The organism is Bartonella sp. HY761 (assembly GCF_026743145.1).
Taxonomy (GTDB): Bacteria; Pseudomonadota; Alphaproteobacteria; order Rhizobiales; family Rhizobiaceae; genus HY038.
Genome location: NZ_CP104887.1, coordinates 2,709,345 through 2,767,015, shown reverse-complemented (window position 1 = coordinate 2,767,015; position 57,671 = coordinate 2,709,345). Strand labels below are relative to the sequence as shown.

The 57,671-nt window shown below is 40.0% G+C and carries 50 protein-coding genes (1 of these 50 only partly in view); 26 read left to right on the top strand and 24 right to left on the bottom strand.

Features of this window, described 5'->3' with window-relative positions:
* From N6A79_RS11955 to N6A79_RS11940, 4 genes are all read right to left on the bottom strand, one after another.
* Window positions 1-1,482, bottom strand: the 5' portion of a protein-coding gene (locus tag N6A79_RS11955; RefSeq protein ID WP_268546115.1) for a hypothetical protein. Its footprint begins 57 nt before the window's first position; the window shows 1,482 of its 1,539 coding nt (coding positions 1-1,482); the start codon lies at window positions 1,480-1,482; the stop codon falls past the left edge of the window.
* A 430-nt stretch (window positions 1,483-1,912) separates the two neighbouring features.
* Window positions 1,913-2,812 carry a J domain-containing protein gene (locus tag N6A79_RS11950; RefSeq protein ID WP_268546114.1) on the bottom strand — a complete coding sequence of 300 codons (900 nt, stop codon included), beginning with the start codon at window positions 2,810-2,812 and terminating at the stop codon, window positions 1,913-1,915.
* A gap of 492 nt (window positions 2,813-3,304) precedes the next feature.
* The gene (locus N6A79_RS11945) at window positions 3,305-8,017 is read right to left on the bottom strand and encodes a translocation/assembly module TamB domain-containing protein (protein ID WP_268546113.1); all 4,713 of its coding nucleotides are present in this window, start codon (window positions 8,015-8,017) and stop codon (window positions 3,305-3,307) included.
* Window positions 8,018-8,219: 202 nt separating this feature from the next.
* Complete coding sequence (locus N6A79_RS11940) at window positions 8,220-10,187, bottom strand: autotransporter assembly complex protein TamA (RefSeq protein ID WP_442784234.1); 1,968 nt, start codon at window positions 10,185-10,187, stop codon at window positions 8,220-8,222.
* 536 nt (window positions 10,188-10,723) lie between these two features.
* Between N6A79_RS11940 and N6A79_RS11935 the strand changes: the two genes are divergently transcribed.
* Together N6A79_RS11935 and N6A79_RS11930 are read left to right on the top strand one after the other, a co-directional pair.
* Window positions 10,724-11,053, top strand: coding sequence for a hypothetical protein (locus N6A79_RS11935; RefSeq protein WP_262098119.1), 330 nt, complete (start codon window positions 10,724-10,726; stop codon window positions 11,051-11,053).
* A 93-nt stretch (window positions 11,054-11,146) separates the two neighbouring features.
* Complete coding sequence (locus N6A79_RS11930; protein ID WP_268546112.1) at window positions 11,147-12,697, top strand: YifB family Mg chelatase-like AAA ATPase; 1,551 nt, start codon at window positions 11,147-11,149, stop codon at window positions 12,695-12,697.
* 289 nt (window positions 12,698-12,986) lie between these two features.
* Here the strand turns inward: N6A79_RS11930 and N6A79_RS11925 are convergent, their stop codons facing one another.
* The 3 genes from N6A79_RS11925 to N6A79_RS11915 form a co-directional block, all read right to left on the bottom strand.
* Window positions 12,987-13,931 (bottom strand): prephenate/arogenate dehydrogenase family protein, encoded by a 945-nt coding sequence (locus tag N6A79_RS11925; protein WP_268546111.1) that lies wholly within the window; start codon window positions 13,929-13,931, stop codon window positions 12,987-12,989.
* Window positions 13,932-13,935: 4 nt separating this feature from the next.
* Window positions 13,936-15,051 carry a histidinol-phosphate transaminase gene (gene hisC / locus N6A79_RS11920; protein WP_268546110.1) on the bottom strand — a complete coding sequence of 372 codons (1,116 nt, stop codon included), beginning with the start codon at window positions 15,049-15,051 and terminating at the stop codon, window positions 13,936-13,938.
* Window positions 15,052-15,398: 347 nt separating this feature from the next.
* Window positions 15,399-15,740: a hypothetical protein gene (locus tag N6A79_RS11915; protein ID WP_268546109.1), complete on the bottom strand. Its 342-nt coding sequence runs from the start codon at window positions 15,738-15,740 to the stop codon at window positions 15,399-15,401.
* Between the two features lie 844 nt (window positions 15,741-16,584).
* Between N6A79_RS11915 and N6A79_RS11910 the strand changes: the two genes are divergently transcribed.
* The gene (locus N6A79_RS11910; protein WP_268546108.1) at window positions 16,585-18,225 is read left to right on the top strand and encodes a hypothetical protein; all 1,641 of its coding nucleotides are present in this window, start codon (window positions 16,585-16,587) and stop codon (window positions 18,223-18,225) included.
* 209 nt (window positions 18,226-18,434) lie between these two features.
* On the opposite strand, the gene N6A79_RS11905 is transcribed toward N6A79_RS11910, so the two are convergent.
* A complete protein-coding gene (locus N6A79_RS11905; protein ID WP_268546107.1) occupies window positions 18,435-18,752 on the bottom strand; it encodes a hypothetical protein in 318 nt (105 codons plus the stop codon).
* Between the two features lie 512 nt (window positions 18,753-19,264).
* Here N6A79_RS11905 and N6A79_RS11900 point away from each other — a divergent pair.
* Window positions 19,265-19,822: a hypothetical protein gene (locus tag N6A79_RS11900; RefSeq protein WP_268546106.1), complete on the top strand. Its 558-nt coding sequence runs from the start codon at window positions 19,265-19,267 to the stop codon at window positions 19,820-19,822.
* Window positions 19,823-19,914: 92 nt separating this feature from the next.
* A complete protein-coding gene (locus tag N6A79_RS11895; RefSeq protein ID WP_268546105.1) occupies window positions 19,915-20,343 on the top strand; it encodes a hypothetical protein in 429 nt (142 codons plus the stop codon).
* 44 nt (window positions 20,344-20,387) lie between these two features.
* On the opposite strand, the gene N6A79_RS11890 is transcribed toward N6A79_RS11895, so the two are convergent.
* Complete coding sequence (locus N6A79_RS11890; protein ID WP_268546104.1) at window positions 20,388-20,711, bottom strand: winged helix-turn-helix transcriptional regulator; 324 nt, start codon at window positions 20,709-20,711, stop codon at window positions 20,388-20,390.
* A 122-nt stretch (window positions 20,712-20,833) separates the two neighbouring features.
* On the opposite strand from N6A79_RS11890, the gene N6A79_RS11885 reads away from it, so the two are divergent.
* Together N6A79_RS11885 and N6A79_RS11880 are read left to right on the top strand one after the other, a co-directional pair.
* On the top strand, window positions 20,834-21,463 hold the full coding sequence (locus N6A79_RS11885) for an NAD(P)-dependent oxidoreductase (RefSeq protein ID WP_268546103.1): 630 nt from the start codon (window positions 20,834-20,836) through the stop codon (window positions 21,461-21,463).
* Between the two features lie 284 nt (window positions 21,464-21,747).
* Window positions 21,748-22,308: a hypothetical protein gene (locus N6A79_RS11880; protein WP_268546102.1), complete on the top strand. Its 561-nt coding sequence runs from the start codon at window positions 21,748-21,750 to the stop codon at window positions 22,306-22,308.
* 413 nt (window positions 22,309-22,721) lie between these two features.
* Here N6A79_RS11880 and N6A79_RS11875 read toward each other — a convergent pair whose 3' ends face one another.
* From N6A79_RS11875 to N6A79_RS11855, 5 genes are all read right to left on the bottom strand, one after another.
* A complete protein-coding gene (locus tag N6A79_RS11875; protein ID WP_268546101.1) occupies window positions 22,722-23,351 on the bottom strand; it encodes an IMPACT family protein in 630 nt (209 codons plus the stop codon).
* A 69-nt stretch (window positions 23,352-23,420) separates the two neighbouring features.
* The gene (locus N6A79_RS11870) at window positions 23,421-24,269 is read right to left on the bottom strand and encodes a dipeptide ABC transporter ATP-binding protein (protein ID WP_326848739.1); all 849 of its coding nucleotides are present in this window, start codon (window positions 24,267-24,269) and stop codon (window positions 23,421-23,423) included.
* Window positions 24,266-25,108, bottom strand: a complete 843-nt coding sequence (locus N6A79_RS11865) for an ABC transporter ATP-binding protein (RefSeq protein ID WP_268546100.1) — start codon at window positions 25,106-25,108, stop codon at window positions 24,266-24,268. The genes N6A79_RS11870 and N6A79_RS11865 overlap by 4 nt, the downstream gene beginning before the upstream one ends.
* A gap of 3 nt (window positions 25,109-25,111) precedes the next feature.
* Window positions 25,112-26,002, bottom strand: a complete 891-nt coding sequence (locus N6A79_RS11860) for an ABC transporter permease subunit (protein ID WP_268546099.1) — start codon at window positions 26,000-26,002, stop codon at window positions 25,112-25,114.
* A gap of 9 nt (window positions 26,003-26,011) precedes the next feature.
* Window positions 26,012-27,019: an ABC transporter permease subunit gene (locus N6A79_RS11855; RefSeq protein WP_182417838.1), complete on the bottom strand. Its 1,008-nt coding sequence runs from the start codon at window positions 27,017-27,019 to the stop codon at window positions 26,012-26,014.
* 442 nt (window positions 27,020-27,461) lie between these two features.
* Between N6A79_RS11855 and N6A79_RS11850 the strand changes: the two genes are divergently transcribed.
* Complete coding sequence (locus tag N6A79_RS11850; RefSeq protein ID WP_268546098.1) at window positions 27,462-29,420, top strand: acyltransferase family protein; 1,959 nt, start codon at window positions 27,462-27,464, stop codon at window positions 29,418-29,420.
* A gap of 123 nt (window positions 29,421-29,543) precedes the next feature.
* Here N6A79_RS11850 and N6A79_RS11845 read toward each other — a convergent pair whose 3' ends face one another.
* Window positions 29,544-29,876, bottom strand: a complete 333-nt coding sequence (locus N6A79_RS11845) for a PepSY domain-containing protein (protein ID WP_182417836.1) — start codon at window positions 29,874-29,876, stop codon at window positions 29,544-29,546.
* A gap of 108 nt (window positions 29,877-29,984) precedes the next feature.
* On the opposite strand from N6A79_RS11845, the gene N6A79_RS11840 reads away from it, so the two are divergent.
* The 5 genes from N6A79_RS11840 (at window position 29,985) to N6A79_RS11820 (ending at window position 35,274) form a co-directional block, all read left to right on the top strand.
* Window positions 29,985-30,290 (top strand): PepSY domain-containing protein, encoded by a 306-nt coding sequence (locus tag N6A79_RS11840; RefSeq protein WP_182417835.1) that lies wholly within the window; start codon window positions 29,985-29,987, stop codon window positions 30,288-30,290.
* On the top strand, window positions 30,287-30,946 hold the full coding sequence (locus tag N6A79_RS11835; RefSeq protein WP_182417834.1) for a response regulator transcription factor: 660 nt from the start codon (window positions 30,287-30,289) through the stop codon (window positions 30,944-30,946). The genes N6A79_RS11840 and N6A79_RS11835 overlap by 4 nt, the downstream gene beginning before the upstream one ends.
* Before the next feature lie 2 nt (window positions 30,947-30,948).
* Entirely contained in the window at window positions 30,949-32,238 is a 1,290-nt protein-coding gene (locus N6A79_RS11830; RefSeq protein ID WP_268546097.1) for an ATP-binding protein, read from the top strand.
* A gap of 401 nt (window positions 32,239-32,639) precedes the next feature.
* Window positions 32,640-34,049 (top strand): 3-isopropylmalate dehydratase large subunit, encoded by a 1,410-nt coding sequence (gene leuC, locus N6A79_RS11825; RefSeq protein WP_182417833.1) that lies wholly within the window; start codon window positions 32,640-32,642, stop codon window positions 34,047-34,049.
* Between the two features lie 772 nt (window positions 34,050-34,821).
* On the top strand, window positions 34,822-35,274 hold the full coding sequence (locus N6A79_RS11820) for an SH3 domain-containing protein (protein WP_268546096.1): 453 nt from the start codon (window positions 34,822-34,824) through the stop codon (window positions 35,272-35,274).
* 104 nt (window positions 35,275-35,378) lie between these two features.
* Here N6A79_RS11820 and N6A79_RS11815 read toward each other — a convergent pair whose 3' ends face one another.
* Window positions 35,379-35,711 carry a TIGR01244 family sulfur transferase gene (locus tag N6A79_RS11815; protein ID WP_268546095.1) on the bottom strand — a complete coding sequence of 111 codons (333 nt, stop codon included), beginning with the start codon at window positions 35,709-35,711 and terminating at the stop codon, window positions 35,379-35,381.
* A gap of 189 nt (window positions 35,712-35,900) precedes the next feature.
* Window positions 35,901-36,527, bottom strand: a complete 627-nt coding sequence (locus N6A79_RS11810) for a hypothetical protein (protein ID WP_268546094.1) — start codon at window positions 36,525-36,527, stop codon at window positions 35,901-35,903.
* A 533-nt stretch (window positions 36,528-37,060) separates the two neighbouring features.
* On the opposite strand from N6A79_RS11810, the gene hpaR reads away from it, so the two are divergent.
* Together hpaR and N6A79_RS11800 are read left to right on the top strand one after the other, a co-directional pair.
* A complete protein-coding gene (hpaR, locus tag N6A79_RS11805; RefSeq protein ID WP_268546093.1) occupies window positions 37,061-37,501 on the top strand; it encodes a homoprotocatechuate degradation operon regulator HpaR in 441 nt (146 codons plus the stop codon).
* Between the two features lie 174 nt (window positions 37,502-37,675).
* The gene (locus N6A79_RS11800) at window positions 37,676-38,236 is read left to right on the top strand and encodes a biotin transporter BioY (protein ID WP_268546092.1); all 561 of its coding nucleotides are present in this window, start codon (window positions 37,676-37,678) and stop codon (window positions 38,234-38,236) included.
* Between the two features lie 140 nt (window positions 38,237-38,376).
* Here N6A79_RS11800 and N6A79_RS11795 read toward each other — a convergent pair whose 3' ends face one another.
* Window positions 38,377-39,123, bottom strand: coding sequence for a YebC/PmpR family DNA-binding transcriptional regulator (locus N6A79_RS11795; RefSeq protein WP_182417828.1), 747 nt, complete (start codon window positions 39,121-39,123; stop codon window positions 38,377-38,379).
* Between the two features lie 825 nt (window positions 39,124-39,948).
* Between N6A79_RS11795 and dps the strand changes: the two genes are divergently transcribed.
* Complete coding sequence (dps, locus tag N6A79_RS11790) at window positions 39,949-40,440, top strand: DNA starvation/stationary phase protection protein Dps (protein ID WP_268546091.1); 492 nt, start codon at window positions 39,949-39,951, stop codon at window positions 40,438-40,440.
* A gap of 108 nt (window positions 40,441-40,548) precedes the next feature.
* Here dps and N6A79_RS11785 read toward each other — a convergent pair whose 3' ends face one another.
* A complete protein-coding gene (locus N6A79_RS11785; protein WP_268546090.1) occupies window positions 40,549-41,199 on the bottom strand; it encodes an MBL fold metallo-hydrolase in 651 nt (216 codons plus the stop codon).
* Window positions 41,200-41,308: 109 nt separating this feature from the next.
* Between N6A79_RS11785 and N6A79_RS11780 the strand changes: the two genes are divergently transcribed.
* Complete coding sequence (locus tag N6A79_RS11780) at window positions 41,309-41,809, top strand: MarR family winged helix-turn-helix transcriptional regulator (protein WP_268546089.1); 501 nt, start codon at window positions 41,309-41,311, stop codon at window positions 41,807-41,809.
* Window positions 41,810-41,845: 36 nt separating this feature from the next.
* On the opposite strand, the gene N6A79_RS11775 is transcribed toward N6A79_RS11780, so the two are convergent.
* Window positions 41,846-42,603, bottom strand: a protein-coding gene (locus tag N6A79_RS11775; RefSeq protein ID WP_268545646.1) for an IS5 family transposase whose coding sequence is annotated in 2 segments (ribosomal slippage) — window positions 41,846-42,270 and window positions 42,270-42,603 — 759 coding nt in all. Because the reading frame shifts where the segments join, the coding sequence is not laid out codon by codon here.
* Between the two features lie 299 nt (window positions 42,604-42,902).
* Between N6A79_RS11775 and N6A79_RS11770 the strand changes: the two genes are divergently transcribed.
* The 7 genes from N6A79_RS11770 to N6A79_RS11740 all read left to right on the top strand — a co-directional run bounded on the left by N6A79_RS11770 (window position 42,903) and on the right by N6A79_RS11740 (window position 52,717).
* On the top strand, window positions 42,903-43,610 hold the full coding sequence (locus tag N6A79_RS11770; RefSeq protein WP_182417824.1) for a response regulator: 708 nt from the start codon (window positions 42,903-42,905) through the stop codon (window positions 43,608-43,610).
* A 12-nt stretch (window positions 43,611-43,622) separates the two neighbouring features.
* Complete coding sequence (locus tag N6A79_RS11765) at window positions 43,623-44,963, top strand: ATP-binding protein (protein ID WP_268546088.1); 1,341 nt, start codon at window positions 43,623-43,625, stop codon at window positions 44,961-44,963.
* Between the two features lie 294 nt (window positions 44,964-45,257).
* Entirely contained in the window at window positions 45,258-46,367 is a 1,110-nt protein-coding gene (locus N6A79_RS11760; RefSeq protein ID WP_268546087.1) for an HlyD family secretion protein, read from the top strand.
* A gap of 226 nt (window positions 46,368-46,593) precedes the next feature.
* A complete protein-coding gene (rbbA, locus tag N6A79_RS11755; RefSeq protein WP_268547587.1) occupies window positions 46,594-49,359 on the top strand; it encodes a ribosome-associated ATPase/putative transporter RbbA in 2,766 nt (921 codons plus the stop codon).
* 5 nt (window positions 49,360-49,364) lie between these two features.
* Complete coding sequence (locus N6A79_RS11750) at window positions 49,365-50,477, top strand: ABC transporter permease (protein WP_262078779.1); 1,113 nt, start codon at window positions 49,365-49,367, stop codon at window positions 50,475-50,477.
* A 166-nt stretch (window positions 50,478-50,643) separates the two neighbouring features.
* Entirely contained in the window at window positions 50,644-51,678 is a 1,035-nt protein-coding gene (gene adhP, locus N6A79_RS11745) for an alcohol dehydrogenase AdhP (RefSeq protein WP_268546086.1), read from the top strand.
* A gap of 100 nt (window positions 51,679-51,778) precedes the next feature.
* Window positions 51,779-52,717, top strand: a complete 939-nt coding sequence (locus tag N6A79_RS11740) for a phosphotransferase enzyme family protein (RefSeq protein ID WP_268546085.1) — start codon at window positions 51,779-51,781, stop codon at window positions 52,715-52,717.
* Between the two features lie 30 nt (window positions 52,718-52,747).
* Here the strand turns inward: N6A79_RS11740 and N6A79_RS11735 are convergent, their stop codons facing one another.
* The 4 genes from N6A79_RS11735 to N6A79_RS11725 all read right to left on the bottom strand — a co-directional run bounded on the left by N6A79_RS11735 (window position 52,748) and on the right by N6A79_RS11725 (window position 56,025).
* A complete protein-coding gene (locus N6A79_RS11735) occupies window positions 52,748-53,233 on the bottom strand; it encodes a hypothetical protein (RefSeq protein ID WP_268546084.1) in 486 nt (161 codons plus the stop codon).
* A 144-nt stretch (window positions 53,234-53,377) separates the two neighbouring features.
* Window positions 53,378-53,842: a DUF2569 family protein gene (locus tag N6A79_RS15915; RefSeq protein ID WP_442784283.1), complete on the bottom strand. Its 465-nt coding sequence runs from the start codon at window positions 53,840-53,842 to the stop codon at window positions 53,378-53,380.
* Window positions 53,843-53,878: 36 nt separating this feature from the next.
* Window positions 53,879-55,060: an FAD-dependent oxidoreductase gene (locus N6A79_RS11730; RefSeq protein ID WP_268546083.1), complete on the bottom strand. Its 1,182-nt coding sequence runs from the start codon at window positions 55,058-55,060 to the stop codon at window positions 53,879-53,881.
* Between the two features lie 53 nt (window positions 55,061-55,113).
* Window positions 55,114-56,025, bottom strand: coding sequence for a polyprenyl synthetase family protein (locus N6A79_RS11725; protein ID WP_182417814.1), 912 nt, complete (start codon window positions 56,023-56,025; stop codon window positions 55,114-55,116).
* A gap of 251 nt (window positions 56,026-56,276) precedes the next feature.
* On the opposite strand from N6A79_RS11725, the gene mtgA reads away from it, so the two are divergent.
* The gene (gene mtgA / locus N6A79_RS11720) at window positions 56,277-57,062 is read left to right on the top strand and encodes a monofunctional biosynthetic peptidoglycan transglycosylase (RefSeq protein WP_268546082.1); all 786 of its coding nucleotides are present in this window, start codon (window positions 56,277-56,279) and stop codon (window positions 57,060-57,062) included.
* 185 nt (window positions 57,063-57,247) lie between these two features.
* Window positions 57,248-57,427: a 50S ribosomal protein L32 gene (rpmF, locus tag N6A79_RS11715; protein WP_182417812.1), complete on the top strand. Its 180-nt coding sequence runs from the start codon at window positions 57,248-57,250 to the stop codon at window positions 57,425-57,427.
* Window positions 57,428-57,671: the final 244 nt, after the last annotated feature.

The window sequence follows — 57,671 nt, the reverse complement described above, 5'->3', positions numbered from 1 at the left end:
AAGGTTGTGGCAAAGCCTATCGGGTGCCATTAAAGCAAGATCTAACCATTTTTCGCCGCGTCTTGGGAACTGATGAAGTTTTTCTAATACAGTTTTCAATAAATCACATATAAAGGGCGACCATTCTGGGCTTTCAATCAAGTTTTCTTGGTTGAGCCATGGAAGTAAAATTTGGTTTTCGGCTAATAAAAGTGCCGCATCAAAAAATTGATCATTATCGGTATCAAAAAGAATGGACCAATAGTTCATTTGCGGTATGGTGCGCTGGCGTTCAAAATAATAAGGCCAAGCATCTATATACATAAAAGGTGCGGCTTCAGCAGCGCTTACAAACTCTAAGTCATCACCAAATTGCAATTTACGTAAAATTTGTGCTTTCCAACCTTGCCGCCGCGCCATATGGTTAATCGCTAAGATTGTTTTTTGGCGAAACTCCAAAGACCAACCAAGGCGCTCCAGATTTTGCCATTTTTCTTGATGCTCCTCCTCTAGCAAGGATTTTATGCAGAGCAAATTTTTAAACAGTGTGACATCCTTGATAGCCGCATCAGCCGCACTGTCCAATAATAGAGAAAGTGCCTTCGTACCTTGAATGAAAAAGGCTATAAGATAATCACCATCTTCATCAGGCCGCATAAGCACTGCCAAAATTCCAGCCGCTGCCAACAGCAATTTATCATCAGGTTCAAACGCTTCCAGCGCATGAACGAGCCCACATTTGGTCGCACATTTTAACGCGCATATTGGCTGCGAACATGCAGTTTTATAGCCCTCACATAATAACCAATGGCGGATTTCATTATTATTGGTTCCCACAAGGCGGTCCATAATGAATAGGCGTCCCTTGCCATGAGTTTTACGTGCCAATTCCCATGCAATATAGTCATGCTGTTCATTTGGATGGATTTCCATCAACACAATAAAGGCAAAAAGCGTAAAAGCTTCATGGCTGCCAAGCAGCATTAAAAATTCTTTATCACATGATTTTGGCTCGGCAAGACCAAGCAATAATAGGCCTGCGCAAACGCCAAGACGATCAGGACTGGCTTTAATCAACCAAAGGCTTAAACTGCGTAATTCGTCAATACCGATTGAATCATCTTCATTGACAAGATCAACCAGTAGGAACAGCATATCATGACTATGAATATCAATTGTCAAACGGTTGTAAAATTCGTTAAGATTGTGAGCATCAGGATGCTGGGCGGCGCGGCGCATAAAAGGCAATATGCCCATGGCTTCTTGCTGTAAATAGCCTTCTAAGGTTTGCTTATCAATAATTGCGCTATCTTGGTAGGAACCAGCATTAAAGGCAAATGAATCAGGTAGTTCTACCCCTTCAAAACTTGCCCCTTGTGGTAAGGACCTTAAAAATTCATAGATTGAAGGACGTTCAAAGCGTCCAATGTCAAGCAGTGCCGTTGCTTCTAATGGTATATCTGGCTTTTTATAGTAATCAAAAAAATTAATGACAACGCCCATTTAAGCTCCATGTGAAGCATATCGTCCAAATTAACGTGCTATGCTCTCATAAATTTTTACCGCATTTTGCGTCAAAACCGTTGGGGAGTAATCAAGACTAAGCCTTTAGACTTTTACAAAAGCTATTTTTTGGCAGACAAGACAATGCAGTATAAAACTAGACTATTACAGTTAGGTTTTATACTGCAAGCCTTTTTTTTAAACAAGCGAAAATACGAGCTAAAATTGATTTAATTGATTGTTTCACCGTTCTTAATGAGGTTACACCAACCTAAAACACGGGTCTGCCTGCACTACAGTCTTTAATTTATGCATTTTTTAGCAAAATTGGGCCCATTTTTTCAAAGACTAAAATAAAAATGGCCCGTAAAAACGAGCCATTTAATCTATTATCAATACAGATTTCATTCAGCGGTAAAGGCTTAATCCATCAGTTATTATTATTTAAAAATTCAATTAGCGCTTCATCTTTTTCTTGTGGCAGCATAATGCGCACATGAACGTAAAAGTCAGCGCGGCCGCCTGTTTTTAATGGCAAGCCCTTGCCTTTTAAACGCAGTACACGATCAGAACTTGACCATGCAGGAACTGAGACGGCAACACGGCCATCAAGGGTTTCTACTTCTTCCTTAGCACCAAGCACTGCATTTTTTAAAGCTACCGGCAAATCAAGGTGTATCTCACGACCTTCAAGCCTGAATTTGGGATGCTTTTTAAAATGAATGGTAATCAAGGCATCACCATTGGTTCCACTTGGCATAGCCTCGCCTTGACCTTTTAAGCGAATAACTTGACCGTCTTCTACAAATTCCGGCAATTTTATTTTGAGGTTTTTACCATTAGGAAATATTGCTTCAACCTTATCAGCGCCAACGGCCTGTTCAAGGCTAATTGAAATTGATGCATTAATATCATCGCCTTTACGCTTTGGTTGAGCACGATGAGCCCCGCCGCCAAAGGGGGATGATGCACCACGACCAAATATTTCGCTGAAAAACGAATCATCAGCGTCAAAACCGCTAGTACTAAAGCCTGATGTGCGTCTACTGCCGCCAAAATCTCCAAAAGGACTACCGCCGCCTGTCCCTTGAAAACCTTGATAGGTTGGCTTACCTTCACCATCAATCTCACCGCGGTCAAACTGACCACGTTTTTCCTTGTCACCTAAAATTTCATAGGCCTGACTAATTTCGGAAAACCGTGTCTGAGAATTCTTATCATCCTTATTATGATCAGGATGGAATTTCTTGGCTAATTTACGAAAAGCCGATTTAATCTCTTCCGGTTTTGCCGAACGTGCAACGCCTAAAACCGTATAGGGATCGCGCATATTGTCCTCTTTCTCGTGGCGGCATCAAGCAGGCCACATCATTAAATTCTAAAACCTGCCAATGCTCATAAAATAAATTTAAAGCAATTAATTGACAATCGCACTTTTAAACGTTCCTCTACCTATCATAGCTTTTGCAGCGTTTCTAGTTATCAACGCGCAGAGATAAGGCATGAACTATAAAATTTCCCCGCATGGCATGAATTACTATAATTGGGTAAATATCAAGTCTAAAGAACAATTAAATATGCGATACTATGATTTGCATAATATATATGCAGCAATGTTGGTTTTTGCGAGTGCTAACTATATAATTTTTAAATTTTTATGTATTTTTATCATTTATGCGTCTAGTGAGCAAAAAATAAAGTCAAATAGATTTTGAAATCGATATTTTCTGCAATATTAAATTGTAAAAAATAAAGCGCTGACTTTAATAATCAGCGCTTTATATGTAATCTAAAAAATGTCGTTAAATCACAATATAAAAGATTAATAATCTTTTTCGTAAAAGACACCAACGCTTGAATTGGCATCAGACCCAACCGCGCCTTTCGCTTTTAAGTTTTTGGTAATATCAAGATTAATTGTTCCTTTGGTATCGCCGCCAGAACCTGCTTCCACACCAAGATAGATATTATCCCTGATATAACGCCCAGCTCGTACGCCAGTATTCCCCTTAGCATCGGTAACAACGTCAAGATCATCAAGGCCGGTGGCAGAGCGTAAACTACCCATCAAGGAATTATTCGTAAGGCCGGCAAGCTCTGCTGCGGCAGCCGCAAGCTGGGCAATCTGGAAGGGTGATAATTCACTGATTGAGCGATTGAAGATTAGCCGTGCCAACACTTCATCTTGTGGCAATTCAGGCTGTGAGGTAAAGCTAATGTCAAGATCGCTTGGCGTACCCTTCACCGTAACCGTAACAGTGGTATCATCGCTTTGCGTGTTAGCAACAAAGTTGATGTCTGGGTTAAAGTTACCGCTCATCGTCACTTGGCCTTCTTCAAAGGTCAAACGCTGTGTTAGAATTTCCAAGCGACCGCGGATCATGTTAAAGCCACCGACAGGGCGAATATCACTTACCGGCCCAACAAGGCGCAAAGTCCCACCAAGCTCAGTATCAAGACCGCGACCGCGTACAAAAATCTGGTTAGGGGCACGTATCATTAGATTAAGTTTTGGCCCATTAACACGGGTATTTGCAGCTTTTTCAGTCTTTGTTTGCGGCTTAGTTTCAATGCCAGCACGTTCTAAAGTGGTTTCAATTGGCTTGGTCATGTGCTTATGTTGGACGTCAATTTGTGCTGCACCACCAAAACTATCAGGCACGCGAATTTCTGCCTTTTCAATCAATACATCACCGCCAATTTCAACATCGCTCATTAATGGACCTTTGGCAGTTACATGACCATTAACTGTCACCACCACCATATTATTGTCATTATAGCGTAAGTGATTGAGATTAATGGTAATATCAGCCGGCATGCCTTGAGCAACATTGATAGAAATTGTGCCGCCGCCACTCATTCCGCCGCCACTTGCTGAGCGAGCCGAAATATTAGATATGGTTACGGTTTCGCCACTCAAATTACCAGAAAGTGCAATTTGTGTGAAACGAGCATTTGTTTCTGGATCTAAAAATTGACCATTTGCGACTTCAAAACCGCCGCCAAGCTCCGGTTTGGTAAAACTACCCGCAACGGTTGCATGAACATTTAACGCACCTGAAAGCTGAGCGCCGCGCTTAGCAAGGAACCGATTGGCAAGTGCCAAGGGTGCATTACCATTGATTTTTAAATCAAGACCATTGCCCGATACTGGCACTGTACCGCTTGCATTTATTTTCAAGTTTGAAGGGCCATTAACTTCTAACGCACCAATGGTTGCAATATTATTGTCAAAACTTCCCTGCAATTTTACACCAATAGGTGCAAGACCATTATCTTTTAATACTGTGGTCGATATGCCTGTTGCTTGCGCATTAAAACTGGCTTGCGGGTTTTTGAAGGTTCCGCCAATATGGGCGTTACCTACCACTTGCCCTGCAAGATTTTGCCCTTTGACAATGCTATTGGCAAGGGCAATCGGCAATTGAGTTAATGCTACATCAACATCAAGCCCTTGTTTAGCAATATCAATATTGCCTTTAGCACCAACATCTAAGCCGCCACCAACAATACGTGTTGCAATGCTTAAAACATCACCATTCGTATTACCATCAGCAGTTAATGTTAAGGCTGGTAAGCCATATTTAATTGCTGGCTCTGCAGTTAAATCATCACCTTTGAGGCTAAAAACAACATTGGGTTTAGCTTTTGGTCCACTAATTTGCGCCTTACCATTAATAACACCGCGTGCGGCAAGCTCTGGCATAACCATGTTGGCAACCGATAAAGGCAGCGCATTAATGTCAACCGCCATATTCATGGTATCATGCACTGTACCGCTTACTGCAATTTTACCGCCGGCAACGGCCAATAATAATTGGTCAATGGTAATAGCGCCGCTTCCGGCTAATGAAATAGTGGCAGGTTGCAACAATTTGACATCCATTGCATTTTGCCGCACTTGCGCCTGACCAAGGGTTAATTGCCAACCATCATTATCAAGTGGTTTTAACGCACCGCCTACATCAATATTAGTATTGTTTTCAAGTTTGGCCGTTGTTGAAAAATGCGACGCACCATTTTCAACCGTACTAACAAAATTAACTTCATTAATTTTGACAGAACCTGCAATAATCTTTGTACCGTTTAAGCTACCTTCAGCTTGCGGAACACCAAAAAGATCAATGACATGAACCTTGGCATCAAGATTACCAAGCTTATTGCCTGCAACATCGATATTTTTTGCATTGGCAATTAAAGAGGCATTTTGTTTGCCATTTTCGCCATTAAGGCCAATATCAGCTAAGGCTTGCCCTTTACCGTTCATTAAGCCAAGAGCTACCAATGGTCCAATATCAGGACTATCCAAATGGAATTTTCCATCAATAAGCCCATTAAGATTATGAATCAACGAACCGCTAAGACTGGTTTTACCAAGAGTTACATTTAAACTATCCAATGCAAAACCTTGTGGCGCTTGTTGAAAAGCTGCATCTAACGCAAGAGGCTGATTGTCAAAGCGACCATTAGCAAGGGAGAAACCTGAAAAATTGCTTTTCAACTGGCTTGTGCTATCTAAAATACCGTTGAATGCAAGATTAAAATTTTCAAGTTTACGCCCTTGCAATACAGCATTTTTGATGGTGGTCGTAGCGCCAATAGTCAAGAAAGAATTATGGCCGCGTAAAGCTGCACGAACATCAACCCCACCTTTAATTTGCGGGTTGATAAGTTGAAGATTACTTAAGCTTATGCCAAAATCCATTAAAGCAGAGGAGCTTCCCAAATCACCATTTGCAGAAATGCTGACATCCTTATTGGCAATTTTTAATTCACGAGCATGAAGACCATAGCTATCACGGCCAATGCCGCCAGATAGAATTACTTCGCTTGCCAAAATGCGGTCAGCAATTTCAACACCAGTTTTAATGCCGCTTGCCTTACCATTTAAAATAATATTGGCAGCACCGGTTGCAAGCTCAATATTACCACTCATGGTAAGATCGCTAGAGCCTGCAAGATTACGACCTGCAAGACCTGAAAATGGCGCAAGGCTTTGTGCCTTTAAACCAATGTCACCGCGAAAGACCAAACGATCAACTTCACCTTTTAAAAAGAGGAGAAAGCCGTTTGCACTTACATCAAACTTATTAATGATAATCGGGGTTTGTGGTTTGATATCAAGGTTGACATCAAGGGCAATTTTATCACCCAAAGCATTACTGGCATCACTTGAAGAAAGACCTATATGATTAAGACCACCTTGGGCTAAAACTGTAACATGGCGGCTTGCGGGCATATCAAGATTTTGTGCAAGTCCACCTAAGTTAATGGTCACATCACCAGCGGTAAAACCCGTTGTTGCCAGCTTATTAATAACTAGCTTGCCACTCCAATTATCAGTATTTGGGCTACCATAATCAATATTAAACGCCATATTTTGTATGGTTGTTTGACCGCCAGAAACTGGCAAAATCAATGCGCCACCATTTTCGGCTGCTAATTGGGCATTAACATTGAGGTGGCGCAAAAAACCATCACTTGCTGTTTGCGCAGTGGCAGCAACCTTGATGGCTTTGCCATCAATTGTCATTGAATGCAGGATAAATCCACCGGCATCAAGGGTTGATGCATCAACGGCCAAAGCTGTCTCGCTACCAAAAAATGGGCGATATTGTTGCGGCATTAATATAGCGATGGGGCCATTCAATTTGACGCCAATATTACGTCCTTTTTCATCTTTTTTAAGGCTCACATTACCATTAACAACTGATTGACCTGCTGCATCCATAGAGATTTTAACATCAAGATCATCAATGGTACCATCGCCCTTAACGCTCATAATTAATGCAGGGCGGCCTTCAATATTTAATAAATTAGCTGCAATACCATTTTGCGGTTCATTTAAATCGAGATCGATTTTTACGCCGCCAGTCTTATTGGAATAATCAGCAATCAGTGTAAAGCCGCCCTGTCCATCAAGGCGCTTAATCGCAAATTTAGAGCTTAATTCACCACCTGCAAGATTAACGCTACCATCAAGAGAAACCGTTGCTTGCAAGCCAAAAAGGTCTTTACCTAGCATTAATTCATTAGCAGTTAATGCGCCAACTTCAACCGAAACCGGCAGTTCTGGTAACGAAAATCCCTTTGCTTCTGGATCAGGTATGGTTGGCGTTGTATCGGGTAGGGGTTTGCGATAAACATCAATTTTTTGGGCTTTAAGACTGTTAACAGAAATGCGCCCACGCAAGAGCGCCAAACGATTCCAGTCGAGCTCAGCTTTTGAAATTTTAAGCCAAACGCCTTGGCGGTCAGCAATCGTGATTGAGCCAATTGACGCAGTTGAAGACAAAGCACCACTAATATCTGAAATAACGATTTTGCGGTTAGGGGTGGATAATTGCTGCTCGACAAAGGTCAAAAACCAAGATTTATCTTCGTCTGCCTTTTGACTATCCGTTGTATTTTGTCCATCTGTCGCATTTTGGGCAATGGCGTTGCCTAAGCTCGACATGCTCATCACAAAAATACTCATGACAAAAATAGCAATCATTCTTGCTAATTTAAAATATGTATAATTTGCCTGTTTCATCACTTGAGCATATCCATTTATTTTAAAGCGTCACTCTCAAAAAGTAAAAATACTAACCATCTTTACGTTTGAAAATATTTTACTTCGTTAAAAGCCTTATTAAACACTTAAATTTGAGTGTCTTTGCAGTTTAAATGCCGCATGAACTTTGTGTTATTAAATTTAATAGCTATATTAACACACTTATATTAAGAAACTTTTATTAAAAAGCTTGTCCAATACCAATATAAAAACCAAGCTTGGGGTCACCGCTTTCGCGTTTTGTCGGCATAGCAACATCAAACCTCAAAGGACCAAGCCCTGTCTTATATCTTACGCCAACACCTGCACCAATTTTGGTATTTTCATCAAAATCAGGATAGGAATTTTCACCAACAACACCAGCATCAACAAAGCCGACAAGTCCAAGACTTTCGGTAATCATGCCGCGCGCTTCAAGCGAACCTTCGACCAATGAGCGACCACCGACAATATCACCCGTTTCTTTTTTGACACCAATATTGCGATAACCGTAACCACGCACCGAGCCGCCACCACCAGCAAAGAACAACATGTTTGATGGAATTTGCGAAGCATCAGGTCCAACAATGGATCCAACTTTGACACGCCCTGCTAAAACATAGCGATTACGTTTATCAAGCGCGTAATAAGTGCGCCCTTCAACCGTGCCTTTGCCAATAAAATTACCATATTCAGCTTCATAAACTGGCTCTAATACAACTTCGCCATAAAAACCACTGCTTGGGTCGGTCTTGTCATTGCGGTTATCATAAAGTAAACCACCCAATAGACCCATTGTGGTAAAATTACGCGCCCCATAATAATCATCTTTTGACCGAATGCGTGCAGCATTTGCGTAAATACGGCCAGATAATTCATCATTAAACATATGGGTGAAGCCCGTTTGTAGATAAATACCAGTGGCGGTATAATTATCAACTACCTCACGTTCACCTTTAAGGCTGGTTATAAAATCTGTATCTGGTGTAAAGACACCCGGCTTTGTAAAGGTTGTACCTAGCAAATAACTATAATTTTGCGGATTATAAGAATCGCTTTGGCTACCACCAATACCGCTAATTTTCGCATCAAAACGCAAGCGCTCGGCACGGCCGAACAAGTTGCGATGCATCCAATAGGCTTCAAAACCAGCACCATCAAGGGTTGAATAATTGGCACCAACACCATAACGGCGTGGCGGACGCTCATCAAGTACAAGGTTTAACGGCAAACTTCCATCGGCTTCAATTTCATCAGCTTCGCGCACATTAGCGGCGCGGAAAACTTCTAAGCGTGCTAAACGCTTATTCGCTTTTTTAATGTCATCGGGGTCATATTCTTGTCCCTCTTTTAAACCTGTCATCCAAGCCACAAAGGCCGAATCCATACGCGCGCGTTTGGAAATATTACTAACCGTCAACGGGCCCAAATGCGCAAGTCGTCCTTGGTCAACATCAATGACAGCATCAATAGTATTATTGGCGTGATCGGCAACAACTTCGCGATTGGTAACTTTCGCTTTAGCATAACCTTGCTGACGCCAACCTTCTACCGCTAGGGCTTCTGCTTTAAAAACAGTACCCGATTTTGCAACATCACCAACTCCATAACCTTGATCTACTGGTAAGGGAACCTTGTCTTTTGGATCATTAGTAGGCGGCGCTAATTCATGCACTGCAGCGCGCGAAAACTTGTATTCTGGCCCACTATCAACCGTAATAACAATTTTGGTATGGTCTGGAAATTCAGCATCAATTGGAAAGTCTGATGCTTCTTTACCGTCAATGGTAATTGAAATAACGCCGCCATAACGGCCTTCTGCATAAAGTGCTGCAAGAATTTTATTGTAATCACCCTTTGCTCGCGCCAAAAGACCTGCAGAGCCTGATGCCGCCTTATCTTCTTCGGCAACCAAGGATGAGGCATCTTTAGCGGTTGATTCTCCCTCTTCAGGGGAGCCAGGAGCTGATTTTACTTCAACTTCATAATATTTGGGCGTTCCAATCATATCAGGGTCAACTTTGACTTCTTTTTTACCCCATAAATGGATACCAAAAAGATCAAAAGCTTGCGCCTCAACCGGTACTATGCAAGCAAATGAAAGCCCCATCAGCAATGTTAGTGCTGAAGCGGTAAGACGCAGTTTATGATGCGTTTTTAGTATTTGCATTGCTTGTTTTTTAACCCAATTTCTTAATAAAACACCAAAGTATATATAACCATAGTGCAACTTTTTTCATAGCATGTTGCCGCCCAAGACAAAAGCTGACTTTCTATAATGTCCAACATCTTTGTCAAAGAATGGTTAAACATGGCACATGTGCAACATTTTTATACAAAAAAAATGCTACAAGAGGTTAAATCGCGTTACAATTAGGCTGTTTAATGACTAGCCACCGCAAAACCTTGCAATAATCCTTGAATTACTCAACGTCATCCACATTTTTCTAAGACTTATTCAAGCCATTATCTTAAAATTGGCTATCAAATGTATTTGTTCTCTTATTGTTCTTGATTTTTATGGCATTATATGATTTGCTGGCTAAGGATTAGGTTTGTTGTAACTGTGCAAAATAAATGCGCTCCAGACTTAAACAGGGGAATAATTCTATGCTGCCAATAATAGCTGCGCAGAATTAACGGTTATACTGAGATTAGCAATATCCATATCGCGTCTTTTGGTTTTTAAATATATGAGGATTTTAAATGGCTGTTTACCAAATTAAGATTTTGGGTGGTGATTTTGAAAAAGGTAAATACGGTGACTTTTCATCTAATGAACTGCACTTAGCCCCTGCTGGCTCAAAAATAAGAAAAACAATTAAGCTAGAAGATATTGAAAGCATCGCTCCAATGACTGAAAATTCAACGGGGCTTGGAACTGCTGTCATGACTGGTTTTGTTGGTGTCGCCGTAAAAGGCTTGACTGTAGGTTTAAAAGACACAACATTTACTTGTGTTATGAAAGACGGGCGCAAACTGGTTGCAACAATGCCAAGCAAGGGTTACTGGGAAATACATGCTGCGCTAATGTAAAATAAAGGGGATATTGCGCTCCTTTGTTCAATTCCGGAATTGCTGTTTCTATTGCTACTGCATTGCTATTAAACATATTATCGGGGGATAATTATGGTTGCACGGATTACTACCGTTGCCTTTCGCGGCATTGATGCTTTGCCTGTTGATGTACAGGTTATGATAGCCCCCGGTAAAATGGGTATGTCTATTGTTGGTCTTGCTGATAAGGCGGTGGCAGAAAGCCGGGAGCGTATTCAGGCAGCTTTACATGCCAGTGGTCTTTCTATGCCGGTAAAGCGTGTAACGGTTAATCTTGCTCCTGCAGACTTGCCAAAAGAAGGCTCCCATTATGATTTACCGATCGCCATTGGCTTAATGATAAGCATGGGGGTTTTACCAAAAGACATTAGCGAGCGTTATATTGCCCTCGGCGAACTATTCCTTGATGGTAGTATCGCGCCTGTTAGTGGTGCTTTACCCGCAGCCATGTTCGCGGTGGGGATGGGGCGTGGGTTAATTTGCCCCCATGATTGCGGCGCAGAAGCGGCTTGGGCATCTGATGAGCTTGATATTTTAAGTCCTAAACATCTTTTACAACTTGCCAATCATTTTAAAGGCGCACAAATATTAGTGCGCCCGCAAATTCAAGCGATAACCAAACAACATGCAATGCCAGACCTTGCAGATATTAAAGGACAAGAAGTTGCAAAACGCGCCTTGGAGGTTGCGGCGGCTGGGCGGCATAATCTTTTATTTATTGGTCCACCAGGATCAGGAAAATCAATGCTTGCAGCGCGCATGCCTTCAATTTTACCAGTACTTGATGCAAGAGAATTTTTGGATGTATCGATGATTGCATCAATCTCAGGAGGTACGCAAATACAAGGTGATAATACGGCCAATTCTTTATCTATGCAGCGCCCCTTTCGCGCGCCACACCATTCAGCGTCCATGGCCGCAATGATCGGCGGCGGCCTTAAAGCAAAGCCTGGTGAAGTTTCTCTTGCTCATAATGGGGTGCTATTCTTGGATGAATTTCCGGAATTTTCACCACAAGTACTTGATTCATTGCGCCAGCCTTTGGAAAGTGGTGAAAGTGTTATAGCCCGTGCTAATCATCATATTAGCTATCCTGCAAATTTTCAATTAATCGCAGCAATGAACCCTTGTCGTTGTGGTATGGCCGGAGAACCAGGTCATGTTTGCGCGCGTGGCCCCCGTTGTGAAAGCGATTACCAAGCCCGCATTTCTGGGCCACTCCTTGATCGCATTGACCTTCGTATTGAAGTTCCTGCACTCTCTGCTCGTGATTTGATGAGGCCAGCGACCCCTGAGCCAAGCGAAAAGGTTGCTGCACGCGTGGCTAACGCAAGATTGATACAGATAAGACGCTTTCAAGCCATGGGACTAAATGATATTCGCACCAATGGCGATTGTCCGGCGGCAATTATTGAAAAAATTGCTCTACTCAATAATGGTGGGCAAGCATTGCTGCATGATATGGCGGAAAAAAAACGCCTTTCAGCACGCGCTTATCACCGCGTTTTAAAGGTTGCACGTACTATTGCTGATCTTGACAATAGTGAAAAATTAAGCCGTAAACATTTGGCAGAAGCCTTATCCTACCGCATTGGCAATGAAAGGTTTTCTAAGGCAGCTTAAAGTTTAATATTTTGATTTATTGCAATCTTTCTAAAAAAATGAAAAAGCATTCCAATCTTGATTCTAGCATGATTTATTGTCGTGATAGAAAAATATCATTATAGGTTTTTGATAAAGGCAAAGATAAAAAGGGTGTGTTTTCATTATCAAAATAATGCTTGATTTAAATAATGTCTCTCGTAAATTGCGTGCATGATTTCAGCCCAAAACGCTTTTAAACGCTCTCTTAAAAGTCGTGAAACTTCAAGGTGACAACCAAAAATTGTTTTGCCACCTTGCAATGTAAAAATTATTCTGCCGCTGTGTCTGTTGGTTTTATAGCATTATGGCGGCCAAAATCGGGTGCATCAATTTCTTGACCTGCTTCAATAATACCGCGTCTTACGGCACGTGTACGGGTAAACAAGTCAAAAAGTGCATCGCCATCACCCCAACGAATTGCTCGTTGCAATGAGGCTAAATCTTCTGAAAAACGCCCTAACATTTCCAATATGGCATCACGATTATGCAAACAAACATCTCGCCACATGGTTGGATCAGAAGATGCAAGACGTGTGAAATCGCGAAAACCAGAAGCCGAATAAGCGATAACTTCAGAATTGGTAACCTTTTCCAGATCGCTCGCAGTACCGACAATATTATAAGCAATGATGTGCGGCAAATGTGAAACGATAGCAAGAACCAGATCATGGTGCGCAGGATCCATGCGGTCCACTTTAGAACCACATGCCTGCCAAAAATCACTCAGCTTTTTAATTGCGTCTTCATTGCTATGAGCAAGTGGGGTTAAGATACACCAACGATTGACAAATAGCTCAGGAAAACCAGCATCAGGGCCAGAAAACTCGGTCCCTGCAATAGGATGACCGGGAATAAAATCAATATTATCAGGTAATTCTGGTTGCATTTGCGCGATAACAGATGCCTTGGTTGAGCCAACATCTGTTACTATCGCCCCGGCTTTTAAATATGGTGCGATGTCACGGGCAACCGCCCCCGATGCGCCCACTGGCACACTGACAATAATGAGATCCGCATCTTTGACGACATCACTATTTTGGGTTGAATAGCTATCGCCAAGCTGCAATTCTTCAGCCCGTTTAAGCGTGTCGGGGCTCCGTGTTGCAATCGCAACATGATTTGCTAAGTTGTTTTGTTTAATCACTCGTGCAAGCGACGAGCCGATCAAGCCGATACCGATCAGGGCAATTTTTTCAAATTTAATTTTAGACATTGTACTACTTCAAAAATTCTTTAAGAGCGGCGACTACGCCACGATTTGATTCCTCGGATCCAATGGAAAGGCGCAACGCGTTGGGAAATCCGTATCCCGTAACGCGGCGCAAAATATAACCATTGGCTTTAAGATAATCATCAGCAAATGCCGCTGATTTTTCTCGGTCAGCAGGAAAATGGATCAAAAGAAAATTTGTGACCGATGGCGTTATTTTTAAACCAAGCGCGGTTAATTCGTTGGTGAGCCATTCGCGCCATTGGCTGTTAAATGCAACTGATTTATGGATAAATTCGCGGTCACGAATAGCAGCCGCACCTGCCTTTTGCGCAGGTGTATTAACATTAAAAGGTCCACGAACGCGATCTATTGCATCAATAATATGGGTTGGCGCATACATCCAACCGATGCGCAGTGCGGCAAGCCCATAAATTTTGGAAAATGTTCGGGTCATGACAACATTGTCATTATTGGCGACAAGTTCAATTCCAGCCTCATAATCTTCTTGGCTGACATATTCTGCATAGGCTCCATCAAGCACTAAAAGAACATGTTTGGGAAGTCTTGCATGTAGTTCACGAATTTCAATCGCGTTTAAATAGGTTCCGGTCGGATTACCAGGATTGGCAATAAACACAATTTTAGTCTTATCACTGACACAATTAATAATTGCATCAACATCAATCTTGCAATCTTTTTCAGCCGCAACAACAACCTTTGCACCTGCGGCGCGCATCTGGATATCATAAACGCTAAAACCATGTTCCGTCATAATACCTTCGTCGCCAGCACCAAGATAGGTTTGCGCCAAAAGTGTCAATAATTCATCAGAACCATTGCCAGTCATGATGTTATTGGCGTTTAAGCCAAAAATATCGGCAATAGCATCTCTTAAAATAATAGCTTGCCCATCTGGATAAAGTTCAAGATGCCCTGCAGCTTGGCGATAAGCATCCAAAGCACTCTGGGGCGCCCCTAAAGGTGTTTCATTGGACGATAATTTATAGATTTTATCTGGCGTTTGAGCGCTATTTCCCTTTGAGCTACCAGGAACATAGGCAGCAATGTCCATGATACCTTTTCGAGGTTGTGGACGGTTGGCTATCGCATCAGATGTCATGGCTAAATACCCGCTCAAAGAATGATAAAATAAAATCTAGCCTGTCTTTTATAACAGCTGAAAAAAAATAGCAAAGAAAATGCCACATTTAATATTTATGAAAGTTGTATAATCAGGGGAGCGTGGAAGATATATCATGGGTGAGCACCCATATGTTTAAACATAAAGATAAAAACAATTTAAAAGCTATAATAAAAAATATTTTTTAATAATGATTAATGATAATTTGAATATAAATTTTTAGGAAGCCGATACAAAATCGGCTTCTATATAATGAGTAAAGCCCCAAAATTCAACAAAACCATCAGAGGAATTCCAAAAACCAATAATTCCTTTTATAACTTTACTCAATGAAAATGGCCTATCAACCTTTGTTGAAGGCGATTATTGACATAGGCGCGAATACCACCATGCAAAGCGCCGCCCAAGGTCATTAACATGGCTGTTGCCAACATTATGGTACCTGCAATCACGCCATTATCCCAAAGATCTTGCGTCATAGCTGCCGTACTGGTGATTGCAACGCCTATAAGCGCGATACATAAAACCATTTGCCAATAAGTCGTTGACCGACCACTAGTTGATGCTTTCCAAAGAGCAAAACCAAAGCAAGAGAAAAAAACAAGTAACGCCAAGAACATGATTATCATATCAGATGGTTGCCAAACGGCTGCTACATTATGTGTCATATGATCTCCAATCTTCCTCAAACTTAGGGCAGCTTTAATTGTTATTATTTAAAAGAAGTTTGTATAATTTGAAACTCAAATATTTTTAAATTTATGATATAAAACTTGTAATTCACTTTTTATTAAAATTTATAACAAAATAATGAGTGTATCAAATGCATGAAAAAATAATTATCCAATGATTTATACTATAAACTTTCGTAAGTTTAAATATTTTATTTTAAAAAAACAAAATTACAAAAAAATAATAAAAATTTAAAGAATTATATTTATATATATTAATATATGAATCATAAATATTTTTTAAGAAATAATATATTTATTCACTTTGTGATAATTTAATATAGTTTAAAGCTCGCAAATAGGTGTCGGCTTAATGAATGCATTTTGCAAATCTCAAAAATCAATGAGAGGCAAATTGAAGCAATTTCTCGCTCTTTCTAGATAAAGGAAATTTTCATATTTCCTGTGTGCCTTCCAATTTATATTTTTCAAGTTTTCGCAAAAATCTCTTTGTCTTGCGGCTGAGTTAATATGTTTTAATTTGAGGGTTGGGAATTAATTGAAGAAATAAATTAATTAGAGTGAATCCCAATATTGAAGCGACTTTGTTCAAACGAAACCAATTTAAAGAAATGATATATTTTTCCTAGTCCATTTTATATTTAATAAAATAATAATATAATAATATAAAAAATTTTAATTAAAAAAAATGTTATACCCTATAAAAAAATACTATGAAAATATACAATTCAATGTTGATTTTTTTGATTATTACTTATAAATCGGTATGGTTGCATAAAAGTGAAGATGCAACTTCCTGCAAATTTGAGAGGATTATTAAATGGCTCGGGGTGTCAGTTTAGTTAGCAATTGGTTGAAAAGTAACGGTGGAACAGCCTTCCTTTTTGGCACAAATGATGATGATTATATCAATGTCAAATATGACATGAATTCAGCCCGCTTTTCAGCGACTGAAATTCAATTAAATGATGGTAATGATAGTCTTTGGATTGGTCGCCGTATGAACGGCTATGGTAAAAATACCATCAAAGGCGGGAGCGGTAATAAGAATATTGCCGTGAATGAAGGTTTAGACGCTAATTGCGGTGCAGAAAATGTAATTGATCTTGGTGGTCAATCAGGTGATCGTCACAATTTGACTTTTGGTTATGTAACTTCAGCCAATGGCGGTCAAAATAAGATCGTAACACAAGAAGGCCTTGATAGCCTTGCATTTACGCATGCCATGAGAGCTCATAACCGTGGTATCAACTCCATTGATCTTGGTGACGGCGAAAAGAATCTTACATTCCGTTATGATGTTAACGCTTATGGTGGTGGTGCAAACTCAATTAATCTTGGCGTTGGTTCGCATAGCATTACAATCGGTACACAATTGGGTGCCTATTATTTAGGGCAAAGCGACATTACAACAGTTAGTGGCGATACTGTACTTAACATCAAAAATGCTATGTATAGCGATGGCACAAATAATATTCACCTTGGTTTTGGTAATCACGACATTACCATTGGTAATATCTTTGCTGCTGGCAATGGTTACAATTCTATCAAGACAGATGGTACTACTAATCTTACAGTAAATAATGATGTTGTAAGCTATCGCACCAATGAAATTTTGACCGGTGAAGGCCATGATAAAATTTGGATCAAAGGCGGCTTAAAGGCGATTTCTGGTGATAACATCATTGATACTGGTGCCGGTAACGACACCATCACTATTGATAAGGCGCTAAGAGCTGCAAGCGGCGATAATCGTATTACAACTGGCGACGGTGACGACCAGATTTTCATCAATGGCAGCGTTACATCTGGAGCACGCAACACTAGCTATCTTCATACCGGCGATGGCAATGATACTATTTCCATTGATGCAAGCGTTGGCAAATATGCATTAACTATTGATGCTGGTGCTGGTTATGACGTTTTAAACTTGCATGCTAATAATTATTGCGAATTTAGTGCCCGTTATAAAAATTGGATGACTGGCGTTGCTCAAAACAATGGTTTGGGTTTAACTGGCCTTGAACAGATTAATGTTAGTATCGATCGCGCTCATGGTCTTAACCAGATTGATTGGTTGACAAAAATCGTCAATGACTACAACTCTGATAATTCAAGCGATCAAATCCATATGGGTATTAATCTTGATACTTGGGGTGCCGCAGGTCGATTAAGTGATATCTTCACATCAGCTAATGAAAGTGCCATTGATTTTATTAGCCTAACCGGTAAAAATGCGAATACGCTTGCTATTCATAGTTCACTTGCATCCAATGGCTATGATAATGCAACATTGCATATCAATGGTGACGCAAATGATACCGTTGCTTTTGATCATCTTTGGACCTTGTCAGGTGCAAATGTAGTCGACCAAGATACTGGTATTGCTTATAACATCTATCATAATTCTTATAATGAAGATGTTTTTGTTCAGGCTGGCGTTAACGTCATTACAGTTTAATCATTGTTGATATTATTAAATTAGTATTAAGCTTAACCAATTGTCCTCGATCATATTCAATTATGATCGAGGATTTTTTGTACATTAAGTTTGTCAGCAATTGTAAATTAAATTAGCTATCGTATTTGATTAATTATTTTCGTACTGCACCATATCCATCACGATATTTCAATGGACCGCAGCGATCATTTATATTGTTTGGCTCAAACTCATTTTTTGTTTTTGAAAATTTGGATTGCGACAATGTTAGATTCAGATAGCTTTAATTTGCAGTTGGAATTTTCATTGTCAATAAATAGCCAACCCGTTTGTTTTGTGACTTCAGTTGCATAATTGACATAAATTTTACATTTATCATTTGCTAATTCATCTTTAATATTTCGTTTTTTTGAATCAAAAACGTGGCAATAGGCACTTTCGCATATAAGTAACTTAAACTCATAATCACGCTTAGTGTTTAACGATAGATAAAAACTTCCGATTTGCTGCGCAGTGTGACTATCTAAAATATAACCATCAACATCCATTGACTGTATAATTGAGTTATTAGCTATGCAAATAAACCCCCTGATGCGTAGCCATTCGCCATAATCGCCGTTTCCAGTAGGCTCATAATAATCAAATTGGCAATTTTCATATAATTCTATTACTTTTTTGCAACTTATTGAAGGGCAAGTGTAAATTGCTGTTGGTTGCTTTGAATAAGTTATTCCATCAAGAAATGAAAATGGCGGCTTGTTTTCATCCGCACTTAAGGGCGTACAAAATAATATACTGAAAAAACAAAAGAAAAAGATCCTAGAAATTTTTTCATTATGTTGCTTAAATTTATCTTCATTTTATTAAAGTAATATATTTTTATTGTTATTTCCATTTTTGATTAAGTATTCTTGTATAATTAAAGGAAAACTATTAATTTAGTCAAATTTATAACGGATATTTACAAGTTGCATTATTAAAAATCTGTCGTAGCTCGAATTTAAATAATATTTTATTTCACTAATATTGATGAAAATAGAGATTTTTACGGGGTGTATTCATGAAACGGTCATTTTCAAAGCTAGCTTTTATCTTGCTTTTATTGCCATTTTTATCTTCTTGTCGCACAATTTCAGATGATTTTAAAATTTTGGATATGCATCTGCAAGGTTTCCCCTTCACATCTCTTCAGCCTTATATGGTTTTACGATATTTTGAAGGTAAGCCCGTAAGCGAGCTTATTGCGATAACTGGTACGCCTAAAAATACGGTGAAAAAGGATGGTCAAACAACCTATTCATGGTCTAATCTTTATGTCGGTGAAGAAGATGAAACCTATACTGAAATTGAATGGGTGCCAAATGCTAATGGTATCGGTCAAACGGCAAATTACGTAACAAAAACCCGTACCACAGATGTCACCAAAATATGCTTTTTAAGAGTAACATTTAATAGTGATAATGTTATCACTAAAACAGAAGGTGATGAGGATGCAAAAGATAATAATTGTGGTGATGTTGGTCGCGCATTAGGCAGTTATGGCGACAAAAACCGCAAAATAATTCTCGCAGAACTGACCCAAAGAATTCGTATGAAACGTGGCAATACTGGGCGTTGATAAAACTAAAGAAAATAATTTATCTTATCCATAGGTAATACGCACTATTGCTAAAGTTGTTGATATTAAATTTAAAAAAATTGGTTTTAGTTATGATAATTACAAATTATGTGTCACGATTGATGCGGTTATCTTTTTTGATTTGCTTGAGTGGGGTGGTTTTAAGTGGCTGCATAGAAACCTTTGATGATAGATATAAGCCTTATTATAAGGTAGCTAAATCTTATAATTTTATATTGATTAATATGCTGAAAGATCGTTTCACGGGCAAACCAATTGACAGTCTAATTGACTTAATGGGCGAACCTTCAAGTACCCAGGGTGCTGTGCCACCAAGAGTAGGCTTTGAATACCACTGGGTATCAACCGAGACCCAATTAAATCCAAATTTTACCCATATTATTACAATATGCCATCTTATTGCTACAGTGAATGATGCAAAAATCATCATTGATGTAAGAACTGCCGATGGTGGTATTTGTGGTGATATCAAAACAAAGATATCAAATTATACTGGATAGATGGCCAATTTATATCCCAAATAGCTATCAAATAGTTTAACTCTTTATGTTATTGCTAATGCTTGACGGTGATCTTCGCCCCAATTTGCCATAGCGGTTAATATGGGTTCAAGCGTTTTACCGCGTTTGGTTAAGCTATAATCAACCCGGGGCGGCACTTGGGCAAAGATTTGTCGTAGGACTATGCCTTGCTCTTCCAATTCACGTAAGTTGGTAGTTAGCACTTTTTGCGAAATATCGCCAATGCTTTTGCGCAATTCGCCAAATCGTTTGGTGCCATTAAGCAAGTCGCGAATAATCAATGGTTTCCAACGATTGCCTATAATAAGCAAGGTAATTTCAACAGGACATGGTGGTAGCTTAAGCATTTTATACCCTTAATACTCGATTATTTAACATTAGTATCTTTTAGTAACCTATATAACAAAAAGGTGCTTACTTTACAATAGCGCCTATCATGCTATGGTTTGCGAAATAAGGAGTATTTATCATGAAAATAGCAATTATTGCGGCTAATGGTCGTGCAGGTCAATTAATAACTAAAGAAGCTCTGGATCGCGGCCATGATGTCACGGCGATTATCCGCAAAGGCAATGCCGCTGATCCGCGTGCAAAAACTTATATCAAGGATCTATTTGATTTGAGCTACCAAGATTTAGCTGATTTTGATGTTATTATTGATGCATTTGGCGTTTTTACTCCAGATACATTAAACCAATATCAAACTTCGCTTGCACATCTTACTGATATCTTGGCTGGTCACGCCAATCGTTTGTTAGTTGTTGGTGGGGCAGGAAGCCTTTATATGGATAAAAGTCACACGACACGTTTGGTCGATAGCTCAAGCTTTCCTGAAGAATATAAGCCCCTGGCGCTTTCTATGGCGGCAGCGCTTGATGCGCTTAAAAAATGTCGTGATGTCAATTGGACGTTTTTAAGTCCTGCAGCTGTTTTTATTGCGGACGGAGTTCGCACTGGAAAATATCAAGAAGGTGGTGAAGAGTTTATCGTTGACAATAATGGTAAAAGTGAAATCAGCTATGCCGATTATGCCATTGCAATGATTGATGAAGCAGAAAAACGCAATCACATCAAGCAACGCTATAGTGTCATTTCATAATAATTTATCAGGCAAATTGATGCAAAGAAACAGCGGTCAAATTAAAAAATCGACCGCTGTTTTTGCATTGTTCATGTAAAATACAAATTGCCTCTTCAAAGCCTCTGATAAAATGAACGTTTTGTAATCTATTTTAAATGGAAATATATTTAATCATAATAAATGATTATAATTAAAGAAAATTTTTTATATTACTTTAATAGTTTATTTTATAAAATTTTTAAAATATAACTTTACATTTACTTAAAAAATAATTAAAAAAGAACTAAATGGGGAGTATAAGTGTGAAAAAGTTTTATTTAAATTTGGTCATTATTTTATTTTGTGCACCATTTACAACTTCTTGTGGTGCAATTTCAGATGGTTATACTATCATAGATATGCGTTTGCAAGGTTCTCTGTCTCGACAGCTTAGCCTCGATCTAATATTGCGCTATTTTGAGGGAAAGCCAATAAGTGAACTTATAGCAATTACAGGCGAACCCGACAATACAAAAAAAGAAAATGGTGAAACAACCTATAGTTGGTCTAGTCCATATCCTGGAGAAAAACTTGGAACTTATAGAGGTTGGGATACCGTTCGTGATCCTACTAGCATGACAGGCTATAGCATGGAGTGGGTTACTGACATGCGTCTCATCCCGGCAACCTTAACATGTAATTTTTCGGTCACATTTAATAGTAACAACATCATTACAGAAACAAGAGCAGCTAGTGCAATGCCCACTAAAAATTGCGGAGAAGCTGGTATAGCACTTGGCAAATTTGGTGACCAAAACATCGAAAAAATTATAAGTGAAGTCACTCAAATAATTCGTGCCAAACGCGCAAATAATGCTAATTGATAGGGTTCTTAATTTTTTTGATGTTGAGTTCAAAATATCAGTTATGAAAAAATTTCAAGCATATCTTTATACTGGTTATGATCTTATTTTAGTGAGAGTATAAGTTTGGTTTTTTTCCTTGTTGGGGTATTGGCTGTTAGGTAAAGCTGACAGAGGCTATGATTGCTTTAATGGATAAGCCTTCGAGTACTCAAGGTGCATTGCCATCAAGAATAGGTTTTGAATATCATTGGGTGTGTGTAGAAACAGGCAACTAATATCCTTGCAGTTCGGTTCATATTTGCCATTTTTTTGTTATTGTTGATGATACAAAAGTTATCATTAATGTAAGAACTGCCGATGGTGGTATTTGTGGTGATATCAAAACAAAGATATCAAATTATACCGGTTAGAATAGTATCATAACAGTAGCGCTATTCTTTCGTGTCGTCTTCATTTTTTAGCATAATTCGCCCACGGGTTAAGTCTTTTAAATAATCCATGAAAGCTGGGAAATTGCTGTCGGGCATTTCAAGCTTTAAATCAACACCAGTCGCGCCAAATTCTTGGCTTAAAATCAATGCTTTATAATTTGCCAAACGGCTCTCAACAATTGGCCATTCTGAAAAATGCAACTCAATGTTGCATTTTGCCATTGCAATTATTTCAACAAGTTCGCCTTGTTGCAAACAGCGAGCAGCACCACCACCATAAGCACGCGCCAAGCCACCAGTGCCAAGCTGTATGCCGCCATACCAGCGGGTGGTAATTATGGCAACCTTATCGCAATCACGGCCTTCAATGGCATTTAAGATTGGTTTACCCGCAGTACCGGTTGGTTCCCCATCATCGCTAAAGCGATAGGCATTGCCAAATTTCCATGCCCAACAGTGATGGGTTGCTTCTTCACTAGCCTTTAACTGCGCTAGAATTGTGTCAAATTCATCGAGCGACGCAATAGGAAAAGCGCGGGTTAAGAACCGGCTTTTTTTTATATCTTCAATAAGTTCTGTTGGTTGTGCAAGGGTAAAGGGCATGGGATGTAATAAGTGGAAGGCTTTCAAAAATTTTGTTTTAAAATGCGCTAGCTCGATAAAAGATGCGGTTTTTAAGCCGCACCTTTATTTAAACTATCAGGCAATGCTTGAAATTTTTGCGGCTTGACGCTTTTCAACGCGCTGTTTAATAGCTGCAATATTGGTATTTGGGGTCGCAGCAAAAAGCTTTTTTGTGTAGTCATGCTGCGGATTGGCAAATAGTTGATCGCGGCTGCCATATTCGACTACTTCACCAAAATACATGACCATAACCTCATCGGCAATATATTTAACAACGGATAGGTCATGGCTGATAAAGACGTAAGTTAGTTCAAATTCTTCCTGTAGATCGGCCAAAAGATTAAGAACCTGTGCTTGCACCGAAAGATCAAGAGCCGAAACCGGCTCGTCTAAAACTAAAATTTTTGGTCTTAACATTAGGGCGCGGGCAATGGCGATACGTTGGCGTTGACCACCAGAAAACATATGCGGATACCGGTTGAAATGGCTAGCAGGAAGGCCGACTTTTTCTAGCATTTCTTCTGCTGCTTTGCGCCGCTCAACATTATTCATTGTGGTATTCAGCATTAAAGGCTCTGTTAAAGCATGGCCAATTTTTTGGCGCGGATTAAGTGAGCCAAATGGGTTTTGAAAAACAATCTGCACCATTTGGCGCATTTGAGTAGTAACACTGGTTTTAGCTATATTGATATCTTCGCCATTAATCTCTAATTTTCCAGATGTCTGTGGATCAATAAGGCTGATAATACGGGCAAGGGTTGATTTTCCGCAACCGGATTCGCCGACAATGGCAAGAGTTTTGCCGCGTTCAACACTAAAAGAAACTTTGTTCACCGCATGTAAAATACGTTTTGGTTTTAAAAAGCCACCCGAACTTACATAGTCGCGCATGAGGTTTTCAGCTTTAATTATAATGTCACTCATAAGACACCTCCATGCTCTGCCATAAAATCGGCAACAGTTGGTAAACGCTCTCCGGTTGCATGTTCGGGCAAAGCTGCCAAAAGTGCTTTTGTATAGGGGCTTTGCGGCGTTGCAAATAAAGAAAGCACATCAGCTTCTTCCATTTTAGTGCCCTTATATTGCACCATGACGCGATCAGCTGTTTCAGCAACAACGCCCATATCATGCGTAATCATGATCAAGCCCATATCGTGGTTTTGTTGTAAGTCCATTAAAAGATCGAGAATTTGCTTTTGAATGGTTACATCAAGGGCGGTAGTTGGTTCATCGGCGATTAGCAATTTAGGGTTGCAGGCAATGGCCATAGCGATCATGATACGTTGGCATTGACCGCCAGATATTTGGTGCGGGTAGCTTTTAAGGCGTTTTTCTGGATCAGGAATGCCAACTGCTTCAAAAAGTTCTAAAGTGCGTTTTCGCGCAGCCTTGCCATGAAGATTCAGATGGGTTTTAAGAACTTCCTCCACTTGAAATCCGGCAGTAAAACAAGGATTAAGGCTAGCGATTGGTTCTTGAAAAATCATTGATATATCTTTGCCGATGATAGAGCGACGTTTGCTGTCTGAAATATTTAATAAATCAATATTTTCAAAACGCATAATATCGGCAGTAACCGTTGCGGTTTTGGGTAATAGCCCCATCACCCCTAGCATGCTCACAGATTTACCTGATCCTGATTCGCCAACAATGGCTAAAATTTCGCCTTTATTAACAGTGATATCAATACCCTTAACTGCAAAGAATGGTCCTGAAGCAGTTTCAAAAGAAACAGATAGATTGCGTATTTCTAAAAGTGACATGGCCTAGCTCCTTTTCAACTTGGGGTCGAGTGCATCGCGCAAACCATCCCCCATCAGATTGATAGAAAGAACAAGGATAAGAATAGCAAGACCGGGAAAAGTTACAACCCACCATGCGCTGGATACAAATTCGCGTGCATCGGCAAGCATTGTACCCCATTCAGGCAATGGTGCTTGCGCACCCATGCCAAGAAAGCCCAAAGCAGCTACATCCAAAATAGCTGTAGAGAATGAAAAGGTTGCTTGCACAATGAGCGGAGCCATACAATTGGGTAAAATAGTTTTAAACATAAGCCTTATCGGGCCTGCACCTGCTAATTTGGCTGCAACCACATATTCTTTGTTTTTTTCAGCTATAACAGCTGCTCGTGCCAAGCGCACAAAATGCGGTTGCAAGGCTATTGCTGTTGCAATGACTGCGCCTTTTAAGCCATAACCGATGATGGTAATTAGGACAAGGGCCAATAATAGGGATGGAATTGTTAAGATAATATCCATGATGCGCATAATAAATGCATCTAGCGGCCCTTTTATGTAGCCGGCTATTACACCCAGTATAATGCCAAAAATCATTGCAATTAAAGCAACAATAACACCGACAAGAAGTGTAAAGCGCGCACCGTGCAATATGCGCGATAAAATATCACGACCGACAGCATCAGTGCCTAAGATAAATTGCCACGACCCACCATTTTGCCATACCGGCGGCTTTAGCATGAAGTCACGAAATTGGTCTTGATAACCATAGGGCGCAATTAATGGGGCTAGAACACTTAATAGAACAATTGTAAAAAAAATAATAAGCCCAATAAGCGAGCCGCGATTATATTTGAATGAATACCAAAATTCACTAAAAGCGCTTGCCGTCACGGTTTGTGTTTGATTTGCGGTCATTGTCTTACCTCAGTTCTGGCGAATGCGCGGATTAATAAAGCCATACAAAACGTCAACCACAAGGTTGACGGTCATCACCAATATGGCAATAAGCAAAAGCCCGCCTTGTACAGCGGAATAATCGCGCCGTGAAATTGAGTCGATCATCCATTTCCCAATGCCCGGCCAAGAAAAAATGGTTTCGGTCAAAATAGCGCCGCTCATCAACATTGCAATTTGCAGGCCAATTGTTGTGATAATTGGAATAAATGCATTGCGCAGCGCATGGATACCAATAACGCGAAAACGGCTTAATCCTTTGGCACGTGCTGTGCGGACATAATCTTCACTTAAAACTTCAAGCATGGCAGAACGGGCTTGGCGGGCAATAACCGCTAGGGGAATAGTCGCAAGTACGATTGATGGTAAGATAAGGTGCGAAACCGCCGAGGCGAAGGCACCTTTTTCACCTGAAAGCCAGCTATCAATCAACATAAAGCCGGTTGGTTGGTCAAAATAAAACAGCAATGAGATACGACCTGAAACTGGTGTCCAACCAAGATTGGCACTAAACAACATGATGAGCAAAATGCCCCACCAAAAAATTGGCATGGAATATCCAACAAGGGCAAAGCCCATTGCGCCTTGGTCAAACCACGAGCCGCGCTTAACTGCAGCGATAACTCCGGCGGGAATACCAATGATAATTGCAATGATAATTGCACATAAGGCAAGCTCTAATGTTGCTGGAAAAAGCGTAAAAAATTCTTCGGCAATTGGTTTTTTGGTAATAAAGGAAATGCCAAGGTCACCGTGAAATACACCCCAAAGATAATCAAAATATTGTTGCCAATAGGGGCGATCAAAGCCAAATTGGGCCATTAATTGAGCGTGACGTTCAGGCGAAACTCCTCGTTCTCCAGCCATTAACAAAACTGGATCACCCGGCAATGTACGCACAAAAATAAAGGCAACAAGCGTAATACCAAGAAATGTCGGGATAATATAGCCAATCTTTTGCAAAAGATAACGCAACATATATGATTTACTCCGATCACAGACAGATGGGCTATATCAACATTAAAGCTACATCGCTAATGTCATGATTAATTTAAAACAATTTAAGTTCGCCCATATGTTTTTGCTTTGATGATGAAAATCTAAAATCACTTTATTTCACAGTGACAGCAACTAAAAATTTCTCACCTTATCTTTTCTTCTTTAATCATTTTACGCTTAAAAAGCTAGGCTTTGGGAAATTTTTATTGCATATCAATCAATTCTTTACAGCCATTCGTAAAAATGAAAACGAATAGGTCAAAGTAAAATTAAGCTTTAGCTTTTTTAAAAAACATATCGTTTAAAAATATGCCTGATAACAAAAGCATAAAAATATTTTACAAAGCCATGATATATGTTAGGGGAGCTTACTCTAAATATCGATATATATAAGCCCAAGTAATTGTTAGAAATATAATTTATGATGAAGTATCGCCAAGAAATTGATGGCTTACGTGCACTCGCCGTGTTGCCAGTTGTATTTTTTCATGCTGGGTTCAATTTTATGAATCGCGGCTTTTTGGGCGTTGATATCTTTTTTGTGATTAGTGGTTTTTTAATTACCTCTATCATTCTTGATGATTTAAAAGCTGGTAAGTTTTCCTTTTCCAATTTTTATGATCGCCGCATTAGGCGTATTTTGCCGATATTGTTTTTTGTATGTATGGTATCAACACTTATCGCTTTCGTTATGATGTTGCCTGACGAACTTGATAATTATTTGGGTAGTTTGCTAGCCAGTGTGTTGTTTTATGCCAATTTCTTTTTCTATTCTCTCTTGGGAGGATATTTTTCAGCCGATGCCGAATTACAGCCACTTTTACATATTTGGTCATTAGCGGTTGAAGAGCAATTTTACCTAATTTTCCCTTTTTTAATTTTATGCTTTTATCGTTTTGGCAAAAAAACATTGCTTTTAACGATTGGCGCCGTATTTTTAGCAAGCTTTATTTTTTGCCTAGCTTTTGTTCATCATAATCCAATGTTTGCATTTTTTATGCTTCCAACAAGATTTTGGGAATTGGCTGCAGGTGGGCTTCTCGCGATTTCTGCATTGGATAAAAAAGAGTTATCCCATAAATCATTAAGCTGGCTATCGTGGTTTGGCCTGCTTTTGATCCTTTATTCTTTAACTCTTTTACCGCGTAAGCTAGATTTTCCAGGTTGGGGCACAGTACCTGTCATTTTGGGCACCATGTTGATTTTAGGATTTGCAAGGGCGCAAACAAGCGTCGGCAAAATATTATCATGGAAACCCTTAGTTTTTATTGGCCTAATTAGTTATTCACTTTATCTTTGGCATCAACCAATTTTTGTTTTTGCGCGGCTATATATTGCGCCGTTTCAAAAACAATATTTTGTTATTTTAATTATTTTTACAATAATATTGGCGACATTGTCATGGAAATTTATCGAGCAACCATTTAGAAGACCAAAGACAAAATATAAATCTAAAGCGGTCTTTATTTATGCTGCAATTGGCATTTCAGCTTTATCTATAACTGCGATAGCATTGCCAAGATTATACGCGATTTCGCCATTTAAAATTGATAGCCCATATTCAAAAATACCCGAGGTTCGGCAGAGCGCAATACAGTGTGAGCAAGGCCCATTCACTTTGAGCCAATGCACTTATGGTTCAAATCCGCAAGTTTTATTAATAGGAGATTCCTATGCGGGTCATTTGATTGATGCTTTGTTGACATCAAAATCTCAGCAGCCTTTTGCAGCTAATTTTCTATTGGCATGCCCACCTTTATTTAACTTTGCAGACACAGCCGAACTTCCTACCCAAAAAGAATATTGCTTACAGCATCAAAAAGATATTAAAGATGTAATTTTACAGCATAAAAATCTTCGCTATGTGATTATATCAACATCCCTTAGCTATTATCTCAATAATGCAAATATGCTGACAGAGCAGGGCTATGTTAAATCTTCGCCCTTACTGGTTGAGCAAAAATTTGCTGAAATAATTGATTGGCTATCGGCACATAATATTAAAACCGTCCTCATTTCCCCACCCGCTCGCACATCTTTTGACCCAAATCGCTGCATCAAAAGCGTTCTACGCCGTACTAAGACAATGGACGCTAAAGCGATGGATATGTGCAGCATAAATTATGCTGATATTAGCGATCAAAGGAATGGTGTAAACGCATTGTTAGACAAGTTAAAAGATGTGTTGCCAATCATTCATCTTGATGAGCTGATGTGCGAAGACGGTAAATGTCCGGTTGTCTATAACGGCTATCCTGCTTACATTGATGCCATACATTTATCGCCCTATGGATCAGCAGAATTGGGTAAAAAGCATGATTTATTTGGAAAAATTATTGCTGCTGCAAATAGTTTTGGCCATTATCATTTCAGTAGGTAAAGGAGTTGGCTTGGCTGTTACTTGTTACAATCAACATTATTCCGTAATTTGGTGGCAAATACAAAAAAGCGCTTTATCGAAAGGATAAAACGCTTTTACTTGATGGATTTTTAACTTGGTGAATCAATCATATTTTTGATGAACAATTGCACCTTGTCCGTTTAGATAAAGTTTGTAATGGGCACCATTTTTGTCGAAAACTTCAGCTTTCCAACCATCATGTTCGGTTTCAATTTCACGAATGATAAAGCCTTGGTCCTCAAGACCCTTGACCATTTGTGACCAAGAAATACGGTTCATGGTTTGGGCTGCCATTGGGGCTTGCTGCATACCAATAGGGGCTTGTTGTTGAACGCCAACAGGAGCATTTTGTGCTATAGCTGGCAGGCTTAAGCTAGAAACGGTCATTGCAGCGATAAGAGTAAGAGCTGTTAGTTTTTTATGGATAGTTGCCATTTTTGATCTCCTTTGGTTTGATGAATGATGTTTTAAATGAGTCGTGCTGACGCTGCCCTAACTTGCACCGTCAGTATTCTGTCAGTTTAAAAAGCGCATGATGCAAAGATGGTTAGATTATTTTATATCACGGTTTTTATTGCTCTTATAGGAGTGATTTATCCAGCCTATTCAGGTAATGATCAAGAAGCGGCGCGGCAAGCCTTGGCGCGCGGTGAAATTATGCCGTTGACGCAAATGCTTGGTTTTGTTGAAGCAGCCTTTCCAAATTCAAGCGTTATAAAACTTGAATTTGATGAAGAAGATCATCTTTATATTTATGAATTTAAAATTATTGATTCATCAGGCATAATACGTGAAATAGAAATGGATGCCAAAACTGGCCAAATATTAAAAGTCGAGATAGACGATTGAAAGTTCTTGTTGTTGAAGATGATGCTATTTTGCGCAATGATGTGTGTCTCGCGTTAGAACAGGCTGGTTTTGCGGTTGATAGTACCGATAATGGTGATGATGCTTGGTTTAAGGGTGAAACTGAAAATTATGACGGTATTGTTCTTGATCTTGGCTTACCTGTCAAAGATGGCTTAACTGTTTTAAAATTATGGCGGCGTGCTGGCGTGGTGGTGCCGGTTATTATTTTAAGTGCGCGTGGCAGTTGGATTGAAAGAGTGGAAGGCATTGACGCAGGAGCAGATGATTATCTTGCCAAGCCTTTTGAAATGTTAGAATTGGTTGCGCGTTTGCGTGCGCTTATTCGTCGTTCAGTGGGGCAAGCAGATCCAATATTACAGATTGGCAATATCGCAGTTGATACACGTTTGATGCGGATTACCGTTGACGGGCGTAATGTTGATTTATCTGCGCTTGAATATCGCGTTGTACAGTTTTTAGGGCTACACAAAGATCGGGTGGTGACGCCAAGCGAGCTAGCCGAACATATTTATGGTGATGTTGATGCGCGCGATCCCAATGCATTGGAAGCATTATTAACAAGGTTGCGCCGTAAAATTGGTGCAAGTGCTATTGAAACAAGACGCGGACTTGGCTACCGCCTAACTGGACAATAGTTATGAAAGCTTCTTTGCGATTGCGGCAATTTTTAGCCGGTTGTATTGCTATTATTATTGCATTAGCTATCTCATTTCTTGGTTTTTCATTGCTTTTTGAGCGCCATGTTGAGCGGCGGTTTTCGGTGCAGCTTAATAATTGGACCGAGACCATCGCTGCTGGTATATCGTTGGACAACGAAAACAAGATTGCCGTTAATCTGCCCTTTGTGATTCCAGATTTTGAAAAGCCCTATAGCGGTCTTTATTGGCAAGTGATTGATAAAAGCAATGATGATATTATAAGATCGCGCTCACTATGGGATTTAAATTTACCTTTAGTTGAAAAAAATGGTCGTTCTGGTGGCTATTTGATGGTGGTTCGTCAAGTTGCATTTCGCGGGCACCCTTTGCAAATTGAAATTGCCATTGATGAACAGCAAATTATTAAAGCGCGCAATGAATTTGCCGCGGATCTTTCTATTTATCTCATTATGCTTGGTTTGGTTTTATCGGTCTTGTTTGGATTGCAAATTGTCTTTGGTTTGAGACCATTAGCTGTTTTGCGAAAAAATGTTGAAAAGATAACCAGTAATACAAACGAGCGTATGGAGCAAAATTATTATAAGGAATTGCGCCCATTAACTGAAACGATAAATCACTTATTGGATAATCGAGCGCAAAGCATTGATGAGGCGCAAAAGCGGGCGGGTGATTTGGCTCATGGTTTAAAATCTCCCTTAGCTGCCTTGCGCAATTTAAGCAGTCGGCTTGATGAACAAAATAATAAGGAGGCTGCGGTGCTCTTGCGTGATTTATCGCGCGGTTTGCAACGCCAAATTGACCGCGAGCTTCATCGCGCGCGTGCCGAAGTTTCTGCTCATAAGGGTAAACTATCCAGTAATCTTGGCGAATTATCACGGCAATTGGTACGTGTTTTGTCGGCAACCTCCTATGGTGAAGCTTTAGAATGGCAAAATAATATTGATGACAATGCAATTATGCCTATTGATGTTGCAGATCTTGCCGAGGCGCTAGGAACAGTCCTTGAAAATGCAGCTCGTCATGCCAAACAAAAGATTATTATTTTTCAACCAAATGCTGAGCAAATTATAATCGATGATGATGGCGAAGGTATGGATGAAGAAAGGCGCATGTTGGCATTGCAACGCGGCGTGCGCTTTGATGAAAGAGCGCAATCGACTGGTCTTGGTCTTGCAATAGCCGGTGATGTCCTTGCGCCTTACGGCTTTGCCATGCGTTTAGAGGACAGCCCTTTGGGGGGATTACGGGTTATTATTTTTCATAAATAAAACTGATTGACCATTTAAAAGGCAATAATATAGCACTATTTAATGTAAAACATATATTTTTGGAAAAGGTCTAATCTAGCTGATTGCATAGCAAGATCAAAGATGTTAAAAGACAATTATGAGTTACAATAGGTTTTTATTGAAAAATACACTTATTAGGCAATTAGCCATTACGCGCTTGGACGTGCAGGATCATAAACTGCTACCAGGTCGCTTTGTTGTGTATTTTTCAGGCTCATCATTAAGCCGACTTATGGTCTAGCTTTTTTACTTGCTCAGCCAAGTTTTACAAAAGGCTATAATCTTGACCTTTGGCTTTTTGATAAATTAAATTTTCCTATTTAAAAAAATGAGCCTTAATGGCCAAATAAAGCCCTAGAGGCAAAAGAATGGACATGAAAATGAGTGCACCGCGTACGCTCTATGACAAAATTTTTGATAGCCATATTGTCGATCGTCAGGAAGATGGCACCTGCCTTCTTTATATTGACCGCCATCTCGTGCATGAAGTAACTAGCCCGCAAGCATTTGAAGGTTTGCGCATGGCGAAACGTAAAGTGCGTCATCCAGAAAAAACCTTGGCGGTAGTTGATCATAATATTCCAACCTCGCCAGATCGCGTCAATGGCATTAAAAACGAAGAAAGCCGCATTCAGGTTGAGGCGCTTGCTGCCAATACGGCTGAATTTGGCGTTGAATATTATTCAGAACGCGATGTTCGCCAAGGGGTTGTGCATATAGTAGGGCCAGAGCAGGGCTTTACTTTGCCGGGCATGACCATCGTTTGTGGCGATAGCCATACTTCAACCCATGGTGCTTTTGGTGCCTTGGCTCATGGTATTGGTACATCGGAAGTTGAACATGTTTTGGCGACCCAAACCCTTATCCAGAAAAAAGCCAAAAATATGCTTGTGCAGGTCAATAATAAATTGCCTGATGGTGTATCGGCAAAAGATCTTGTCCTTGCCATTATTGGCGAGATTGGTACCGCAGGTGGTACCGGCCATGTGATTGAGTATGCTGGCGAAGCCATCGAAGCGCTTTCGATGGAAGGACGTATGACCATTTGTAATATGTCGATTGAGGGTGGTGCGCGCGCTGGTCTTATCGCGCCAGATGAAATTACTTTTGAATATATTAAAGGCCGCCCACGTTCACCAGAGGGTAAGATGCTTGAAGATGCCATTGCTTATTGGCAAACTTTGAAAAGTGATGAAGGCGCAGTTTACGACACAGTTATCACGATTGATGCAGCTAATTTAACACCAACGGTTACTTGGGGGTCATCACCTGAAGATGTCATGCCAATTAATGGTGTTGTGCCAAATCCTGATGATATTGTAGATGAAAATAAGCGCGCTTCCAAAAAACGTGCTCTTGAATATATGGATTTAAAGCCCGGCATTCATATGACTGATGTCGCTATTGATCGCGTGTTTATTGGTTCATGCACTAATGGTCGGATCGAAGATTTGCGCGCTGCCGCCTCTATCGCTAAGGGGCGTCATGTTGCGCCAACTGTATCAGCAATGGTGGTGCCTGGATCTGGCTTGGTGAAAGAACAGGCAGAACAAGAAGGCTTGGATAAAATCTTTATCGAAGCTGGTTTTGAGTGGCGTGAGCCTGGATGTTCTATGTGTCTTGCCATGAATGATGACCGTTTAAAACCGGGTGAGCGTTGTGCATCAACCTCTAACCGAAATTTTGAAGGTCGCCAAGGATATAAGGGGCGCACTCATCTTGTGTCACCTGCTATGGCGGCGGCCGCAGCAATTGCTGGTCATTTTGTTGATGTGCGTGAGTGGCAATAATCTTTAAATCTTTATGATTACTAAAAAGCGGCTCATTGGGCCGCTTTTTTGTTTAAAATTTTGTTCATCAGTAAAATAAAGCTTATCAATATTTTAAAATGCCAATAAAATTTGAGGCTGCAATGAATGCAATCTCGTTGAATAAAATTAAAATTATATTTTGCAAAGCCATTTATAACTAGGTCGCATAGCTTGCATCGGTCAAAAAAGAGCCTCGTTGCAAACTTTAAATAAGATGCATTTACGCCTTGAACGCCCAGTATTATACATCTTCTAGATAAAATTCGACATGCTCGAAAACTTCAAAGATATAGTGCTAGTGAAGATCATTCACTGTACAACCCTTTCACTCAAAACTATAAAATCAATTATAAGTTGGTTCAAAAGGTCGTCAATTTAAACCATTACCCAAAATATGCTGATGCGCAATATTATAGCTCATAAAAGGCTTAATTTCTTTTTTCGAAAAAATAAAAAAACAATTCACTTTTTGTAAACTTTTTTTGGAACCTTTTTTAAGCTGTGCCGTTATGTGGGTACCAAGGCTGATAAATGGCAAATAAGCCAACCTTCAATAAAAGGCAGCTAAAAGAATTAACCAAACAACCCGGAAGAATTTAACAAACGGAAGCCAAAAGCGTTTCCCGTTAACAGTCTAACCTTGTCAAAATTTGAAGCAAATAGGCGCGAAACGAGTTTTCGCGATTAGAGAAACTTTGCTTAAAATTATGGGTTTTGCGGTTCTTCCAAAACAAATTTAAGGATAAAGATCATGAACCGTTTTGCAAAATCAATCATCGCTGCTTCAACTCTCGCAATTGCTGTAATCGGTAGCGCACTTACTGCACAAGCAACTACAGTTTCAGCCCCTGCCTTATCATTGCATAATGCGCCTGCAAATGGCGCCGCAATCACCACCACAATTGCTAAAGGGACGAAAGTTAATGTTGGTGTTTGCAATTCAGCTTGGTGCTATGTAACTGCTGGCAACCAAAAAGGTTGGGTTGAAACCAATAAGCTTTCAACGCAATTAGCTGCTGCAAATAGCCATGCTCGCGCAATGGCAGTTAGCGGTGGTGCAGGCGGCTCTGCTGCAACTGGTGGCCGTACCGCATCTGCTGGCTTAAATATTTCAATAACCATTGTTCCTGAAAAGTCAGAAGCAAAGGCTGCAAACCACAATCGCATTAATGTTGCTAAAATTGCACCACAGCATTTGCGTTAAGAATTTCACAAATCCCCGTTAGCTAAAATCAAGCTAACCAATTGGCCTATCTGATTTCATGATCGATCAGATAGGTCTTTTTTTAAGTATTAGTCGCTTTAAGATTAGTTGTCGGTAACAAGGCTGTAAATAGTGCTTGAGCGACCACCAGAGCGACAAAAAGCAAGCAGCGGCTTTTTAGCCTCAGCAATGGCATTACGCATCGCGACGAGATCTTCCTCAGCAATACCCATAGGCACAACTGGAACATAATAAGTGTTTATGCCTGCTGCATCGGCAGCTTTTTTAATGTCGGCAAAGGATGGTTGGTTAACTTCCTCGTCATCAGGGCGATTGCAGATAATGGTTGCAATGCCAAACTCTTTTAAAGCAGCCATATCTGTTGGTTCAATCTGACCACATACATATACATCATCATCAATCGGCTTTATCTTCATAAAATTTCCTCACTTAGTTCCGTTTTAATATTTTCTTCACATTTAAACTCTTGGAAAAAAAGAATAAAACCAAGGATAATGTAAGAGATATATTTATAATATTTGGTTTTAAATTTTAATAAGATAACGTATTTTAATGCTGTTACAAGAATATTTATCAAATAGTTCAATAAATTAATATTTTTAGACTTATTTTACATTAATTTTATATTCTATATCTTGCATGTATTCATCTTGCATTGCGGCATCATCCCCAATAAGGCCTTTAAAATGCAAGTGGTGTTCGCCTTCGCTTAGCGGGTTGAGCAAGATCCAATAGCCATCGGACGCGTAATGGTCTTCATCGCCAGGGATTGTAAAACAGCTCGACGTTGCCGCACGAGTTCCGTCAAGTTTTTGTCCATCAAATTCGCTGACCATATCTCTGGCACTGTTAATTGCAGCGTTGACTTCTTTTTTTAAGTCATCGCAAGATAAGCCATCGCCAGTATCCCAACGCATAATGCTGATGACGGGAAAAAAGATATATTTGTCTTTAGGGACTGCACAATTGCGCATTACCTTGTCGAAGCTATAGCTAGGCGCCAAAAAAAAGACATCGCCACTTTGGGCATAATTGCAATGCTCGCCTGTATCATCGGCAAGCGGATCTAAATCATCAGGGGCATTGGTTACCCATTGCCACCAACGTATGGAAAGAGTACTTAAGTCTTCTCCGCTTACAGTTTTAATGCTAGTAAGCGAAGAAGATTTTGCCGGGGCAGTAATATTAAAAAAAACACCACTCAATAAAATGACTAGGTATAATAATTTCATCGAGAATAATTCCTAATTGTTTGATCGGCTACCAATTTATCTTAAATCAAATTTGTTTTGAGTGGAATTGCCAATTGATTAATTCAAGTGGATATGTGCCTATGGCATTTATTTTGGTTAAAGCATATGGTCGCTAAATGCCGTTTTTTGAAAATTAACAACAATATTTATAACAAAATAAATCAAATTTGATCGCAATTTCGTTCAACATTATGTGATTATGTACTAAAATATAAAATATGTTTTGACAGAGTTACCTATTTATCTTTATGTCCGCGTGTGGGGACTAAAACTAAGATAACGGATTTAGCCTTTTGACACCAAAAAAATAAGCCCTGTTTCAACAGGTAGCATCAAAAAAACAACTTCTCATATATTTGAAGAATGAATACCAATAGTTGCGTAATATTAGCAATTTAGGAATTGGTAAAACTTGTCTGTCGTGAATGCAAGTCTGAGGGGCTCGCATTTTTAATATGTGCTTCCGTTTTTTGGGTTTTCTGGTTTAGTCCGATTTGAGGGATAATAATAGAATGAAAAATATGGAGCAGATAAGTTTTATTAAGAACTGCTTGGCTGTAAGTCTTTTACGTGCGCGTGAAATTATCACACGCGATTTGCGTGGCATGCTTGCAGAATTTGATATGACTGAGCAGCAATGGCGCGTTTTGCGTGTTTTACGGGAAGAGTCGCCTCTTGAAGCGACAGAACTTGCCAATCGATCTTGTATTTTATCGCCTAGTCTTACGCGGATATTGCGGACACTTGAAATGCGTGATTTTATTATTCGTGAGAAAGACCCATCTGATAGCCGACGATCTTTGCTAGTCCTTTCGCGCGAGGGAATAAGTATCATTGATAAAATTACTCCGGTGGGAGAGGCGATATATAATGCTTTTGTCGAGCGTTTTGGGAAGGAAAAATTTCAACAACTTTTGACCCTCCTGCACGAAATTGAAGAACTTGAAAATTAGAAAACTCTGATTTTTGTAACTTGTGACAAAGATATTTGCACTTTTAAACAGTGTAAATATCTTTCATTCCATGATCCAGTTCGGTTTTCCTTAACCTTTTTTAATCCAAAGTGCTTCAATCGAACTTGCAAAGCTGCTATAAGAGCCAGAAGCTGAAACAAAAAGGAATCTGGCGTGACTATAAAAGATGTAGTGCTTATCGCATTAATGGCAGCCTTTATCATCGTGCTTGGTTTTATCCCGGCTTTTACCATTCCTTTTATCCCAGTGCCGATTACGACACAAAGTCTTGGGGTTATGCTTGCTGGTGCGTTATTAGGTGCACGGCGAGGTGTTTGCGCTATTTTAATTATCTGGATATTGGTCGCTGTGGGCTTGCCTGTTTTGTCGGGTGGCCGTGGTGGTATCGGTGTTTTTATGGGCTTTACGGCCGGTTATTTTGTTGGTTGGGCTTTTGGCGTTGCGGTTATTGGCGCTTTATTCCACGCTTTCAGAAAAAATCTAACACCTGTTAAGCAGATTGTTGCTTTGATCCTTGGTGGTATTGTAACAGTTTATTTCTTTGGTATTCTTTGGCTGTATATTATTACCGATGATAAATCCTTATGGACTATTATTTTAGGCAATCTTGCCTTTATCCCTGTAGATCTTGTTAAAGTTGCCATTGTCTTTGGAATTTTAAAAGTGCTGCATAAAGCATTGCCGGGCCAATTTGCTAATACTGGCATCAAATAGGATGAGGAGTGCAATTGGTTTTCGTTAAATTCGTTTTAATTTAGCTCGCAGCTAAAGCATGATTTAAAACCTATTTAAATAACAAAAAAACCTGAAGTTTTTTAAAACTTCAGGTTTTTAAACTTATCAGTAGCGATCTATTAATTGGACAGCTTTGCCATCACTTCATCGCTGACTTCGAAATTGGCATAGACGTTTTGCACGTCATCATCATCTTCAAGTACATCAATAAGTCTTAAAATCGAGTGCGCCTTATCTTCATCAACCGGTGCCATGGTAAGTGGCTTCCATATGGTTTTGATAGACTCAGCTTCACCAAGGGCAGCTTCAAGGTTTTTTGAGACTTCGCCAATATCTTCAAAGGCGCAAATGATGGTATGTCCATCTTCATCAGAAGTCACATCTTCGGCGCCCGCTTCAATTGCGGCATCCATAATCGCATCAGCACTACCAGCTGTTGCCTTATAGATTATTTCACCGACACGATTAAACATGAACCCAACTGAACCAGTTTCGCCCATTGCACCCCCAGCTTTTGTAAAGGCTGAACGCACATTAGATGCGGTACGATTACGATTGTCGGTCAATGCTTCAACAATAACAGCAACGCCGCCAGGACCATAACCTTCATAGCGTACTTCATCATAATTTTCAGAATCGCCACCTGATGCTTTTTTAACTGCGCGGTCGATATTGTCTTTCGGCATTGACTGCGCTTTAGCGTTCTGGATTGCAAGACGCAAACGCGCATTCATTGCTGGATCAGGCAAGCCTTGCTTGGCAGCAACGGTAATTTCGCGCGCCAATTTTGAGAACATTTTTGAGCGCATCGCGTCCTGACGACCTTTGCGATGCATAATATTTTTAAACTGTGAATGGCCAGCCATGGCACTCCTGCTTATGGTTTACTGCCAATAGTCTCGCTTGATGCGATTAATGCAGTTTGTTTAACAAAACAGATAAAATTCTATCATTCTATCTACTAAAACACTTTAACAATATGCGAAACAATTTCATTTGTAAAATGCTGGAACCTTTAAAAATAAGGTAATTGCATAGATTTAATGATAATGATGCTCATTGGTCTTTGCATCATGTCGCATTCCATATGAAATTGCTTCGTATAAGAACTGTTATTGCGCTGATTAAAGCAATCATTCCTTATACAAAAATAAAAAGCCTTAAACTCATCCAGAAAAATGCTGTCGTATATTTTCTGGCTTTATGTAAAGCTTTTATGATTTTTTAGGTCATAAAAAAAGCCCTATAAGCAAAATTGCTATAATTTTTTCAAATTAATCTTGAAAAAAGCCGTTTCTATAAAAAAGACTTTTGGCATGAACCGCCAAGCTAATGCGATAATTAGCATTATATGTGTGAAAATAATTCACTAATTAGTGATGCTTTGATACAAAATTGTCAAAAATTATTCTAATAGTTATGAATATAAAATAAAATTTCAAAAAATAACGAAAATATAAAGAAATTGAAATTTATGTGTGCATTTTTAACTTACGGCTATTCTAGTATTTACGAATTAATTTTCTTTTTTTTGATCACGTAAATGTTTAGCTATTTAAAATGTCAGCAAGCTTTACTATATTAATTCAGGATCGCAAGCGCCCAACAAAGGAAATTGTGGGTTGATCAATTTTTTGAAATTTAAATCATCCGCCAAAGGGTGAATGACGTGTTTATAATGAGGTAATAAAATGGTTAAGATGCATAAAACTGTTAATGATGTTCCTTCAAACACCAAACAAACAGCAATTGAGCTTTTAAACAAATCTTTGGCTGCATTGATCGATCTTGGCTTACTAACCAAGCAAGCCCACTGGAATATTAAAGGACCACGGTTTATTATGGTTCATGAAATGTTAGATCAATTCCGTGATGATCTTGATGAACATGTTGATATTATTGCAGAGCGCGTTGCTCAGCTTGGTGGTACCGCATTTGGTACAACCCAAAGTGTCAGCAAGGATACATTACTAAAGCCTTATCCTACCGATATTTACAAAGTTGAAGATCATCTTGATGCTTTAATTGAGCGCTATGGTGAAGCTGCAAATTTTGTGCGTAAAGCAATTAAAGATTCAGCTGATGCAGGTGAAGATGATACTGCTGATATTTTCACTGCCGCATCACGTACGTTAGATAAAAACTTGTGGTTCCTTGAAGCCCATGTTCAAGAACCAAAGTAAAGTTTAATTTCTAAAATTTTTAGATTTATAATAAAAAACAGGCTTTGTTTTCAAAGCCTGTTTTTTTTACTATAAAACATCAAAAAATTTTTTGATGTAAGAACAATTTTACGCAATTGGTGCAACAAATGGATTGCTGCGTTTTTCAGTGCCGATTGTGCTGCCTGGACCATGACCACATAAAAATCCAACATCATCGCCCAAGGGCAAGACTTTGTTTTTGATTGTGTCCAGTAGTTGTTGGTGGTTCGCGCGTGGTAAATCAGTTCGACCGATTGAGCCATGAAACAAAACATCGCCCATCAGAGCAAAGCGCAATTCTTCATTAAAGAAAATAACATGGCCAGGGGCGTGGCCAGGCGTATGATACACTTTAAATTTATGACCGGCACAATCAAGCTCATCTCCCTCTTCAAGCCAACGATCGGTGGTGCAATTGCGTATTTTATCGGTGATATTGTAGGCCTTGGCCGTTTCTTCCACCATGCCAAGTAAAAATTCATCATCTTTTTGTGGGCCAATAATTTCAACGCCGAGCGCTTCTTTTGCATCCATTGCCGCACCAACATGATCAAAATGACCATGAGTTAGCCAAATTGCCTCAATTTTGATGCCCTCTTGCTCAATAGCTTGCATAATATATGGAAGGTCACCGCCTGGATCGAGTAAAATACCCTTTTTACTATCTTCATCAAATAATATGGTACAATTTTGTTGTGCTATTGTAACCGGTATAATATGTGCCTTTAGCATGCCCATGACGTTTATTCCTATTTTAGTCTATTTTATATGCTATAATTCTATCATTCCATATTCTTATACATTATGATATGGCAAATTTTTGTGTTTTATTCAAAATGGATTTTGCATGCCCCTATCGCCGGTAAAAAAAGCCATCGAAGCTTCTGAAACGGATCATATTGCGGTTATAGAATTGCTCTTTTATGCCTATCAGGATTTTACGGCAGATCCTGACCGTTTATTGTTAGAATTAGGTTTTGGGCGTGCCCATCACCGCGTTTTATATTTTGTTAGTCGTCGCCCTGGGCTTACCGTTGCTGAATTATTGGATGTATTAGGCATCACCAAGCAATCGCTTGGGCGCGTATTAAAGCAATTAATTGACGATGAATATATTTTGCAAGAAGCAGGCGTTAAAGATCGCCGGCAAAGGGAATTGTATCCAACGCAAAAAGGGCGGGATTTATCATTACGCCTGTCAGAACCGCAATCGCAGCGTATTGAACGCGCATTAAAGCAAGCCGGCCTTGAAGATTCAAGCATTGTGCGCAAATTTTTAGCTGGCATGCTTGATAATGATCGGCGTGAACCAACTTATATTGAAAATCTGGCGCGGGAAAAAGAATAATTGTTTAAAGCAACTTTTGCCTAGGCTCAGGACTCATTAATTAAGATAGAATATTACGGTTGCGGCGATGCATATAGCCGAGAAGAAGGTGTGTGCACATCGGTCATAGCGTGTCGCGATGCGCCGCCAGTCTTTTAGCTTGGCAAAGAGGTTTTCGATTATGTGACGCAACCGATAAGTTTGCCTGTCATAAACTATCTCGGTGGTTCTGCCCTTTCTGGGCGGAATGCAAGCCTTTATTTTTTTGTCAAGCAATGCCTGCCGGAACCAGTCAGCATCGTACCCCCGGTCTGCAATGAGTTCCTTGGCATCTGGCAGATGCGCTAGCAAAAGAGCGGCTCCTTTGTAGTCACTCATCTGCCCTTCAGTTAGTAGCAGACATATTGGCTTTCCATCTTGATCGCAGACCGTGTGCAGCTTTGAATTCAAGCCGCCTTTCGTGCGCCCGATACGGCGGGGAATATCCCCTTTTTTAACAGGCTGGCAGCCGTGCGATGCGCCTTGAGGTGTGTGGCGTCAATCATGATGCGTTGAGGTTTTGGGCCCTGTCCGGCCAGCATTGCGAAGATGCGGTCAAATACACCCAACCTGCTCCAGCGGATAAAGCGATTATAGAGCGTTTTATGCGGACCATAACCGAGGGGCGCATCTTTCCATTGCAGACCATGTTTGATGACATAGACAATGCCGCTGATAAAGCGCCTGTCATCGACACGAGCAACCCCATGAGACAGTGGAAAACAGGGCGATATTCGCGCCATCTGCTCTTCGCTCAATAAAAACAAATCACTCATTAGTTTCACCTCCACAAAACCAATGAATCACAAATCAACAAAAAAAGGAATCCAAAAAATTAATAGGTCCTGACCCTAGTCATATAACTATTTTAAGATGCTGCATTCTTTGTCCTTTCTTTTTTCAACAAGATTTTGCAATTGATATGAAAAGTGAATGAAGTGTTTTACTTTGCTTAAGCTTATTGCCCTATAATAGATATGAGTCTGCTAGATGATTTAACCGATATTTATGCAGATTGCGCCAAAAGAGCTTTATAATAATTAGGTTTTAAAATTCACATAAGTAGGATGTGTTGATGACAGATAAACAAGATTACAGCATTGCCGATAATGCTCCCCATATTTTGGTTGTTGATGATGATACACGCATACGCAGTCTGTTATCGCAGTTTTTACAGAAAAATGGTTTTCGTGTTTCTATGGCTGCATTGGCAGATGAAGCGCGGCGAAAATTGGCAGGGTTGGATTTTGATCTGTTAATTGTTGACGTGATGATGCCTGGAGAAACTGGAATTTCACTTACGCGTTCTTTGCGTGAAACTAAGGATGTTCCAATTTTGATGTTGACTGCATTAGCCGAAACGGATGCACGTATTGATGGTCTTGAGGCAGGTGCTGATGATTATTTACCTAAGCCCTTTGATCCGCGTGAATTATTATTGCGTATCAATGCTATTTTACGCCGAGGCAATCAAACAAGCCAACCAACTATAGAGCAAATTGTTTTTGGTCCCTATACATTTTCGATTCCGCGGCGTGAATTGAAAAAAGCGGGGGAGATTATCCATCTTACCGATCGCGAGCAAGAAATTATGGTAATTTTTGCCTCTCGCGTTGGTGAGACTATTCCGCGCCAAGAATTGGCCGCCGGCGAAGGTGAAGTGGGTGAACGCACCATTGATGTGCAGATCAATCGTTTACGCCGTAAGGTAGAAAATGATCCTGCAAATCCTGTTTGGCTGCAAACAGTGCGTGGTATTGGCTATAAATTGGCGGTTGAATAATAGGCGCATATAATGGAAGCACCATGGACTAAATTAAGCCGTTTCATTGCTAAAAGCATGCCAAAACGGCTTTATGCGCGTTCTCTTATCATTATTATTGCACCAATGGTTTTGCTGCAATCAGTGATAGCCTATGTCTTTATGGAACGGCATTGGCAAATGGTAACTGAGCGTTTGTCCATGGCAGTTGTTCATGATATTGCTGCCATTATTGATCTGATTGAGACCTATCCGCAGGATGCTGATTATGATAATATTATCCGCATTGCCCAGAAAAGAATGGGCTTAAATATTTCTATTCTGCCACCTGATCCACTGCCGTCGCCCGGGCCAAAGCCATTTTTTGCAATTTTGGATTATTTTTTGAGTGAGGAAATCACCAAGCAGATTAATCGGCAATTCTGGATTGATACAGTTGGCGATTCAGATCTTGTGGAAATTCGTATTCGTCTTGATGATAAAGTATTACGGGTATTTGCAACGCGCAGTCAAACCTATGCATCCAATACCGGTATTTTCTTAAGTTGGATGGTGGTGACAGCACTCGTTTTGTTGATTATTGCTATTTATTTCTTACGCAGCCAAATTAAACCGATCCAGCAATTGGCAGAAGCTGCAGATAGTTTTGGTAAAGGCCGCCCATTACCAGAGGGATTTTCGCCGCGCGGCGCTGAAGAAGTGATGCGTGCGGGTATTGCCTTTTTGCGCATGAGGGAGCGTATTGAGCGGCAAATTGAGCAGCGTACGACCATGCTATCTGGTGTCAGCCATGATTTACGTACTATTTTAACCAGATTTAAACTGCAACTTGCCATAGCAGGTGGTGGTATTGATACTGAACCGCTAGAGCATGATGTGAATGACATGCAAAACATGCTTGAAGGCTATCTTGCTTTTGCACGCGGTGAAGGCAGTGAAGAGGTTGGTACTCTTAATCTTGAAAATGTCATGGCGAAGCTGAAAGAAGAAGCCGTTTTACGTGAACGTGGTTTTACTTATGAAATGCATGGCAATCCTGAAATTCAAGTGCGCCCCAATGGTTTTACAAGACTGGTTGCCAATCTTGTGTCAAATGGCTTTCGTTATGCACGTAATGTCGATGTGGTGATCCATCATGACGATCATAAATTAACGCTTTGTGTTGATGATGATGGTCCAGGAATTCCTGAAAATATGCGTGAGGAAGTATTTAAACCATTTTTCCGTCTTGATGAAGCACGCAATCAAGACGCAAGCGGCACAGGGCTTGGTCTTTCCATTGCCCGTGATATTGCCCGTAGCCATGGTGGTGATGTTATATTGCATAAAAGTCCAAAAGGTGGTTTGCGGGTTATTATTGAAGTGCCAATTTAACAGGATGGCTGATTAAAATGGCTGCAACTTAGCTATTCGTTTGTCTTTTGTAAAAATTGAATTCAAACTATTTGTATTAAGTCTTTTTTACGCGCATATTAAACATATACCTTAATAGGTGTGATTCTTTTATTTAAATGTGCGTATGGTTATTTAAAATGATAATGAATATTTAAGCAATGTTTAAATATTCATTATAGCTAATATAATCAATATTTCGCATTAATAATAATGATGACCTTTTGTCGTTGCAATTTTTAAATTATTGTTTGTTATTATTGGAGTAGGTGGATTATGGCTTTACAAAAAGCAGGCAAATGGGGCTGGGTGGTTGTCTTAGTCATTGTTGTTGGTTTTATTGCTTGGCGTTATTTATTGCCATCATCTAATAGTCTTCCCAATTATGTAGCCGTCGCTAATGGTCGGATTGAAGCAACTGAAGTTGATATTGCGGCAAAATCATCAGGCCGTATTAGTGACATTAAAAAGCGTGAAGGTGATTTTGTTCATGAGGGCGAAGTTGTCGCTCAAATGGATACTTTAACTCTTGATGCGCAATTGCGCCAAGCGCAAGCGCAATTGAAGCAAGCTGAAATAAATGTCGAAACTGCAAAATTGCAGGTAGAACAAGCTGCAGCTGAAGAAGAAGCCAATGTGGCGCGTGTATCGCAAGCAACAGTTCAGCGTGATAATGCCCAAAGGCGGTTTAATCGTTCTAATACTTTGCAAGAACGCGGCACTGTTTCTGAACAAACCAAGGATGATGATCAGGCAACCTATGAGGGTGCACTTTCAGCCCTTGCCGCCGCCAATGCACAATTGGCTTCAGCCAAGGCTGGTGTTTCAACCGCTAAGGCTAATGTGGTGAGCGCCGAGGCAGCTGTTGATGCTGCAAAAGCCACCATCGAGCGTATCCAATCAGATATTGATGATAGCGCATTGAAGGCACCGCGCTCGGGCCGCATCCAATATCGCATTGCTCAACCAGGAGAAGTTGTGGCTGCCGGCGGACGCGTGCTTAATCTTGTTGATTTAAGCGATGTCTATATGACGTTCTTCTTGCCAACCGATCAGATTGGTAAATTATCTCTTGGTCAAGAAGCTCATCTGGTTTTAGATGCTTTGCCGCAATATGTCATCCCAACTAATATTTCTTTTGTGTCCGACGTTGCACAATTTACGCCAAAAACGGTAGAGACTTCAGAAGAACGTGCTAAGTTGATGTTCCGCGTGCGTGCGCGTATTCCAAGTACCTTGCTGGAGCAATATATTAAGGATGTTAAAACCGGTTTGCCGGGGGTTATTTATGTAAAGCTTGATGATAGCAAACCATGGCCAGATAATCTGCAATCATCAATCAAGATTGAAAATTTACCACCAAAAGAGGGTGCAAAGCCACAATAGGCTGCTTTTATTAATGGCGGTTCCTTTAAAGGGTTATGCCATTTAATAATAGTAAAATCAGGGAATTTGAGGCGAATTTCATACCCTGTAAAGGCTCAATAAAGTAGCACTTTGATGAAGAGCTACTTTCCCCGAAAATGGCGATGGAGTTTTGATCGTAATGGCCAATGATGGTAATCCTAAGCAAAATATAGCGGCCAATGTTGAGGCAAATTCTGTTTCCAACATGGGCAAGAATGTTGTCTCGTTAAAAGATGTAACTTTGCGCTATGGCAAGACCCTTGCCCTTGATAATATTACCTTAGAGTTGCCAGCTGGTAAAATGATTGGCTTTATCGGTCCTGATGGCGTTGGTAAATCGAGCCTTTTATCCTTGATTACCGGCGCGCGCGCTATTCAAGATGGTGATGTGGAAGTGTTAGAGGGCGATATGCGTGAAAAGCGTCATCGCGAGCGTGTTTGTCCAGATATCGCTTATATGCCTCAGGGCCTTGGTAAAAATCTTTATCCCACATTATCGGTTGAGGAAAACGCTAATTTTTTTGCCAAGCTTTTTGGGCAGGAAAAAAAGGAACGTGCCGCGCGGATTAAGAACCTTCTTTATCGCACTGGTCTAAATGGTTTTGAAGATCGTCCCGCTGGTAAATTATCCGGCGGTATGAAGCAAAAATTAGGGCTTGTTTGTTCGCTGATCCATGATCCTAAATTACTGGTACTTGATGAACCAACAACCGGTGTTGATCCTTTGTCGCGCCGACAATTCTGGAACCTTATTGACGATATTCGTAAAGATGCCAAGGATATGAGCGTGGTGGTTGCCACCGCCTATATGGAAGAGGCTGCCCGCTTTGATTGGCTAATTGCTATGGATGGTGGCAAAATTCTTGCAACTGGCACTCCGCAGGAATTATTGTCAAAAACCGGTAAAGATAATCTTGATGATGCCTTTATAGCTTTGATGCCCGAGGAGGAAAAAACCAATTATACCAAAGTGGTTATTCCGCCGCGTGTTGCAAATGAGCAAAATAATGAAGTTGCGATTGAAGCAATTGATCTTACCAAAAAATTTGGTGATTTTACCGCGGTAGATCATGTTAGTTTTAGTATTCACAAAGGTGAAATTTTTGGATTTTTAGGCTCTAATGGTTGCGGTAAAAGTACAACCATGAAAATGCTAACTGGTCTTTTACCAGTAACGTCAGGTACTGCAAAATTATTTGGCAAGCAAATCGATGCTAATGATATGACTACCCGCCAGCATGTTGGCTATATGAGTCAAGCTTTTTCGCTTTATTCAGAATTAACTGTGCAAGAAAATTTAGAACTTCATGCCGAGATTTTTGAATTACCAAAAGATAGTAGAGCCGCCCGTATAGATGAAATGGTGAAACGTTTTGATTTGACCGACGTTTTGTCATCCATGCCTGATGCTTTGCCCCTTGGCGTGCGCCAGCGTATGTCTTTGGCAGTTGCGCTACTGCATAAGCCAGAAATTCTTATTCTTGATGAACCCACATCCGGTCTTGATCCAATTGCCCGTGATGACTTGTGGGAAACATTAGGACAATTATCACGCAACGAAAATGTAACGATTTTTATTACCACCCATTTTATGAATGAAGCAGCGCGGTGCGATCGCATATCTTTAATGCATGCGGGGCGCGTCTTAATTTCTGATACCCCTGAAAAAATTATCACGAATAAGCATGCGCAAAATCTTGAAGAAGCCTTTATCAGCTATTTAGAAGAAGCAATTGGTGAAAAACAGGACGTTCCTTCATCTGTGATAGAGGACGAAGCAACTAAGACAAGCGACAATCCAAATTTGGCTGCTGCAAAAAGCAAAGATAAAAACGCCCATGCCTTTTTTGATATTATGCGGTTGTTAAGCTATGCTAATCGTGAAATGCTGGAGTTAAAACGCGATCCGATCCGAGCAACACTTGCTTTGGTTGGCAGTGTCATTTTGATGCTAGTTATTGGTTATGGCATTAATATGGATGTTGAAAATTTAAGTTTTGCCGTTCTTGACCGCAACCAAACTGAGACAAGCCGCGATTATATCCAACAAATTTCGGGATCGCGCTATTTTATCCAGCATGATGACATTAAAGATTATGATGATCTTGATAAGCGTATGCGATCAGGTGAAATTAGCTTGGCAATTGAAATACCACCAAATTTTGCCGAAAATATTAAACATGGTCGGCCGGTAGAGGTGGGCGCGTGGATTGATGGTGCCATGCCAGCGAGGGCTGAAACCGTTCGCGGTTATGTGCAAGGTATGCATATGTTATGGTTGCAAAACCAAGCGCGTGTTCAATATGGCAAAGAAGTTGCGAATGGTGATTTCCAAATTCAAGTACGTTTCCGTTATAATGCTTCACTTGAAAGCCTGCCAGCCATGGTTCCGGCGGTTATTCCAATATTATTGCTGATTATTCCAGCAATGTTGGCGGCTTTAAGTGTGGTGCGTGAAAAGGAAATGGGCTCGATTATTAATCTTTATGTAACGCCCGTTACCTCATTTGAGTTTTTGCTAGGCAAGCAATTGCCTTATATCATGCTTGGTATGCTCAATGCTGTTTTACTATGGCTATTGGCAGTGTTGGTCTTCCGTGTCGATTTTACGGGTAGCTTACCGGCATTTATGTTGGCATCGCTATTTTATGTAAGTTTTGCCACTGCCTTTGGGCTTTTAATATCGACCTTTATGAATAGCCAGATTGCGGCAATTTTTGGTACGTCAATTTTGACTATTTTGCCGGCCGTGCAATTTTCAGGTTTAACGGATCCAGTATCATCGCTTGAGGGCATGGGAGCTTTTATTGGTAAAATTTATCCAACCACCTATTTCATTATTATATCGCGTGGTACTTTTTCCAAAGGATTAAACTTTACAGAACTTGCTTCAACGTTTTTGCCACTCGCCTTAGCTTTTCCAATATTAATTGGCATTGCAACACTTTTAACTAAAAAACAGGCACGGTGACGATTATGGATTTAAAACACATCTTCACTCTTGGCATTAAAGAAATACGCGGAATTTTACGCGATCCAATGCTGTTGATCCTGATTGTTTACGCTTTCACTGGTTCAATTTATGTTGCATCAAAAGCCGCGCCTGAAACCTTGAATCTAACCCCAATATCGATTGTTGATGAAGATAATTCGCCGCTTTCATCGCGTATAACAACGGCGTTTTTGCCGCCTTATTTTACAAGGCCATCCTTGATTGATATTCATGAAATGGATGCGCGTCTTGACCAAGGGCTTGATACTTTTGCTCTTGATATACCGCCTAATTTCCAACGTGATTTAAAAGCAGGGCGTTCTCCACAAATTCAGCTTAATGTTGATGCTACCCGCATGAGCCAAGCACTGACGGGTGCTGGCTATATCCAGCAAATCATTAATTCAGAGGTGAGCGAATTTCAAAGCGGTTATCGCACCAATACTTCATCACAAGTTGATCTTGCTTTGCGCGCGCGTTTTAACCCTGAACTTAATAAGTCATGGTTTGGCTCACTCATCAATGTTATCAACAATATCACTATGCTTTCTATTATTTTGACCGGCACGGCGCTTATCCGCGAACGCGAACATGGCACGATCGAGCATCTTTTGGTGATGCCAGTAACTGCAACCGAAATCATGGTTTCCAAAATCTGGTCAATGGGTTTGATTGTTTTTGTCTGTTCGGCCTTTTCGCTTATTTTTATCGTGCAAGGTCTGTTACAAGTACCAATTCAAGGCTCGATACCACTGTTTTTATGTGGGGCGATTTTGCATCTTTTTGCCACAACTTGCATGGGCATTGCGCTTGCAACAATGGCAAATTCTATGCCGCAATTCGGTCTCTTATTGATGCTGGTTTTGTTGCCGCTACAAATTTTATCTGGCGGTATGACACCGCGTGAAAGCATGCCACAATTCATTCAAGATATAATGCTTGCCGCACCCAATACCCATTTCATTATGCTTGGCCAATCCATTCTTTATCGCGGTGCAGGTTTTTCTGTTGTTTGGGGTAACTTCTTGGCCTTGTTTATCATCGGTATTGTTCTGTTCATGTTTTCATTGCGCCGCTTTAGAGCCTATCTAAAATAGGGTTTGATTTCAATCAATTATGTCATATATTGGCTATTATCCGCTTGGTGAACATTTCAATATATGCCATAATATTGATGAGAATTTCTCATTTAAAGCAAGGCATCTAAACGGCCTCTTATTGCTAATCGGGCTTGTTGAAATGCATATAGTCAGGGAGGCTAATATGGCTCATACAATGCAAGCCGCAGTTGTGCGTGAATTTGGTAAACCCCTAACCATTGATGAAGTGCCGATACCAGAGCCTAAAGAGGGCATGATCCAAGTTAAAATTGAAGCTTGTGGTGTTTGCCATACCGACCTTCATGCTGCCCATGGTGATTGGCCAGTTAAGCCCAATCCACCGTTTATTCCTGGTCATGAAGGTGTTGGCTTTGTTTCTGCAGTTGGACGCGGTGTTAAGCATGTTAAGGAAGGCGACCGTGTCGGTATTCCCTGGCTTTATACCGCTTGCGGCCATTGTGTTCATTGTCTTGGTGGCTGGGAAACCCTTTGTGAAGAGCAATTAAATACTGGCTATTCGATTAATGGTGGCTTTGCTGATTATGTGGTGGCAGATCCTAATTATGTTGGCCATTTGCCCGATAATGTAGCCTTTACTGATATTGCCCCAATTCTATGTGCTGGTGTTACGGTTTATAAAGGCTTAAAAGTAACTGACGCAAAGCCGGGTGAATGGATGGGTATTTCCGGTATTGGTGGTCTTGGTCACCTGGCTGTGCAATATGCTAAAGCCATGGGTATGAATGTTGCCGCTATTGATATTGATGATGATAAATTACGCCTTGCTAAGGAACTTGGTGCGGATATTGTCATTAACACCAAGAGTAGCAATGACCCACAAGGAGAGCTGAAAAAGCTCACCAGTGGCGGTGTTAACGGCATGCTTGTTACTGCACCATCAGAAGGTGCTTTCGCCTCAGCGCTTGGCATGGTGCGCCGTGGTGGTACGCTATCAATGAACGGCTTGCCTGCCGGCGAGTTTCCAGTATCGGTATTTAATATGGTGCTTAATGGTATTACGCTGCGTGGCTCCATCGTTGGTACACGCTTGGATTTGCAAGAATCACTCGATTACGCTGCTCGTGGCAAGGTGCATTCGCATAATAAGATTGATAAGCTTGCCAATATTAATAATATTTTTGACGATATGATTAAGGGTAAAATATCAGGCCGCGTTGTGCTTGATATGGCAAGCTGATATTATTGCGATAATTATAGATAGTTTATAAATGATATTTAAGCCCTGACTATCAATGGTTGGGGCTTATTTGTGTTTAAAACAAAAAGGATATTTTGTTTTGGCCAAGCTAGAAAATTTTAATACTCATCAATTGGCTGACATCGTTGCGCAGCTGCCAATTAATTCGCCTTATATAATCGAACCAGTAAATGAAGGCTATTCAAGCACTTGCTTTTTTATCAAGACTAAAGAAAAGCTGCTATGCTTGCGTCTTTATAATTTAGATGATTTTCCCTGCCTATTGCAGGAGGTTGATGCTTTAGAGTTTTGCAGTGCAAAAGGTCTGCCTGTTCCCAGACTTCTTCAATGGGAAAGTGGCAGTGTTATTTACAAGTTTAAGAATGTTCTGGCAATTTGCTATATCTGCATTGAAGGGCGCAGCGTTAAACAAAATGAACTCAACCCATTTATTGCTGCACAAGCGGGAAAATTGCTTGGTAATTTTCTAAAATGCGCGACTAGCTATACCCGTGATACTACTGCGCGTGATGAAGTTACGTATGTTCATCAACGCTATGAAGCGCAATATGAAAAAGTGCAGTCATGTCTTGATCGGTCTTTAATTGACAAAATTAATGACATTTTGCGCGAAAGACGTTTTGACCAAAATTTACAGTGCTTAACCAAAGGCTTGGTTCATGGTGATTTTTATTATGGCAATGTCATTATCAAAGACCATCATCTTTGCGGCATTATTGATTTTGGTGATAGTTATTTGGGGTCGCCATTTTTTGATATTGTGACCGGAGCGATGGAATTTTCTTATAATAATAAGCAGCAGATTGATTTCGATTGCTTGCAAGCATTTATAATGCCGTTACGAGATTTTTTGTTGAAAGAGCATATTACAGCGCCTATTTTTTATCATGCTATGCTCCTCATGTGCTTGAAGTTTTTATTGTTGACGCTTGGGCAGCATAATGAAAATGATTATGCTAAACGTATGGAAAATCTAATATCTGGGACGGTGAAAGGTAAAATAAAACACTTTTTCTAAAAGTTAAATCTATTTAAAAAAGCCATAAAATCAATTAATAAAGCTCTCTTTGGCATTTTTTGAATAGAAAATATATAGGCCAAGAGCGATATCAATTAAGACATGCACGCAAATTGCGGCTTTTATAGTTAAGGTAAACTCATCCTGAGATTGGTTGGATATAAAACCAACAACCTTAAAACAAGAGAGAACTTCATAAAGTAGCATACAAGTAAAAATTATAGGAAAACAATAAAGCCTTCTTAAATAACTGTAAAAACTTATTAAAAACATAGCAGTTAAAAAAATGCCGCCCATGCCTAATATTATAGAAAATAATATGGATAAAAAAAACGAAAATATCGCATTTGAAAAATCACTGAGTGATAACAATAATAATGCTATTCCAGCAAATAATAAAAAGCTTATAATCCTATAAATAAAATAAAGTCTAATCAGATAAACTGCTCGGTTAGGTTGTTGATTGTCGCAGTTCTCTGTTTTCGTTTCCATTATGGGCGAAGTTGTGTTTTCCAAATTAATTTGCTCCCCTAATAGGCAAATTATACAATAATTTTGATATTATTGCATTTCCAAAAAAACTGAACCGACTTTGGCATTGACGGCAATCTCCCAAATAAGAATAGAGTAGGTGACGTCGTCAAAAAAATTAGGTTCACTTTAATGAATAAAAATATTTTTTACGCGTTTTGACTTGAACATATAGATTATAAGAATGGATGGGATAATAATTCGAGAGTAAAAGCTAATAGAGCCAATCATATATTGCGTATTTGAATTGTAAATAGTGTAGAGATAAAAAATGATCCAGCTGATAATTGTGCAAATATTAAAAAGTGCAAGTATACAAAAAAGATATGGAAAATATCGCTTAGCTTTTATCATTCCATTTATCAAAAATATCATCAATATTATTTCAAATAAATTTGAGTATGGATGTAATTTTTTTAAAAGATTTTGCCAATTAAAATCATTTTCTATGAAAGTAAAAATATTAATAAAAAATAAAAATTTAATGACAACCAGATATATAATATAAATTGCGACAAATATTAAAAAACCACCTATTGGAAATTTTTCCCAGCTTTGCCAAATTTTTTTAAGGGCATTTGAGCGATTAACCATCATTTTGTCTCACAATAATTAAACTTCATTAAATTTTTATTTCATTGCCATTTTGATTGGATTAAAGAATTGTCCCGTGACCATTGAAGCGACCATAGCATGAACAAGGCCGCGGCGGCGCAGTGTTGGCGCAATGAGATAATCTCGCAAAAACGGTAAAATAGCATTATCCGATTGATAAAATGGCGTTAAACAACAACTTAAAAATTGATAAAATAAAATATGGATACGCCGTCTTTTAGCATAATCGGCAATGATGTCCGCGCGTTCCCTATGGCGCTTTGCTGCCTCAATAAAAGCAAGTGCATCTAAAAATGCCATATTCGCCCCTTGGCCAAGTTGGGGGCTGGTGGCATGCCACGCATCACCAAGGCGAACAAGGTTACCTTCTGCTGGCGATATATGGGTATGGTGACGATAATTGGCATAAACAATCTGGTCGCGGTAATCAGCCATATTTTCAATTAAGGGCATGGTTTGTGGCCAAAAGTGAGCTATTTTTTCAACCCATGCATCAATACCGTCTGCTTGCCACTTTGCATGGTCTTGATGACGTAGCGACCAGAAAAAAGTCGTCATCGCTTGCGCTTTTAAATGCCCCTTGCCAAGCGGCAAGACGCCAATCATCGTTGAGGCTTTGTGATAGCGCTGCTCTAAGGTAGTTGGATCAAAACCTATATTGTCGTGCCAGGGCAAGTTCACCCAAACGGCACCATAATCAAGCTCTTTGCCCTTTGTGGCGCGCAGCGGTGAACGTGCCCCCATAGCATCAATGAGCAGGTCAAAATTCGCACTTTTCGTACCATTTTCAAAAATAAATTGTGGCTTGGGGCCGTTATCAACGCCAATTATCCGATGTTGGACTTCAACTTGCGCACCAAGTTCAACCGCATGCTCATAAAGAAGATCAAAAAGCGACCAGCGAATAATCGCAACACCATAATCATCCTTGATATAGCCAACGTCTAAAACAACCTTATCATCCTTGCTTAGCTTACCAAGCATGCGGTCTATGCGTTGCCCGCGTGCTTCCGCCCGTTGGCGCAGCCCTAATTTATCAAGAACAATAAGGCCCGTTGGTTGTAGCACAAAGCCAGAGCCAACTGGCCCTGCCTTTTGCATCTGATCAAATAGGGTGACGCGGTGTCCTTCTTGGCGTAAAAAAGATGCAAGACAAAGCCCCCCCATACCCATGCCAGCAATTGCGATATCCATCATTTTCTCCCCGCGAGAAAGGTATTGCACCACGTTTTATAGCTTTTTGACCTTGCTTAATGATCCCGATGAGCAATAAAATAAGCGCAATTACGTAAATTATCAGCTTTGTTACCAAAAGGTGAAAGCAGTTCTTCAGCTTGGCTAATTAGGCCGTCAAGCTGTTGCTTTGCCCAGTCAATGCCATGCAGTGCCACCAATGTGCCTTTACCAACATGGCTATCTTTGCCAGCAGTTTTGCCAAGCGTCTTGGTGTCGGCTGTTACATCAAGCAAGTCATCAGCAAGCTGGAAAGCAAGGCCGATTGCCGAGCCAAATTCGGCAAGTCTGGCACGATCATCGCTGGTTGCATTACCAATAATTGCTCCAGCTTCACAGGCATAGCGGATAAGCGCTCCCGTTTTCATGGCTTGCAGCATGATAATACCAGCTTCATTGGGCTTTTTGGTTTCCGCTTCAATATCAAGAATTTGGCCGCCAACCATACCGCCAAGGCCCGCAGCTCTTGATAAATGTCGAATGAGCGACAAGCGTGCTTCTGCCTTTAATTCGGTTTCTTCAGCTGCAATAATATCAAATGCAAGGGTTAATAAAGCATCACCTGCAAGAATCGCTGTTGCTTCATCAAAGGCTTTATGAACGGTTGGTTTGCCACGTCTTAGATCGTCATTATCCATAGAGGGTAAATCATCATGGATAAGCGAGTAGCTATGAATTGCCTCAAGACTTGCTGCAACACGTAATGGCGCATCGGTTTTAACATTAAATAATGAAGCCGTTTCAAGAACCAAGAACGGGCGCAAACGTTTGCCGCCATTCAAAACACCATGACGCATTGCATCTAGCAATTTTTGTGGACGGTTAATCTCGCCCATTTGTGGATAGGGTGCTAAAAGCTGGCCTATTAGAGTTTCAACACGCTTTGCATGACCGAGCAAGAGAGCTTCAAAATTGTTTTTACTATCCATTGTCTCACATTACATTTGAACAGGTGGTATAAAGGGCAATTTATTAATACTGGAATTTTTAAAAAATACTATACATAAGTTTGTAGCCAAAATTGCAAATACCGATTTCCGTCTGATAGCTGTTAAGATTAAAAAATATCTTTGCAGTGGGTCGTCATTTAGGTAAAAGAACATAAGCGAATGAGTGATTGTCAAAAAAATGAGTATAATTTGTTTGAATAAACATCCTGCGTGATAAGCCAAGGCGATCCATGGTATTGCAGCCGCCAGATAAACCCTATAAATCAAGCATTATTACCAAGATCATCGCAAATAAAAGGAATTGTTCATTGTTGCTTGATAAGGATGAGATAAGGAACGAGGGGGAAACCAAAAAAACTCTTGTTAAAAAGATTGCCCTTGGTCTGATTCTTTTGCTGCTCTTGCCTTTTGTCTTGCTTCTCTTTTATAATTTGCCCTTTATCAAGCCAATCTCTACTTTGATGCTACGAGATGTTGTTCTATTGCGTGGCTATGATCGCCAATGGGTTTCTATCAGAGCTATTTCCCCTAATTTGGTAAATGCGGTAATGATGGCTGAAGATGGCAAATTTTGCAGCCATAATGGCGTTGATTGGGATGCTTTGGGCGATGTTTTGGATAATGATGGTGGGCCAAATCGTGGTGCTTCCACCATTACTATGCAAATGGTAAAAAACCTTTTTCTTTGGCAAGATCGTTCCTATGTGCGCAAAGCGATTGAGATTCCCATTGCCCTTGGCGCTAATATTTTTTTGTCAAAACAGCGCACTATGGAAATTTATTTAAATATTGCCGAATGGGGGCCCGGAATTTATGGCGCAGAGGCTGCATCACGCCATTATTTTAATCGCTCGTCTAACAATCTAACTCCAAGGCAAGGTGCTTTGCTGGCGGCAGCATTACCCAATCCTTATATACGCAATCCTGCAAAGCCAGGTCCTGGTATGAGCCAACTGGCACGGGTTTTTGAATCACGTGCGCGCAATTCTGGTGCTTATATTGCTTGTGTAAATTAAAATATAATCGCTATTTTGTAAAAAAATGCATGTTTTATTGGGAGTTTTTTAAAAAAATACACCTTTTGGCTAGTCAAATTGCTTTAATCAGTGTATAGCGTCCCAAACTTTGTGAATTATATTGGGCGATTCAGGCTTTCATGGCCACGCTTCAATGTGTTTGAACGAATTCGGAGCATAGATCCATGGCAGTACCTAAAAGAAAAACATCACCTTCAAAGCGCGGTATGCGCCGTTCAGCTGATGCCCTTAAGACACCTACTTATATTGAAGATAAGACTTCAGGTGAATTGCGTCGTCCACATCATATCGATCTTAAGACTGGTATGTATCGCGGTCGTCAAGTTCTTACACCTAAGGCTTAATTCTGTATTGGGTTTCAATTAGAATTGATTCTATTTACAGTTTAGATTTAAGCTAAGTAAGTAGGTTGATTTTGAGTTGACTGATAGAATATATAAAAACCGACGATAAGTCGGTTTTTTTATTGTTTCATGGTTTAGTTAAGCGTTTGATTTAAAAGATATTGAATTTTAAATGTTTTAACATAAATGAAACATTAAAATGTCTAATAATTATAATTAGAATAGTGCTGAAAGACCCTTGTGT

What these genes read in the sequence shown, in the direction of transcription:
- N6A79_RS11935 (WP_262098119.1), top strand. Translation starts at nt 10,724, where the DNA reads ATGGCTGTTTACCAAATTAAGATTTTGGGTGGTGATTTTGAAAAAGGT.
- N6A79_RS11815 (WP_268546095.1), bottom strand. Translation starts at nt 35,711, where the DNA reads ATGAAGATAAAGCCGATTGATGATGATGTATATGTATGTGGTCAGATT.
- N6A79_RS11900 (WP_268546106.1), top strand. Translation starts at nt 19,265, where the DNA reads ATGAAACGGTCATTTTCAAAGCTAGCTTTTATCTTGCTTTTATTGCCA.
- mtgA (WP_268546082.1), top strand. Translation starts at nt 56,277, where the DNA reads ATGGTATTGCAGCCGCCAGATAAACCCTATAAATCAAGCATTATTACC.
- hpaR (WP_268546093.1), top strand. Translation starts at nt 37,061, where the DNA reads ATGAAAAATATGGAGCAGATAAGTTTTATTAAGAACTGCTTGGCTGTA.
- N6A79_RS11865 (WP_268546100.1), bottom strand. Translation starts at nt 25,108, where the DNA reads ATGTCACTTTTAGAAATACGCAATCTATCTGTTTCTTTTGAAACTGCT.
- N6A79_RS11885 (WP_268546103.1), top strand. Translation starts at nt 20,834, where the DNA reads ATGAAAATAGCAATTATTGCGGCTAATGGTCGTGCAGGTCAATTAATA.
- N6A79_RS11855 (WP_182417838.1), bottom strand. Translation starts at nt 27,019, where the DNA reads ATGTTGCGTTATCTTTTGCAAAAGATTGGCTATATTATCCCGACATTT.
- N6A79_RS11760 (WP_268546087.1), top strand. Translation starts at nt 45,258, where the DNA reads ATGGCTTTACAAAAAGCAGGCAAATGGGGCTGGGTGGTTGTCTTAGTC.
- N6A79_RS11765 (WP_268546088.1), top strand. Translation starts at nt 43,623, where the DNA reads ATGGAAGCACCATGGACTAAATTAAGCCGTTTCATTGCTAAAAGCATG.
- N6A79_RS11910 (WP_268546108.1), top strand. Translation starts at nt 16,585, where the DNA reads ATGGCTCGGGGTGTCAGTTTAGTTAGCAATTGGTTGAAAAGTAACGGT.
- N6A79_RS11895 (WP_268546105.1), top strand. Translation starts at nt 19,915, where the DNA reads ATGATAATTACAAATTATGTGTCACGATTGATGCGGTTATCTTTTTTG.
- N6A79_RS11725 (WP_182417814.1), bottom strand. Translation starts at nt 56,025, where the DNA reads ATGGATAGTAAAAACAATTTTGAAGCTCTCTTGCTCGGTCATGCAAAG.
- N6A79_RS11785 (WP_268546090.1), bottom strand. Translation starts at nt 41,199, where the DNA reads ATGGGCATGCTAAAGGCACATATTATACCGGTTACAATAGCACAACAA.
- N6A79_RS11925 (WP_268546111.1), bottom strand. Translation starts at nt 13,931, where the DNA reads ATGTCTAAAATTAAATTTGAAAAAATTGCCCTGATCGGTATCGGCTTG.
- leuC (WP_182417833.1), top strand. Translation starts at nt 32,640, where the DNA reads ATGAGTGCACCGCGTACGCTCTATGACAAAATTTTTGATAGCCATATT.
- N6A79_RS11945 (WP_268546113.1), bottom strand. Translation starts at nt 8,017, where the DNA reads ATGAAACAGGCAAATTATACATATTTTAAATTAGCAAGAATGATTGCT.
- N6A79_RS11810 (WP_268546094.1), bottom strand. Translation starts at nt 36,527, where the DNA reads ATGAAATTATTATACCTAGTCATTTTATTGAGTGGTGTTTTTTTTAAT.
- rbbA (WP_268547587.1), top strand. Translation starts at nt 46,594, where the DNA reads ATGGGCAAGAATGTTGTCTCGTTAAAAGATGTAACTTTGCGCTATGGC.
- N6A79_RS11850 (WP_268546098.1), top strand. Translation starts at nt 27,462, where the DNA reads ATGATGAAGTATCGCCAAGAAATTGATGGCTTACGTGCACTCGCCGTG.
- N6A79_RS11730 (WP_268546083.1), bottom strand. Translation starts at nt 55,060, where the DNA reads ATGATGGATATCGCAATTGCTGGCATGGGTATGGGGGGGCTTTGTCTT.
- hisC (WP_268546110.1), bottom strand. Translation starts at nt 15,051, where the DNA reads ATGACATCTGATGCGATAGCCAACCGTCCACAACCTCGAAAAGGTATC.
- N6A79_RS11780 (WP_268546089.1), top strand. Translation starts at nt 41,309, where the DNA reads ATGCCCCTATCGCCGGTAAAAAAAGCCATCGAAGCTTCTGAAACGGAT.
- N6A79_RS11820 (WP_268546096.1), top strand. Translation starts at nt 34,822, where the DNA reads ATGAACCGTTTTGCAAAATCAATCATCGCTGCTTCAACTCTCGCAATT.
- N6A79_RS11870 (WP_326848739.1), bottom strand. Translation starts at nt 24,269, where the DNA reads ATGAGTGACATTATAATTAAAGCTGAAAACCTCATGCGCGACTATGTA.
- N6A79_RS11940 (WP_442784234.1), bottom strand. Translation starts at nt 10,187, where the DNA reads ATGCAAATACTAAAAACGCATCATAAACTGCGTCTTACCGCTTCAGCA.
- N6A79_RS11750 (WP_262078779.1), top strand. Translation starts at nt 49,365, where the DNA reads ATGGATTTAAAACACATCTTCACTCTTGGCATTAAAGAAATACGCGGA.
- rpmF (WP_182417812.1), top strand. Translation starts at nt 57,248, where the DNA reads ATGGCAGTACCTAAAAGAAAAACATCACCTTCAAAGCGCGGTATGCGC.
- N6A79_RS11905 (WP_268546107.1), bottom strand. Translation starts at nt 18,752, where the DNA reads ATGGATGTTGATGGTTATATTTTAGATAGTCACACTGCGCAGCAAATC.
- N6A79_RS11890 (WP_268546104.1), bottom strand. Translation starts at nt 20,711, where the DNA reads ATGCTTAAGCTACCACCATGTCCTGTTGAAATTACCTTGCTTATTATA.
- N6A79_RS15915 (WP_442784283.1), bottom strand. Translation starts at nt 53,842, where the DNA reads ATGGTTAATCGCTCAAATGCCCTTAAAAAAATTTGGCAAAGCTGGGAA.
- N6A79_RS11795 (WP_182417828.1), bottom strand. Translation starts at nt 39,123, where the DNA reads ATGGCTGGCCATTCACAGTTTAAAAATATTATGCATCGCAAAGGTCGT.
- adhP (WP_268546086.1), top strand. Translation starts at nt 50,644, where the DNA reads ATGGCTCATACAATGCAAGCCGCAGTTGTGCGTGAATTTGGTAAACCC.
- N6A79_RS11845 (WP_182417836.1), bottom strand. Translation starts at nt 29,876, where the DNA reads ATGGCAACTATCCATAAAAAACTAACAGCTCTTACTCTTATCGCTGCA.
- N6A79_RS11930 (WP_268546112.1), top strand. Translation starts at nt 11,147, where the DNA reads ATGGTTGCACGGATTACTACCGTTGCCTTTCGCGGCATTGATGCTTTG.
- N6A79_RS11840 (WP_182417835.1), top strand. Translation starts at nt 29,985, where the DNA reads ATGGTTAGATTATTTTATATCACGGTTTTTATTGCTCTTATAGGAGTG.
- N6A79_RS11950 (WP_268546114.1), bottom strand. Translation starts at nt 2,812, where the DNA reads ATGCGCGATCCCTATACGGTTTTAGGCGTTGCACGTTCGGCAAAACCG.
- N6A79_RS11830 (WP_268546097.1), top strand. Translation starts at nt 30,949, where the DNA reads ATGAAAGCTTCTTTGCGATTGCGGCAATTTTTAGCCGGTTGTATTGCT.
- N6A79_RS11770 (WP_182417824.1), top strand. Translation starts at nt 42,903, where the DNA reads ATGACAGATAAACAAGATTACAGCATTGCCGATAATGCTCCCCATATT.
- N6A79_RS11860 (WP_268546099.1), bottom strand. Translation starts at nt 26,002, where the DNA reads ATGACCGCAAATCAAACACAAACCGTGACGGCAAGCGCTTTTAGTGAA.
- dps (WP_268546091.1), top strand. Translation starts at nt 39,949, where the DNA reads ATGGTTAAGATGCATAAAACTGTTAATGATGTTCCTTCAAACACCAAA.
- N6A79_RS11915 (WP_268546109.1), bottom strand. Translation starts at nt 15,740, where the DNA reads ATGACACATAATGTAGCAGCCGTTTGGCAACCATCTGATATGATAATC.